General features: G+C 71.0%; 62 protein-coding genes and 1 tRNA gene (1 of these 63 running past the window's edge). 27 read left to right on the forward strand and 36 right to left on the reverse strand.

The features are described from left to right. Positions 1-298: the beginning of a nitrite reductase large subunit NirB gene (gene nirB / locus RWH44_RS02580; protein ID WP_316003364.1), read on the reverse strand. 2285 nt of this gene lie to the left of the window's left edge; only the first 298 of its 2583 coding nucleotides appear in the window; it begins with the start codon at positions 296-298; its stop codon lies beyond the left edge, outside the window. Positions 299-558: 260 nt separating this feature from the next. Between nirB and RWH44_RS02585 the strand changes: the two genes are divergently transcribed. Then, positions 559-1191 carry a LysE family translocator gene (locus tag RWH44_RS02585; RefSeq protein WP_316003365.1) on the forward strand — a complete coding sequence of 211 codons (633 nt, stop codon included), beginning with the start codon at positions 559-561 and terminating at the stop codon, positions 1189-1191. A gap of 191 nt (positions 1192-1382) precedes the next feature. Here the strand turns inward: RWH44_RS02585 and RWH44_RS02590 are convergent, their stop codons facing one another. Further along, positions 1383-1706: a hypothetical protein gene (locus RWH44_RS02590; protein ID WP_316003366.1), complete on the reverse strand. Its 324-nt coding sequence runs from the start codon at positions 1704-1706 to the stop codon at positions 1383-1385. A 5-nt stretch (positions 1707-1711) separates the two neighbouring features. Beyond that, complete coding sequence (locus RWH44_RS16105; protein ID WP_437127259.1) at positions 1712-2062, reverse strand: DUF7882 family protein; 351 nt, start codon at positions 2060-2062, stop codon at positions 1712-1714. Between the two features lie 201 nt (positions 2063-2263). Here RWH44_RS16105 and RWH44_RS02595 point away from each other — a divergent pair, with 201 nt between their 5' ends. Next, a complete protein-coding gene (locus RWH44_RS02595) occupies positions 2264-2902 on the forward strand; it encodes an ANTAR domain-containing protein (protein ID WP_316003367.1) in 639 nt (212 codons plus the stop codon). Positions 2903-2931: 29 nt separating this feature from the next. Next, complete coding sequence (locus RWH44_RS02600) at positions 2932-3684, forward strand: ANTAR domain-containing protein (protein WP_316003368.1); 753 nt, start codon at positions 2932-2934, stop codon at positions 3682-3684. A 385-nt stretch (positions 3685-4069) separates the two neighbouring features. Here the strand turns inward: RWH44_RS02600 and RWH44_RS02605 are convergent, their stop codons facing one another. Both RWH44_RS02605 and RWH44_RS02610 read right to left on the reverse strand, forming a co-directional pair. Continuing rightward, on the reverse strand, positions 4070-4381 hold the full coding sequence (locus tag RWH44_RS02605) for a hypothetical protein (protein ID WP_316003369.1): 312 nt from the start codon (positions 4379-4381) through the stop codon (positions 4070-4072). A gap of 547 nt (positions 4382-4928) precedes the next feature. Continuing rightward, positions 4929-6413 (reverse strand): FAD-dependent oxidoreductase, encoded by a 1485-nt coding sequence (locus tag RWH44_RS02610; protein ID WP_316003370.1) that lies wholly within the window; start codon positions 6411-6413, stop codon positions 4929-4931. A 116-nt stretch (positions 6414-6529) separates the two neighbouring features. Between RWH44_RS02610 and RWH44_RS02615 the strand changes: the two genes are divergently transcribed. Continuing rightward, positions 6530-6691: a hypothetical protein gene (locus RWH44_RS02615; RefSeq protein ID WP_316003371.1), complete on the forward strand. Its 162-nt coding sequence runs from the start codon at positions 6530-6532 to the stop codon at positions 6689-6691. Positions 6692-6700: 9 nt separating this feature from the next. Then, on the forward strand, positions 6701-7369 hold the full coding sequence (locus RWH44_RS02620) for a TetR/AcrR family transcriptional regulator (protein ID WP_298871472.1): 669 nt from the start codon (positions 6701-6703) through the stop codon (positions 7367-7369). A gap of 21 nt (positions 7370-7390) precedes the next feature. On the opposite strand, the gene RWH44_RS02625 is transcribed toward RWH44_RS02620, so the two are convergent. Continuing rightward, positions 7391-7933: a YbaK/EbsC family protein gene (locus RWH44_RS02625; protein ID WP_298871470.1), complete on the reverse strand. Its 543-nt coding sequence runs from the start codon at positions 7931-7933 to the stop codon at positions 7391-7393. Positions 7934-8066: 133 nt separating this feature from the next. On the opposite strand from RWH44_RS02625, the gene RWH44_RS02630 reads away from it, so the two are divergent. The 3 genes from RWH44_RS02630 to RWH44_RS02640 all read left to right on the forward strand — a co-directional run bounded on the left by RWH44_RS02630 (position 8067) and on the right by RWH44_RS02640 (position 11650). Further along, on the forward strand, positions 8067-9326 hold the full coding sequence (locus tag RWH44_RS02630) for an acyl-CoA dehydrogenase family protein (protein ID WP_316003372.1): 1260 nt from the start codon (positions 8067-8069) through the stop codon (positions 9324-9326). Between the two features lie 102 nt (positions 9327-9428). Further along, positions 9429-10601 carry an AI-2E family transporter gene (locus RWH44_RS02635; protein WP_316003373.1) on the forward strand — a complete coding sequence of 391 codons (1173 nt, stop codon included), beginning with the start codon at positions 9429-9431 and terminating at the stop codon, positions 10599-10601. A gap of 5 nt (positions 10602-10606) precedes the next feature. Further along, a complete protein-coding gene (locus RWH44_RS02640) occupies positions 10607-11650 on the forward strand; it encodes an ATP-dependent DNA ligase (RefSeq protein ID WP_316003374.1) in 1044 nt (347 codons plus the stop codon). A gap of 42 nt (positions 11651-11692) precedes the next feature. On the opposite strand, the gene ligD (RWH44_RS02645) is transcribed toward RWH44_RS02640, so the two are convergent. Then, on the reverse strand, positions 11693-12718 hold the full coding sequence (gene ligD / locus RWH44_RS02645) for a non-homologous end-joining DNA ligase (protein WP_316003375.1): 1026 nt from the start codon (positions 12716-12718) through the stop codon (positions 11693-11695). A 157-nt stretch (positions 12719-12875) separates the two neighbouring features. Between ligD (RWH44_RS02645) and RWH44_RS02650 the strand changes: the two genes are divergently transcribed. Beyond that, positions 12876-13502, forward strand: a complete 627-nt coding sequence (locus RWH44_RS02650) for a DUF1684 domain-containing protein (protein WP_316003376.1) — start codon at positions 12876-12878, stop codon at positions 13500-13502. Positions 13503-13580: 78 nt separating this feature from the next. On the opposite strand, the gene RWH44_RS02655 is transcribed toward RWH44_RS02650, so the two are convergent. The 3 genes from RWH44_RS02655 to RWH44_RS02665 all read right to left on the reverse strand — a co-directional run bounded on the left by RWH44_RS02655 (position 13581) and on the right by RWH44_RS02665 (position 17836). Further along, the gene (locus tag RWH44_RS02655) at positions 13581-14693 is read right to left on the reverse strand and encodes an SseB family protein (protein WP_316003377.1); all 1113 of its coding nucleotides are present in this window, start codon (positions 14691-14693) and stop codon (positions 13581-13583) included. Between the two features lie 184 nt (positions 14694-14877). Then, positions 14878-17310: an ATP-dependent helicase gene (locus tag RWH44_RS02660; protein WP_298871450.1), complete on the reverse strand. Its 2433-nt coding sequence runs from the start codon at positions 17308-17310 to the stop codon at positions 14878-14880. A gap of 49 nt (positions 17311-17359) precedes the next feature. Then, positions 17360-17836: a YflT domain-containing protein gene (locus RWH44_RS02665; RefSeq protein ID WP_298871447.1), complete on the reverse strand. Its 477-nt coding sequence runs from the start codon at positions 17834-17836 to the stop codon at positions 17360-17362. Between the two features lie 135 nt (positions 17837-17971). On the opposite strand from RWH44_RS02665, the gene RWH44_RS02670 reads away from it, so the two are divergent. After that, positions 17972-18379, forward strand: coding sequence for a YccF domain-containing protein (locus RWH44_RS02670; protein ID WP_316003378.1), 408 nt, complete (start codon positions 17972-17974; stop codon positions 18377-18379). Here the strand turns inward: RWH44_RS02670 and RWH44_RS02675 are convergent. Then, positions 18361-19347 (reverse strand): hypothetical protein, encoded by a 987-nt coding sequence (locus tag RWH44_RS02675; protein ID WP_316003379.1) that lies wholly within the window; start codon positions 19345-19347, stop codon positions 18361-18363. The genes RWH44_RS02670 and RWH44_RS02675 overlap by 19 nt on opposite strands. Before the next feature lie 102 nt (positions 19348-19449). Next, on the reverse strand, positions 19450-19818 hold the full coding sequence (locus RWH44_RS02680) for a VOC family protein (RefSeq protein WP_316003380.1): 369 nt from the start codon (positions 19816-19818) through the stop codon (positions 19450-19452). 57 nt (positions 19819-19875) lie between these two features. Here RWH44_RS02680 and RWH44_RS02685 point away from each other — a divergent pair, with 57 nt between their 5' ends. From RWH44_RS02685 to RWH44_RS02705, 5 genes are all read left to right on the forward strand, one after another. Continuing rightward, the gene (locus tag RWH44_RS02685) at positions 19876-20313 is read left to right on the forward strand and encodes a MarR family winged helix-turn-helix transcriptional regulator (RefSeq protein ID WP_316003381.1); all 438 of its coding nucleotides are present in this window, start codon (positions 19876-19878) and stop codon (positions 20311-20313) included. A gap of 30 nt (positions 20314-20343) precedes the next feature. Beyond that, complete coding sequence (locus RWH44_RS02690) at positions 20344-21249, forward strand: DMT family transporter (RefSeq protein WP_316003382.1); 906 nt, start codon at positions 20344-20346, stop codon at positions 21247-21249. Further along, the gene (locus tag RWH44_RS02695) at positions 21230-21880 is read left to right on the forward strand and encodes a GntR family transcriptional regulator (protein ID WP_316003383.1); all 651 of its coding nucleotides are present in this window, start codon (positions 21230-21232) and stop codon (positions 21878-21880) included. The genes RWH44_RS02690 and RWH44_RS02695 overlap by 20 nt, the downstream gene beginning before the upstream one ends. Before the next feature lie 81 nt (positions 21881-21961). Continuing rightward, positions 21962-22037: transfer RNA gene (locus RWH44_RS02700), tRNA-Met, on the forward strand. A 187-nt stretch (positions 22038-22224) separates the two neighbouring features. Beyond that, positions 22225-22449: an RNA-binding S4 domain-containing protein gene (locus RWH44_RS02705; protein ID WP_298871422.1), complete on the forward strand. Its 225-nt coding sequence runs from the start codon at positions 22225-22227 to the stop codon at positions 22447-22449. Between the two features lie 91 nt (positions 22450-22540). On the opposite strand, the gene RWH44_RS02710 is transcribed toward RWH44_RS02705, so the two are convergent. The 4 genes from RWH44_RS02710 to ykgO all read right to left on the reverse strand — a co-directional run bounded on the left by RWH44_RS02710 (position 22541) and on the right by ykgO (position 23561). Then, the gene (locus tag RWH44_RS02710; RefSeq protein WP_298871420.1) at positions 22541-22837 is read right to left on the reverse strand and encodes a hypothetical protein; all 297 of its coding nucleotides are present in this window, start codon (positions 22835-22837) and stop codon (positions 22541-22543) included. Next, positions 22834-23142 (reverse strand): ArsR/SmtB family transcription factor, encoded by a 309-nt coding sequence (locus RWH44_RS02715; protein WP_316003384.1) that lies wholly within the window; start codon positions 23140-23142, stop codon positions 22834-22836. Before RWH44_RS02715 ends, RWH44_RS02710 begins: the two co-directional genes overlap by 4 nt. Before the next feature lie 92 nt (positions 23143-23234). Continuing rightward, entirely contained in the window at positions 23235-23399 is a 165-nt protein-coding gene (locus tag RWH44_RS02720) for a hypothetical protein (RefSeq protein WP_316003385.1), read from the reverse strand. 39 nt (positions 23400-23438) lie between these two features. Then, positions 23439-23561 (reverse strand): type B 50S ribosomal protein L36, encoded by a 123-nt coding sequence (gene ykgO, locus RWH44_RS02725; protein WP_298871410.1) that lies wholly within the window; start codon positions 23559-23561, stop codon positions 23439-23441. A 48-nt stretch (positions 23562-23609) separates the two neighbouring features. Here ykgO and RWH44_RS02730 point away from each other — a divergent pair, with 48 nt between their 5' ends. Together RWH44_RS02730 and RWH44_RS02735 are read left to right on the forward strand one after the other, a co-directional pair. Further along, a complete protein-coding gene (locus tag RWH44_RS02730) occupies positions 23610-24635 on the forward strand; it encodes a GTP-binding protein (RefSeq protein ID WP_316003386.1) in 1026 nt (341 codons plus the stop codon). A 140-nt stretch (positions 24636-24775) separates the two neighbouring features. Then, positions 24776-24985, forward strand: coding sequence for a hypothetical protein (locus RWH44_RS02735; RefSeq protein ID WP_298871406.1), 210 nt, complete (start codon positions 24776-24778; stop codon positions 24983-24985). A gap of 96 nt (positions 24986-25081) precedes the next feature. On the opposite strand, the gene RWH44_RS02740 is transcribed toward RWH44_RS02735, so the two are convergent. Together RWH44_RS02740 and RWH44_RS02745 are read right to left on the reverse strand one after the other, a co-directional pair. Further along, positions 25082-26011, reverse strand: a complete 930-nt coding sequence (locus RWH44_RS02740) for an NAD(P)/FAD-dependent oxidoreductase (RefSeq protein ID WP_316003387.1) — start codon at positions 26009-26011, stop codon at positions 25082-25084. A 161-nt stretch (positions 26012-26172) separates the two neighbouring features. Next, entirely contained in the window at positions 26173-27165 is a 993-nt protein-coding gene (locus tag RWH44_RS02745) for a glycerophosphodiester phosphodiesterase family protein (protein WP_316003388.1), read from the reverse strand. 142 nt (positions 27166-27307) lie between these two features. Between RWH44_RS02745 and RWH44_RS02750 the strand changes: the two genes are divergently transcribed. Together RWH44_RS02750 and ligD (RWH44_RS02755) are read left to right on the forward strand one after the other, a co-directional pair. Continuing rightward, positions 27308-28180 (forward strand): Bax inhibitor-1/YccA family protein, encoded by an 873-nt coding sequence (locus tag RWH44_RS02750; RefSeq protein ID WP_316003389.1) that lies wholly within the window; start codon positions 27308-27310, stop codon positions 28178-28180. Between the two features lie 291 nt (positions 28181-28471). Next, positions 28472-29701 (forward strand): non-homologous end-joining DNA ligase, encoded by a 1230-nt coding sequence (gene ligD / locus RWH44_RS02755; RefSeq protein WP_316003390.1) that lies wholly within the window; start codon positions 28472-28474, stop codon positions 29699-29701. Here ligD (RWH44_RS02755) and RWH44_RS02760 read toward each other — a convergent pair. Continuing rightward, the gene (locus RWH44_RS02760; RefSeq protein WP_316003391.1) at positions 29668-30225 is read right to left on the reverse strand and encodes a TetR/AcrR family transcriptional regulator; all 558 of its coding nucleotides are present in this window, start codon (positions 30223-30225) and stop codon (positions 29668-29670) included. The genes ligD (RWH44_RS02755) and RWH44_RS02760 overlap by 34 nt on opposite strands. A gap of 70 nt (positions 30226-30295) precedes the next feature. Between RWH44_RS02760 and RWH44_RS02765 the strand changes: the two genes are divergently transcribed. After that, positions 30296-31009, forward strand: a complete 714-nt coding sequence (locus RWH44_RS02765; RefSeq protein WP_316003392.1) for an MBL fold metallo-hydrolase — start codon at positions 30296-30298, stop codon at positions 31007-31009. Positions 31010-31011: 2 nt separating this feature from the next. Here RWH44_RS02765 and RWH44_RS02770 read toward each other — a convergent pair whose 3' ends face one another. From RWH44_RS02770 to guaB, 7 genes are all read right to left on the reverse strand, one after another. After that, complete coding sequence (locus RWH44_RS02770; protein WP_316003393.1) at positions 31012-32379, reverse strand: glycosyltransferase; 1368 nt, start codon at positions 32377-32379, stop codon at positions 31012-31014. 336 nt (positions 32380-32715) lie between these two features. Next, positions 32716-34296, reverse strand: a complete 1581-nt coding sequence (guaA, locus tag RWH44_RS02775; protein ID WP_316003394.1) for a glutamine-hydrolyzing GMP synthase — start codon at positions 34294-34296, stop codon at positions 32716-32718. Beyond that, complete coding sequence (locus RWH44_RS02780; protein WP_316003395.1) at positions 34293-34814, reverse strand: DUF3817 domain-containing protein; 522 nt, start codon at positions 34812-34814, stop codon at positions 34293-34295. Before RWH44_RS02780 ends, guaA begins: the two co-directional genes overlap by 4 nt. 10 nt (positions 34815-34824) lie before the next feature. Next, entirely contained in the window at positions 34825-35709 is an 885-nt protein-coding gene (locus RWH44_RS02785) for an SURF1 family protein (protein ID WP_316003396.1), read from the reverse strand. Between the two features lie 13 nt (positions 35710-35722). Further along, positions 35723-36838: a GuaB3 family IMP dehydrogenase-related protein gene (locus RWH44_RS02790; RefSeq protein WP_136587223.1), complete on the reverse strand. Its 1116-nt coding sequence runs from the start codon at positions 36836-36838 to the stop codon at positions 35723-35725. Positions 36839-36853: 15 nt separating this feature from the next. Then, the gene (locus tag RWH44_RS02795) at positions 36854-37540 is read right to left on the reverse strand and encodes a TMEM175 family protein (protein ID WP_316003397.1); all 687 of its coding nucleotides are present in this window, start codon (positions 37538-37540) and stop codon (positions 36854-36856) included. A 77-nt stretch (positions 37541-37617) separates the two neighbouring features. Then, positions 37618-39120 carry an IMP dehydrogenase gene (gene guaB / locus RWH44_RS02800; protein WP_316003398.1) on the reverse strand — a complete coding sequence of 501 codons (1503 nt, stop codon included), beginning with the start codon at positions 39118-39120 and terminating at the stop codon, positions 37618-37620. Between the two features lie 310 nt (positions 39121-39430). Here guaB and RWH44_RS02805 point away from each other — a divergent pair, with 310 nt between their 5' ends. The 5 genes from RWH44_RS02805 (at position 39431) to RWH44_RS02825 (ending at position 44249) form a co-directional block, all read left to right on the forward strand. Next, entirely contained in the window at positions 39431-40723 is a 1293-nt protein-coding gene (locus tag RWH44_RS02805; protein ID WP_316003399.1) for a branched-chain amino acid ABC transporter permease, read from the forward strand. A gap of 11 nt (positions 40724-40734) precedes the next feature. Further along, on the forward strand, positions 40735-41715 hold the full coding sequence (locus RWH44_RS02810; protein ID WP_316003400.1) for a branched-chain amino acid ABC transporter permease: 981 nt from the start codon (positions 40735-40737) through the stop codon (positions 41713-41715). After that, complete coding sequence (locus tag RWH44_RS02815) at positions 41708-42640, forward strand: ABC transporter ATP-binding protein (RefSeq protein WP_316003401.1); 933 nt, start codon at positions 41708-41710, stop codon at positions 42638-42640. Before RWH44_RS02810 ends, RWH44_RS02815 begins: the two co-directional genes overlap by 8 nt. Next, the gene (locus RWH44_RS02820) at positions 42640-43419 is read left to right on the forward strand and encodes an ABC transporter ATP-binding protein (RefSeq protein ID WP_316003402.1); all 780 of its coding nucleotides are present in this window, start codon (positions 42640-42642) and stop codon (positions 43417-43419) included. The genes RWH44_RS02815 and RWH44_RS02820 overlap by 1 nt, the downstream gene beginning before the upstream one ends. A gap of 107 nt (positions 43420-43526) precedes the next feature. Beyond that, entirely contained in the window at positions 43527-44249 is a 723-nt protein-coding gene (locus RWH44_RS02825) for a hypothetical protein (protein ID WP_316003403.1), read from the forward strand. Positions 44250-44412: 163 nt separating this feature from the next. Here RWH44_RS02825 and RWH44_RS02830 read toward each other — a convergent pair whose 3' ends face one another. The 3 genes from RWH44_RS02830 to groES form a co-directional block, all read right to left on the reverse strand. Next, the gene (locus tag RWH44_RS02830) at positions 44413-45696 is read right to left on the reverse strand and encodes an ABC transporter substrate-binding protein (RefSeq protein ID WP_298871352.1); all 1284 of its coding nucleotides are present in this window, start codon (positions 45694-45696) and stop codon (positions 44413-44415) included. Between the two features lie 304 nt (positions 45697-46000). Then, entirely contained in the window at positions 46001-46942 is a 942-nt protein-coding gene (gene rarD, locus RWH44_RS02835) for an EamA family transporter RarD (protein ID WP_316003404.1), read from the reverse strand. Positions 46943-47123: 181 nt separating this feature from the next. Next, a complete protein-coding gene (gene groES, locus RWH44_RS02840) occupies positions 47124-47420 on the reverse strand; it encodes a co-chaperone GroES (RefSeq protein ID WP_013583903.1) in 297 nt (98 codons plus the stop codon). A 132-nt stretch (positions 47421-47552) separates the two neighbouring features. Here groES and RWH44_RS02845 point away from each other — a divergent pair, with 132 nt between their 5' ends. After that, positions 47553-48740 carry a THUMP-like domain-containing protein gene (locus RWH44_RS02845; RefSeq protein ID WP_316003405.1) on the forward strand — a complete coding sequence of 396 codons (1188 nt, stop codon included), beginning with the start codon at positions 47553-47555 and terminating at the stop codon, positions 48738-48740. A gap of 20 nt (positions 48741-48760) precedes the next feature. On the opposite strand, the gene RWH44_RS02850 is transcribed toward RWH44_RS02845, so the two are convergent. From RWH44_RS02850 to tsaB, 4 genes are read right to left on the reverse strand one after another with little or no spacing between them, the layout of a single operon-like run. Beyond that, positions 48761-49210 (reverse strand): hypothetical protein, encoded by a 450-nt coding sequence (locus RWH44_RS02850; protein ID WP_316003406.1) that lies wholly within the window; start codon positions 49208-49210, stop codon positions 48761-48763. Beyond that, positions 49207-50304: a tRNA (adenosine(37)-N6)-threonylcarbamoyltransferase complex transferase subunit TsaD gene (tsaD, locus tag RWH44_RS02855; RefSeq protein WP_316003407.1), complete on the reverse strand. Its 1098-nt coding sequence runs from the start codon at positions 50302-50304 to the stop codon at positions 49207-49209. The genes RWH44_RS02850 and tsaD overlap by 4 nt, the downstream gene beginning before the upstream one ends. Then, entirely contained in the window at positions 50304-50828 is a 525-nt protein-coding gene (rimI, locus tag RWH44_RS02860; protein WP_316003408.1) for a ribosomal protein S18-alanine N-acetyltransferase, read from the reverse strand. The genes tsaD and rimI overlap by 1 nt, the downstream gene beginning before the upstream one ends. Then, positions 50828-51460, reverse strand: coding sequence for a tRNA (adenosine(37)-N6)-threonylcarbamoyltransferase complex dimerization subunit type 1 TsaB (gene tsaB / locus RWH44_RS02865; RefSeq protein ID WP_298871338.1), 633 nt, complete (start codon positions 51458-51460; stop codon positions 50828-50830). Before tsaB ends, rimI begins: the two co-directional genes overlap by 1 nt. 75 nt (positions 51461-51535) lie before the next feature. Here tsaB and RWH44_RS02870 point away from each other — a divergent pair, with 75 nt between their 5' ends. Further along, the gene (locus RWH44_RS02870; RefSeq protein ID WP_298871336.1) at positions 51536-52492 is read left to right on the forward strand and encodes an alpha/beta fold hydrolase; all 957 of its coding nucleotides are present in this window, start codon (positions 51536-51538) and stop codon (positions 52490-52492) included. Between the two features lie 23 nt (positions 52493-52515). On the opposite strand, the gene tsaE is transcribed toward RWH44_RS02870, so the two are convergent. The 3 genes from tsaE to RWH44_RS02885 are packed head-to-tail and all read right to left on the reverse strand — an operon-like array spanning position 52516 to position 54580. Beyond that, complete coding sequence (gene tsaE / locus RWH44_RS02875) at positions 52516-53019, reverse strand: tRNA (adenosine(37)-N6)-threonylcarbamoyltransferase complex ATPase subunit type 1 TsaE (protein ID WP_298871333.1); 504 nt, start codon at positions 53017-53019, stop codon at positions 52516-52518. Continuing rightward, complete coding sequence (gene alr / locus RWH44_RS02880; RefSeq protein ID WP_316003409.1) at positions 53016-54137, reverse strand: alanine racemase; 1122 nt, start codon at positions 54135-54137, stop codon at positions 53016-53018. The genes tsaE and alr overlap by 4 nt, the downstream gene beginning before the upstream one ends. Then, positions 54134-54580, reverse strand: coding sequence for a holo-ACP synthase (locus tag RWH44_RS02885; protein ID WP_316003410.1), 447 nt, complete (start codon positions 54578-54580; stop codon positions 54134-54136). The genes alr and RWH44_RS02885 overlap by 4 nt, the downstream gene beginning before the upstream one ends. Positions 54581-54773 lie beyond the last annotated feature (193 nt).

Here is a 54773-nt window from a genome sequence, read left to right on the forward strand (position 1 = left end):
CGGCGGTGGCGACCTCGTTCTTCTCCCGGTCGATCCTCGTCACGCGCGCACCGGTACGCACGCCTACCCGCCCGTGCGCGAGGACCCGGGGGTCGAGGGCGAGGTCCTCGAAGGTCTTGCCGGCGAAGTACCCCGTGAGACCGACACGATCGTAAGGCCCGTGCTTCTCGTCGCCGAGCACGGTGATCGACCAGCGGTGGTCGGCGTCACGGGCGGTGACGCTCTCGACGAAGCGGTGCGCCACCATTCCCGCACCGACCACGACCAGGCGACCGGGCGACGAGTTCGAAGTGAGCATGCCTCGACGGTAGGCAGGCGAGGTTTCGCCGAAGTCGTCGCGCGCGTTACCTCCCGCGAACTTTTGTCTCACGATGAGGCCGTCGCCGTGTGAGCTTTCCCGTCGGAAGCCGCGGGGGCGCACCCCGAGCGATTCCGCTGCGGACGACAGCGGGTCGCCGAGCTCGTCCTCCACGAACGCCGAGGATCCGCCCGCAGCGACGGGCCGAATGACTGATGCCCGCGCCCGCGGCCCGACCCCAACGGCAGTATTCTTCCGCCATGCCTCCGCTCGCCACCCTGCCCGCGTTCGTCCTGGCATCGCTCGTGCTCATCGTCATCCCCGGTCCGGGCGTGCTGTTCGTGATCGGTCGGTCGATCGCGCTCGGGCGCCGCGCCGGGGTGCTCAGTGTCGTCGGCAACGCGATCGGCAACGTCCCGGCGATCCTCGCGACGGCGTTCGGGGTGGGCGCGATCGTGGCCTCGTCGATCGTGGCCTTCACCGTGCTGAAGATCGTCGGGGCGATCTACCTCGTGTGGCTCGGCATCCAGGCGATCCGTCACCGGCACGCGCATCTCGCAGCGACGCAGCCCGCCGCGCGATCGAAGTGGACGCTGCTGCGGCAGGGTTTCGTCGTAGGCGTCACCAATCCGAAGACCATCGCGTTCTTCGTGGCCGTGCTGCCGCAGTTCGTCGACCCGCACGCGGGCGCTGTGTGGTCGCAGCTGCTGGTGCTCGGCCTCATCTTCCAGGTGCTCGCGCTGCTCTGCGACAGCACGTGGGCCCTCGCCGCCGGCACCGCCCGTACGTGGTTCGCCCGCTCGCCGAAGCGCCTGTCCGCGCTGTCCGGCACGGGCGGCGTCATGATGATCGGCCTCGGCGGAGCGCTCGCGCTCACCGGCGCGAAGAGCTGACGGCGGGTCCGCACGACTCCTGCATCCGGCGATGAAACGATCCGGTTCCGCTTACCAACGGACGGAATGCAGGAGTTGTGCGCGCACCTCGCTGCGCTCGCGCATCTCGGCCGCCGACGGCCCGGCAGCGAGCACGAGGACCCTGCATCGTGCAGAGGAGCGGAGCACTCCCCTCGCGAGCGACGATGCCGTCACGGCAGGAGCACCGACTCCGCCGCGGTGAGCAGGGAGATCAGGAGAGCCCCAGCGAACACCGCGACGAGACGCCCGTGCCCGGTTGTGGGAGGTGACAGGCGCAGCCCTGCGGTGGACTGCACGATGCGTTCCATCGCGGCCAGGAGCGTGGAGTGATGGGCGATGGGAGTCGCGGCCGAATCGAAGGAGAGGAAGGTGCCATCGGGTGCCTCGATCACGTGCCCGATGACGGTTCCCTCGATCTCCAAGACGTAGTGTCCGGACTCCGGAACGCTCGCGAGCACAGCCGGGGCTGTCCGAGCGGCGTCGGGCACGTTCACCGGCCTCATGATCGCGACGCCGGCGACATCGACCAGGTCGCTGCGCGCTTCCCGGGTCGGGAGAGTCCGTCGAGGTCGATCCCCTGAGACGATGTCGCCGCAGCCCTCATCAGCCATTCCAGGACGGCGGAGTCCAAGACCACTCCGCCCGTCCTCTGCATGACGAACATCAGAGGGATGGACGGATGGAACCAGAGATACGACCGGTTTCCTGATTCCTCCGGGTGAGGCCGCCACGAGGCGAAGAATGTCTCGGACCGACGGAGCTTCGCGATCGCGACGGTTTGCAGATAGGCAAGCGAAAGGTCCGGGAGAGAAAGAGGTTCTCGGGCCGAACCGTAGAACAGGTGCCCCATTGTGTGCGCCCCAATCCACGCTGATGGATACGCGCCGGGGTCTGGGGCAGCTGAGCGCAACGGTACGAGGATCGACGCCCCGAATCAAGACCGTCATTTCGTCCGTCTGCATTTTCCACGCGGGTGAGCGGGGACGGCCTAGAGTGAGGTGAGGCGTTCCCTAGACCTAGGTCGCTGCCTTGTCCCTAGGTCTGGAGCATCATGTTGGAATTCCCGCTCTATACGTCGTTGTGCGAATGGTTCGTGTCGACCCTGCCGGTGGAGCACGCGGCGATCTCGACGCTCGGCGAGCCGTTCGAACTGGAGACGGTCTGCGCCAGCGATGCCGTTGCGGCCGAGCTGGAGCGGATACAACTCGACGGTGGCGCGGGCCCGTGTTGGCACGCGAAAGCCACGGGCACTCCGGCGCTGTTGCCCGACCTGCGGCACGGCGAGGACTTCTCGTGGCCGGCCTTCGTGGATGCAGCGGAGTCGTTTGCGGTGCGTTCGGCGTACGCGTTCCCCATGTCCGTGGGGGCCGTGGACGTCGGAGTCGTCGACCTGTATGCCACGCGCGCCCACGCCCTGGACTCGCGCGAGGTGGAGGCGGCGTGGGCCATGGCGGATATCGCGGCCGTACGCGTCGTCGACCATCTTCTGAGCAATCTCGGCGCCTCGTCTCCTCCCGCAGGATCTCCGAAGAGATCGATACATCAAGCGACGGGCATGGTGATGGCCCAGCTCGGCATCCCTTCGGATGACGCGTTCGTCGTCATCCGAGCCCACGCCTTCGCCACGGGCAGGACGGTGTCCGACATCGCGGAAGCGATCATCCGGCGCGAGATCGATTTCTCCGCGTGACCCGGTTCGAAGGAAAGTACATTGCCCCTATGACGAATGCATCGCGGGAGAAGGAACTCGTCGAGACGTTCGTCGAACTGGCGGACACCCTGGTCACCGGTTACGACGTCGTGGACCTTCTCCACCGGCTGGTGACGCGATGCGCCCGGACCTTGGACGTGGCGGGCGTCGGCATCCTCATTCCGGATGCCGACGGGACGCTGGAGGTCGTCGCCTCCACCAGTGAACGCAGTCAACTCATCAGCCTCCTCCAATTGAGCGAGGAGCAGGGGCCGTGCCTGGACGCGTATTTCTCCGGTCAGCAAGTGACCGTTCACGATATCGAGGGCATCCGAGAACGATGGCCGCGTTTCGCGACTGCGGCCGGTGAGCTGGGCTATCGCTGGATGCACGCCATCCCGCTTCGACTCCGTGACGACGTCATCGGTTCGCTGAACCTCTTCGGCGATCAGCCCGAGGCGCTGACGGCGGACGATGCGATGGCTGCTCGCGGGCTGGCCGACATCGCCACCATCGGGATCCTTCACGAACGGGCATTCCGCGAAGCCGACGTCGCACGGCGGCAGTTGCAGCACGCGCTGGACAGCCGAGTCGTCATCGAACAGGCGAAGGGGATCCTGGCGCACATTCACGCCATCGACATGGATGCCGCCTTCCACCAGCTTCGCGAGCGAGCGCGCAGCAACCACCAGAACCTGTCGGACACGGCGAGAGAAGTCATCGCCGCTGCGACTCGTCGACGGGTCAGGCCTGACGAGGCGAACGACGCCCCGACGATCTGATCGGGGTCGACCGGTGCGGGGCGTTCCGGGTCGGCGCGGGCCGTGCTCGAGAGGCGTCTATCGCCCACTCGACCCCCGGCGTAGAGTCCGATCATGGACGGGATCGATGCGGGCCACGACGACGAGATCGCCGCCGAACACTGGGACGATGACGGAGGGTCCCCGACGTCTCCCTCCCCTCAGAGGCACCACCATGCGGCGATCGAGATCGATACCGTGACGCACCCGCTCGGCGGGGCGCCGAGATCGTCTCGACCGAATCCCGCGGACCCCCGCTGAATCCAGGAACGACGAGCACGAACGGTCTCCCTCAACGCGGAGAAGAGTCGGACGGCTCGCGCAATCCGAAGCGGTGCACTGTTGCGTCTGGCCCGCTGGTGCGCGCTCAGACCACGAGCCGCATCCCGGTCGGAGGCTCGTGGTCGCCGGCGTGTCCGAGTCTCGATACGCAGCGGCAGGTCGGCGGAGCCTCGAAGTCGCATCGCAGCGCATCGAGATCCGCCTCCGCGCGTTCCCATCGGGCCCGCAGATCGGCGGCGCGAGCGGTGGCATTGCGCAGTCTCACTTCAGCCAGATCCTGTTCCGCCAGACGCGCTCGGTCTCGTGCGGCGACGTACGCGGCCAGAGCAGTCGCCGCCTGCTCGTATGCCGCTTCGAATTGCTCGGCGGTGACGGTGGGGTAAGGGGTGTCGTCCATCGATAAACCTCCTGTAGCGCGTACGGACGGTCCTCGGAGGTCGCAGTCGGCCGCGACGGACGGATCTGACGACCGTGACGGCAGCCCACTGACTCACCTTCGACGCTGCCAGCAAAGCGCGTTTACGCGTGTCGGGGAAGTGCAGTTGCGAAGTCTCCCGTGACCTCACACGCCTTCGCGCCCGGGTAGTGCGTCGCGTCGCGGGCTCGCCGAGCTCTCGCCGCCTCGCCCGAGGTGCGTGTCGGCTGATTCGTCCACGAGGTCCATCAGCCCCGTCGGACGACCTCATCGTCGTCCACGAGGGGTGCACGCACGGGCGCCGCCCGCCCTTCCGATCATCCGCGCTGATAACGATGCTCGACCTCGAGTCCGTGTTCCGAGTGTGGGAGAGAGAGGGCGGCACGGCCGACCGGGGCGATCGCGGATCGCAGCGCCCATGCGATGCACGACACGTCGACGACCTCCTGGAGCCAGGATCGGCCTCGGCGGAGCGCTCTTGCTCACCGGCGCGAAGAGCTGGCCCGCCCGGCCGGAGAACTCCGCTCCCTCAGCTCCGAGCGGACACGCCCAGATCGGCCGATGCCGAGCCCTCGAGCCGCGTGCCGTCGGCGTCGTAGCGCGAGCCGTCGACGGGGCTGTCCCACGACCGCTCCGCGTCGTTCCACGTCAGCGGCGCGGGCGCGGTGACGGCGCGCGTGCGTCCGTCGACCGTCGACACGGCGGCGGTGCGCAGGCCTTGGCGGGCCACCAGGCCTGCCCCCTCCGCCGGCCGCTTCACCGGCGCCGGAGCCGCGTTCGTCAGGGCCGAGGCGGCGATGCCGACGCGGCGGGTGGCCTCGCCGATCCCGCGGCCGAGGTCGGCGGGCACGGTCATGCGCGTGCCGATGGTGCGCATCCACTGCGGCCGGTCGCCCCGACTCACGCCCCGGATCTCGTCGGTCAGCCGCATCGCCGCCGCCGGGGCGTTCGTCAGACCCCAGCCCGCGTAGCCGGTGGCGAAGCGCAGACGACCGAGGCCCCGCGGCATCCCCCCGATGAAGGGCACGAGGTTGTGCGACTGATAGTCCTGACCCGACCAGCGGGCGATCTCCGCCCCGACCAGCAGCGTGCGGCGAGCCCACGCGGCAAGACCCTCGGCGAGTGCGACCTCCGACCTCGCCGACCCGACCGGATGCCGCGCCCCGGTCACCAGCAGCACCGACCGCCCGAGCGACGACGGCGCCGCCACGACGCTGCGTCCGTCGGCGCCGACCTCGCTCCACATGCCGCCGGGGGCTTCGGCATCCCCTTCGAGCTCGAAGGCGATCGCCCACGAGCGCAGCGCGCGGGTCTTCAGGTCGTACAGGCCGCGGCGGGCGATGGGCGTGCCGGTGGCGAGCACGACCGTGTCGCCCGAGAGGGCGCCGCGGTCGGTGTCGACACGACCGGAGGGCAGCGCGTGCACGTCGGTGACGCGCACGCCGGTGTGCAGCGCGGCTCCCGCGTCGACCGCGGCCCGGGCGAGCGAATCCGTCAGCAGCGAGGGGTCGAGGGCCAGCTGGTCGTCGAGGGCGAGGGCGCGCACGGGGGTGCGTCCGCCGAGGTCGTCGGGGGCGTCTTCGCGCACCGGGAGTCCCGCCTCCCGTGCGGCGTCGCGGACCGCGTCGAGCGCCGGGTCGGTGGCGAGACCCCGCCCGAAGGTGAACGCCGTACGGCGATCGGCGGCACCGCCGGCTCGCTCGGCGAGCCACTCCTGCCCGGCGCGGTTGGCATCCACGTACGCGCGCACGAGGCTCGCCGGGTGGTGCCGACGCAGGGTCGCGAGGGTCGTCCCCTGCAGCAGGGATGCCATGCCCACCGACGCCCCGGTCGCGCCGCGCCCCACGGGGCCGGCGTCGACGACGGCGACGTCGACGCCCGCCTCGGCGAGCATCACGGCGGTGGACAGGCCGGTGATCCCGGCACCCACGATCACGACGTCGTGGTGCGCTCCGGGCTCGAACGGCGTGCCCTCGACGGGCGGCTGGTCACGGAACCACAGCGGGGAGGTCATGCGCTCCATCCCACCGCGGGGGCCGGCATCCCGGCATCCACTTGCCCCCGACGGTGGTTTCGGTTAGCCGCACCGAGAGGGTGCACCCGGCGGCGCAGCTGTGGCAGCGTGGACCGATGGACCCGCTCACCTCGCTCGTCTTCCTCGTCGTCATCGCCGCCGTCTTCCTCTACGCGATCTACGGGGTCGTCCGTAAAGCGGTGCGCGACGAGCTCGACGCTCACGGCCGCGACTCACGATCCCCCCGCATCGGCGACTCCCCGGCCTCCGACGCCTAGGCTCATCACGTGAGCGACGCCCCTCCCCCTCCGAGCCGCACGGCCGTGGTCGCCGCCGCCATCGACCTCTTCGTCGAGCACGGGTACGACCAGACCTCCGTCGAGCAGATCGCGCAGGCCGCGGGGGTGTCGCGTTCGACCTTCTTCCGTCAGTTCGGCGGCAAGGAAGACGTGGTGTTCGCCGACCACGAGGTGCTCCTCGCCGAGACGCGGGCGTACCTCGCGCAGCATCACGACGACCCGTGGGCGGCCGTGTGCGAGGCGTCGGTGCGGGTGTTCCGGCACTTCGCCGCGGATCCCGAGCTGGCCCGCCGCCGATACGTCATCGTGCGTGAGATCCCGGGCCTTCGCGACCGCGAGATCGTCACCGTCTTCCGCTACGAGCGCCTCTTCGACGAGTACCTGCGCGGGGCGCTGCCCGGTCTCGACCCCCTGGATGCCGTCGGTTTCGCGGCCCTGGTGACGGCGGTGCACAACCACGTGCTGCGCCGTCTCATGCGCGGTGCCCGGGTGCCGGCATCCGTCCTGCGCCGCGCTCTCGACGACGTGCTGCGCCGCTACGGCGTGCACCCCGACGGCGACGACGCGGCCGGCGACGACCTCATCGTCGCGGCCTTCCCCCGGCGCATGCCCGCCGCCGAGGTGACGCGGCGCTTGCGCGCGTCGCTCGGCGACTGACCCGCGGAGCGGCGCCGCCGCTCACGCAACCGGTTTGGCAAGTCCGTCGACGACCTCTGCCGAGGGAAGGGATGCGAGTACCTCGCCCGGCAGGAACAGCTTTGCGCCACGGATCCCGGCGCCGACGATGGCCCGCGGTAGTGCGGCCACCCGGGCGTCCAGCAGAAGACGCCACTCGGACGGGATGCCGAGTGGCGTGATGCCCCCGTACTGCATCCCTGTCTCGACGACAGCGGCATCCATCGGGGCGAACGTCGCCTTCCGTGCGTCGAGGAGTTTGCGCACGACGCCGTTGACGTCGAGCCGCGTGGTGGCCACGGCGAGGCAGGCGGCGGTGCGGATGTCGGCGCCGCGACTGCCCTGCACCACGAGGCAATTGGCTGAGATGTCGAGGCTCTGGCCGTATGCCTCGCAGAACGCGACGGTGTCGGCGAGCGCGGCATCGACGGCGGCGACCTCGATGCGCGCCGCGACGTCGGCGGGCAGGCGGTCGATCGCAGCCGCGACCGGCGCCGCGAGCAGCTCGGGATGGTCGGCGGCGGGGAGGAAGACCAGCGAACTCACGCGACGACCATATCCGCTCGGCACCCCGCTGCCGCCTGGAGCATTGATGTCCCACCGATCTCGCATCAAGAAAAATCGACCGCACCACGACAGACGGTGACACCAAGTACCAACCTGCGTGATACTGGGAACCATGACCATCGATGCCGATGCCCGTACGCTGCCCGGCGAGCGCGTCGCCCACTACGACCTCCTCGACCGCCGCGACACCGACTACTACGCGGTGTTCGCCGACATCCCCGACGCCGACCGCGCGATCTGGGACACCGCCAAGGCGTTCGCCGACGAGGTCGGCACGCGCATGCAGGGCGAGTGGGATGCCGCGACCTACCCGATCGACCTCGTGAAGCGCATGGGCGAGCTCGAGCTGTTCACCGACGGCATCGAGCACCCCGAGCTTCCGCACACCTCTCCCCTGGCGGCCGGCCTGGTCAACATGGAGATCTCGCGCCACGACGGCTCCCTCGCCACCGCGCTGGCGGTGCAGGGCGGCCTGGCGCTGCGGACGCTGGCGTTCTACGGCTCGCCCGAGCAGCAGCAGCGGTGGCTGAAGCCCCTCGCCGACGGCACCGTGCTCGGCGCCTTCGCCCTCACCGAACCCGACCACGGCTCCGACTCCGTGTCGCTCGAGACCACGGCCACCTGGGTCCCTTCGACAGGCTCAGGGACCGGCGGATGGTCGCTCAGCGGAACGAAGAAGTGGATCGGCAACGGCGCCTCCGGCGGCATCACCTTCGTCTGGGCCCGCGTCGACGACGAGGGCGGCGACGACCACGGCAACGTGCGCTGCTTCCTCGTCGAGCAGGACACCCCGGGCTACACGGGCACCGTCATCACCGGGAAGGTGTCGCTGCGCGGCATCCACCAGGCGCACATCGCGATGGACGACGTGCGTCTTCCCGCGGATGCCGTGCTGCCCGGCACCCACACGTTCAAGGACGCCTCGGTGGTGCTCTTCGCCACGCGGTCGGGTGTCGCGTGGTCGGCGCTCGGTCACGCGACCGCCTGCTACGAGATCGCGCGGACGTATGCCACAGAGCGCATGCAGTTCGGCAAGCCCCTCGCGAAGTTCCAGATGGTGCAGGAGCGCCTCGCGCAGATGCTCGACGAACTCACCGCGATGCAGCTCTACTGCCGCCGCCTCGCCGACCTCGAGACCTCGGGCGGCCTGCGCCCCACCCAGGCGTCGCTCGCGAAGTACCACAACACCCGCGCGGCGCGCCGGGTGGCGGCGATCGCCCGCGACCTGCTCGGGGGCAACGGCATCCTGCTCGAGAACGGCGTCATGCAGCACATGGCCGACATCGAGGCGATCCACACCTACGAAGGCACCGAGAGCGTGCAGGCCCTCCTGCTCGGCCGCGACATCACCGGCATGAGCGCGTTCGTCTGATCCCGGATGCCGGGACCGGAGCCGCGGGCGGGGCCCTAACCGGCGGGCCGGACCCGCGCAAGCCGCGCCGGCGATGTCGGGCCCTCCCGCTAACGTCGTCGCATGGGCCTCTTCTCTCGTCACCCCGCTCCGCGTCGCGCGATCGAAGCCGTCGCCGAGACCGTGCAGACGCCCCCCAAGAGCCTGTGGGCCGATGGCTTCGGGCGTCTCGCCGTCCGCGCGGTGCAGATCATCATCGTCGTCGCGCTCATCGCGGGTGTCATCTGGGGCATCCAGCAGGTGACGCTGGTGATCATCCCCCTGATCCTCGCGCTCATCTTCGCCTCCGCCTTCGGCCCCGTCACCATGTGGATGCGCCGCAAGGGCGTGCCCGCCGTGATCGCCACGCTGCTCACCCTGCTCGCGGTGGTCGTCGTGCTCGCCGGCCTCGGATGGCTCGTCGTCAACGCCGTGATCAACCAGTGGGACACCCTCAGCACGCAGGCCGTCGAGGGCTTCCAGAAGGCCCAGGACTGGTACCACACGCTCCCGTTCGCGATCTCGCCCGAGCAGGTCGACCAGGCCGTGCAGGGCATCACCGACTTCGTCACGAGCGCCCAGTTCGGTACCGGCGCCCTCGCGGGCGTGAGCGCGGTCGCATCGTTCGTCACGGGCTTCGTGCTGATGGTCGTCATCCTCTTCTTCTTCCTCAAAGACGGCCCGCGCATGTGGGAGTTCGTGCTGCGCCCCTTCCACGGCAGCGACTACGACCGCGCACGCCGCATCGGCGACAAGACGGTCACGGTGCTCGGGTCGTACGTCCGAGGCACCGCGTCCGTCGCGGCCGTCGACGCGATCGGCATCGGCGTCGGCCTCGCGGTCCTGCAGGTTCCCCTCGCGCTGCCCCTCGCGGTCCTCGTCTTCCTGCTCGCCTTCATCCCGATCGTCGGCGCCGTGACCGCCGGCATCCTGGCGGCCCTCGTCGCTCTCGTGACCAACGGCTGGGTGATCGCTCTGGTGGTCGTGGGCATCGTGGTCGTGGTCAACCAGCTCGAGGGCAACTTCCTCCAGCCCGTCCTCATGGGCCGCTCGATGAAGCTGCACTCGTTCGTCGTGCTGGTCGTGCTCGCCGGCGGCACCGCGATCGGCGGCATCCTCGGCACCCTGCTCGCCGTCCCGCTGACCGCCGTCGTGTGGGGGATCATCACCGTGTGGAACGGCCCCGACAAGCCGGCCGAGTGGGCGCGTCGCAAGAAGCGCAAAGACCCCGTGCCGCTGGCGGGCGGAGAGAGCTGACGGCCGTGCCGTACGACATCCCCGCTCCGATGCTGGCGAAGTCCGTCCCCATGGTGCCCGAGCACGAGAAGGTCGCGGGTGGGTTCAGCTATGAGCCCAAGTGGGACGGCTTCCGCGCGTTGGTGTCGTGGGACGGCACCGACGTCGAGATCGGCAGCCGGGGCGCCAAGCCCCTCACCCGGTACTTCCCCGAGCTCGTCGAGGCGTTCGCGCGCGTTCTGCCCGAGCCGTGCCTCATCGACGGCGAGGTCGTCGTCGCGCGCGGCGAACCGGGCGCCCAGAGGCTGGACTGGGAGTCGCTGTCGCAGCGCATCCACCCGGCGGCGTCCCGAGTGAACATGCTCGCCGAACAGACCCCGGCGATGTTCATCGCCTTCGATCTCCTCGCTCGCGGCGACCGCGACCTGCAGGGCGAGCCGTTCTCGGAGCGCCGCGCGCAACTCGTCGACCTGTTGGGCGCCGTGCCCCACCCCGTGCACGTCACGCGCACCACCGACGACCCCGACCTCGCGCGCCGATGGCTCGCCGAGTTCGAGGGTGCCGGTCTCGACGGCGTGATCGCCAAGCCCCTCGCGCAGCCCTACGCGCCGAACAAGCGCACGATGTTCAAGATCAAGCACGCCCGCACCGCCGACGTGGTGCTGCTCGGGTACCGCATCCACAAGTCCGGCGAGGGAGTCGGGTCGCTGCTGCTCGGTCTGTACGACGATGACGGCCGACTGCACGGCGTCGGGGGCGCCTCGGCCTTCACCGACAAGCGTCGTCGTGAGCTGATCGACGAGCTCGAGCCGTACGTCGAGCGCGATGACGAGGGTGCCGCCGTCACGGGCGAGACCGACCGCTCGCGCTTCTCGGCATCGAAGGACGTGTCGTTCGTGCGCCTGCGCCCCGAGCGGGTGCTCGAGGTGCGCTACGACCAGCTCGAGGGCATGCGCTTCCGCCACACGGTGCAGTTCGAGCGCTGGCGTCCCGACCGCGAGGCTCGCTCGTGCACCTTCGCGCAGCTCGATGCGGTGAGTTCGTATGACCTCGGCGACGTGCTGGACTGACGCGGGCGCTCGGCCCTCGACCGCGCCGCCGAGGGCTGACGGCTACTCCGCCGGCGTCTTCGCCCGCGACGGCTGCACGCGCGGCGGCTCCCCCGGCATTTTCGGGAACTCGGGCGGGAACGGCAGCTCGCCGAGCCCGTTCTCGGCGTCGCGCTGCCACCACTCCAGCAGCGTGTCGATGCGTCCGGGCTGCGAGGCGAAGCCCTCCCACGAATCCCCGTCGGATGCCAACCGCTCCGGCACCGAACGCACGGTGAACGCGAGCGGGTCGAGGCCGTCGAGTTCGTCCCAGGTCACCGGGGTCGACACCGTCGCCGTGGGCAGCGCGCGCGGCGAGTAGGCGCCCGCCATCGTGCGGTCGCGGTTCGCCTGGTTGAAGTCGACGAAGATGCGCTGCCCGCGCTCCTCCTTCCACCAGCTGGTGGTCACGGCATCCGGCATCCGTCTCTCGAGCTCACGCGCCGCGGCGATGACGGCGTGCCGTACGTCGAGGAACTCGTGCGTCGGTTCGATCGGGCAGAACACGTGCAGGCCGCGGTTGCCGCTGGTCTTGATCCACGGTTCGAGACCCGCCTCGCGCAGCACGACCCGCAGTTCGTGCGCGGCCGTCACCGCCTCGGCGATGCCGGTGCCCGGCTGCGGGTCGAGGTCGATGCGCAGCTCGACGGGGTGGTCGGGGTCGGTGGCGAGCGAAGCCCACGGATGGAACACGATCGTGTTCATCTGCGCCGCCCACACGGCCGAGGCGATCTCGCCGAGGAACAGCTGCGGATGCCGCCGCCCGCTGTTGTACGTCACCGTCACCGCCTCGACGAAGGCCGGCGCGCCCTTCGGCGGGTTCTTCGAGAAGAACGCCTCGCCGCCCACGCCCTCGGGAAAGCGCTCGAGGGACACCGGCCGATGCCCGTTCGCCGCGATGAAGGGATCGCCGACCGCGATGAGGTATTCCGCGAGCTCGCGCTTGGTGATCCCGACGTCGGGCCACAGCACGCGATCGGGGTTCGAGATACCGACCTCGCGGTCGCCGTCGGGGCCCGGCACGGTCAGCGTGATGCGAGGGGATGCCATGTGCCGACGCTAACGCGCGTGCGGGCGTCGTGTCTGCCCCGTTGCGGTGTCGGGGCAGCGAGGGGATCCCTGTCTGCCCCGTAGCGGTGTCGGAGTAGCCGGGGGGATCCGTGTCCACCCCGAGCCGCGGCATCCCGTCCCCGCCTACGCTCGAGACATGACCACCGCCGCCGCCCGCACCGCCCTCGACATCGCCGACTGGCGCCGCCGCGTGTTCGCGCTCTACGACGCCGTGCGCGAGGCCGACGATCCCGAAGACGCCCACGAGCTCTGGCGCATCGAGCGCGACGCGCTGTTCGCCGACCACCCCGCGACACCGCTGCTCCCGGAGCAGCGCGAGGGGTTCGTCGGACTCCCCCTCGCCCCCTACGACGCGGCGTGGCGCTTCGAGGTCCCGCTGCTCGACGCCGAGGAGGCGTCGTTCGTCGCCACCACCGGAACGGACGGTGAGGTCGGCTTCGAACGCATCGGGCGGGTCGAGCTGCCCGACACCGGCTCGCTCGACGTGTGGCGGCTGACCTCCTACGGCGGCGGACTCTTCGTTCCGGTGCGCGACGCGGCCGCGGGACGTCCGGGCGGCACGTACGGCGGCGGACGCTACCTGCTCGACACCATCAAGGGCGCCGACCTCGGCCGAGGGTCCGCCCCCGACACGCTCGTCATCGACTTCAACTTCGCCTACAACCCGTCGTGCGCCTACGACCCGATGTGGGCGTGCCCGCTCGCCCCCGCCGGCAACGTGCTGCCGGTGGCGGTTCCGGTCGGCGAGCTGTACGGGGTCTGAGAGCCGAGCCGCACGGCATCCCTGAGAAACGAGAGCGGGCCGCTCCCCGGGTGGGGGCGGCCCGCTGTCGTCGGACGCTCAGGACTCCGCGGCAGCGGCATCCTTCTCGGCGAGGTCGATCACGGGGGCGAGTTCCGCGCGGGTGAGGCGGATCCACGGTCCGGCCGGATCGATCAGGATGCCGGTGAGCGCGGGGTCGCTCGCCAGCGCCTTCGACAGCTGCGCGCGCGAGATCGGGAGCGGCTGGTCGCCGCGGCCCAGGGCGAGGAGCTCGAGGGGGTGGGTGAACACTTCGAGGAAGCGCTCCCCCGCGGCCGAACGCGATTCGGCGACACCGATGGGGCCGCCCTCCTCGGTGCGGTTGACGGCGATCCACATCGGGGCTTCGGCGATGATCGCGTCCACGACCGTGGAGACCGTCTCGTCGGTGCGCGTCTCGCACAGGGCGGTCTTGATGCGCAGCTCGGGGTCGACCTCGGCGACCATACGCTCGAGGAGGGCCTTGGGCAGCACGGCGCGATTGTCTCCGGATGCCGGGTCGAGCACGATGCCGGCGTACGGGCCCGACAGGACGTGCCGCAGCAGCGCCATCACGGGCTGGCCCATCGCGGAGGTGTCGTGGTCGCCGTCGGCCTCGACGCTCGCGCGGAGCGCCAGGCCGCCGCTGTAGGCGAGCACGAGCTGCTCGTCGCCGCGGTTTGCGACGGCGAGCGGGAGGTCCTTGCCCTCGGCCAGCAGCGCGCGGGCATCGCCCTTGACGCGCAGGAACACGTGACCCTGCAGGAGCTGACGGGCGACGTTCAGCAACTGCGCCGGCTCGGGCTGCCCGGAGATCTCGGCGAGGGCGTTGCCCAGCAGCGCGTTGTCGCGCAGGCCCTGCACGGTCTCGGGGGCCTCGGGGGCCTTCATCGGACCGGGCTGGCGGGCGGAGGGACGCGCGGCCACCGGCGGCGCGTTCGTCAGCGACGGCGCGGGCTCGGGACCGGCGCCTACGCCGCGGAACGACGACATCGAGATGCCGACCGTCGGCGCCGCCTCGGCCGAGGCCTCGGGGGTCGTGTCGGCGGCGGGAGCGGCGTCGCTCGGGCCGGAGGGGTCGACGGGCTGTTCGCCCGGTTCGATCGTGGTGTCGGGCCGGTCGACCGATGCGTCGTCGTAGTCGGACTTCTTGCGGCGCGAGAAGAGAGCCATTCCGCCAGCCTATCCGGGCGGCTCGGGCGCCGGGGCCCGGCGGCGCGGCGGCGGGCGCGGGCATCCCCAGCGGTTCGGGGCGCGATTTTTCGTTCGGGGCGGGTATTTCCCGCCCCGAACCGAGAATCGCGCCCCAAACCGGATATTCAGCGCCCGGCGCGATGCGCGCGCTTCGTCGCGGCGGTTACAGCTTCGCGATCGGCGCGATCTTCACCAGCAGCTTCTTCGGGCCCACGGTGTCGAAGCGCACGTGCGCGACGCGCTTCGCGCCCTCGCCGGTCACGGCATCCACGCGGCCCTCGCCGAAGTCGTCGTGCCGGATGCGATCGCCCGCGGCCAGGACCATGTCGCCGTTGTCGCGCACCTTGGCCGGGATGCGGTTGGGGAACTTGCTGGGATCGGCCGGCGCGCGCTTGGGCAGAGGAACGAGGTCATCGCCGTAGCGGTTGCCGCCCCCGGGCTGGCCGGGCCGGCGTCCGCGCGCGTTGAGCGCGCGCGACTGGGATCCCCCACGCCCGTTGACGTCGCCCGGCGACTGTCGCCAGTCGATGAGGTCGGCGGGGATCTCCTGCAGGAATCGGCTCGGCATGGCGACGGTGACCTCGCCGAACTGGGCGCGGGTCATCGCGAGGGATACGTGCAGGCGCTTTCGCGCGCGCGTGATGCCGACGTAGAACAGGCGCCTCTCCTCCTGCGGCCCGCCCGGCTCGTTGGCCGAGATACGGTGCGGCAGCAGATCTTCTTCGACGCCGGTGAGGAACACCGCGTCGTACTCGAGACCCTTCGCGGTGTGCAGGGTCATGAGCGACACCGATCCCGACGCGTCGTCGAGGTCGTCGGCATCCGCCACCAGGGTCACCTCGGTGAGGAAGTCGATGATCGTGCCCTCGGGATTGTTGCGGGCGAACTCGCGCGTCACCGCGATGAGCTCGTCGAGGTTCTCGAGGCGCGCTTCGTCTTGCGGGTCTTTACTCGCGCGCAGGGCGTCGAAGTAGCCGCTCTTGTTGAGCAGCAGCGTGAGCCCCTCGGTGACCGAGGTGGAGGGGGCGAGCTCTCCGGATGCCGGGAGCATGACCGCCGTGGCCTCGGTGAGCACCGCGTCGAGCTGGTCGATGGCCTTCTGCAGCTTGGGGCCGACGCCGAGCTGGGCGGAGTTGGCGAGCGCGTCGCGGAAGGTGATGTCGTGCTCGGCGGCGTAGCGCGCGATGGCCGTCTCGGTGACGTCGCCGATGCCGCGACGCGGGCGGTTCAGGATGCGACGGAGGGCCATCGAGTCGGCGGGGTTGGCGACGGCGACGAGGTAGGCGAGGGCGTCTTTGATCTCGGCGCGCTCGTAGAACTTGGTGCCGCCCATGATCTTGTAGGGCACCGCGGAGCGGATGAAGATCTCTTCCAGCGCACGGGACTGCGAGTTGGTGCGGTAGAAGACCGCGACGCCCGAGTAGTCGACGCCCTTCTTGTGCAGCGCCTCGATCTCGTCGGCGACGAACTGCGCCTCGTCGTGCTGCGAGTAGCCGGTGAAGCCGATGATGGGATCGCCCGCACCGACGTCGGTCCATAGCTTCTTGTCTTTGCGGTCGAAGTTGTTCGCGATGACCGCGTTGGCCGCCGACAGGATGTTCTGCGTCGAGCGGTAGTTCTGCTCGAGCAGCACCACCTTGGCGCCCGGGTAATCGCGCTCGAACTCGCTGATGTTGCGGATGTCGGCGCCGCGGAACGCGTAGATCGACTGGTCGGAGTCACCGACGACGGTGAGCGACGCGGCGTCGTCGCCGGCGGGCTCGGCGTCGAAGATCATCATGCCGCCGGAGGAGAACGGCTCGGCATCGGATCCGGGCGCTCGCGTCAGCTCGTGGATGAGGGCGTACTGCGCGTGGTTGGTGTCTTGGTACTCGTCGACGAGGATGTGCCGGAACCGCTTGCGATAGCGGTCGGCGACCTGCGGAAACGCGCGGAAGAGGTAGACCGTCTGCGCGATCAGGTCGTCGAAGTCGAACGCGTTGGCCCGCTGCAGCTCGCGCTGGTACGAGCCGAAGATCTCGACGAACACCCGCTCGGCGGGGTCGCTCATGTTGGCGGAGCGGGCGTACGACTCGGCGTCCGCCAGTTCGTTCTTGAGCTTCGAGATGCGGCTCTGCGTGCCCGCGGGGGTGAGACCGAACGAGTCGCCCTCGTGCTCTTTCACGAGGCGCTTGATGAGCGCACGCGAGTCGCCGGAGTCGTAGATGGTGAACGACTTGGTGAAGCCGAACTGCTCGGCCTCACGACGGAGGATGCGCACGCACGCCGAGTGGAACGTCGAGATCCACATGCCGTCGGCCTTCTGCCCGATGAGCTGGTGGACGCGCTCGCGCATCTCGCCGGCGGCCTTGTTGGTGAAGGTGATCGCGAGGATCTGGCTCGGGTACGCCTCGCGCGTGCGCAGCAGAGAGGCGATGCGGCGGGTGAGCACGCTCGTCTTGCCCGATCCGGCGCCCGCGACGATGAGCAGCGCCTGCCCCCGGTAGGTGACGGCCTCCCGCTGCGGGCCGTTCAGCCCCTCGAGCAGGTCGGCGTCGGGTCGGGCGGCCGACGGTGCGGAACCGCCGACGATGAGGGGCGTGGAGGCGTCGGTCATGGCGCGTCCAAGTCTAGGCGGGGCCTCCGACATCGGCCCCGCGACGACGTTACGCGCGCGCCTCGCCGGCGGCTCCCGACGACAGCAGCGACTGCGCGCGCGAGAAGTGCTCGGCATCCACCGTCACGTCCCAGCGCTCGGCCTCGAAGCCCTGCACCGACGAGAAGTCACGGCGACCGCCCGTGAAAGCGTGCCCGGCGAAGCCGAAGACGGCGCCCCAGACGGCGCCGAGCACGAGGCCCAGCAGGACGAACCCGAGGAACCCGCCCACGCTCAGCAGACCGATCAGCACGCCGATCATCAGGCCGAACCACGCGCCCGATGCGGCGCCGAGCAGCGCTGCCCGGCCGCGGGTCATCCGACCCGTGACCTGCTCGACGATCCGCACGCCGTGCCCGACGATGGCGGTGTGCTCGACGGGGAACCCGGCGTCGGAGAGGCGATCGACGGCGGCCTGAGCCCCCGTGTAGTCGCTGAAGCTCGACAGGACGCGGCGTTCGGGGGTGGCACGGGTGACGTCGGACATGGTGGATTCCTTCCCTCGGGACCCTCACGCTAGCCCCGCCGGGTGACGACGCGAGGGCGGTTGCGCGGCGGCGGAGCCGGGGTTAGTCGCTGTCAAACCCCGCGCGCTCACACCCTCGATCGACACAATGGGGGCATGCGCCTGATCCTCAACGTCCTCTGGCTGGTGCTCTCGGGCTTCTGGCTCTTCCTCAGCTACCTCGCCGCGGGGATCGTGCTCTGCGTCCTGATCGTCACGATTCCGTGGGGCATCGCCGCTTTCCGCATCGGTCTCTACGCCCTCTGGCCCTTCGGTCGCGAGATCGTGGCGAAGCCGACGGCGGGCGTGGGGTCGTTCCTCGGCAACCTCGTATGGGTCGTGCTCGCGGGCTGGTGGCTCGCGCTCGAGCACATCGTGACGGGGCTCCTGCTGTGCGTGACGATCATCGGCATCCCGCTCGGCATCGCCAACTTCAAGCTCGTGCCGGTCTCGCTCTTCCCGCTCGGCAAAGAGGTGCGCGACATCCGCCGCGGCGGACCCTTCGATCAGACGCTGGGCCGCTGACCGCCCGGGCGCCCCTCGGCGGCTGAGTCTCGGCGCGCGCGGCGTTCGAAGACGCGACGCGGCAGAGCGAGCAGGATGCCGACGATCGTGGCGATCGCGCCGATAACGGCCGTGACGCTCACGAGTTCCACGGGGAAGGCGCCATCGCGCATGCCGGTGAGGCGGGCGAGATCCCAGGGCAGGATGCCGATCTGCTCGTTCCACGAACGGAGGGCGTCACCCGCGCCCGCGAAGGCGATGGTGGCCGCGGGCAGCGCGTAGCCGATCCCCATCCCGGCGAGCGTGATGCCCGCTGCGCGGGGGCGACCGAGCTGCGGAGCGAGCGACCAGCCCGCGGCGACGAAGACCCAGGCCACGAGGGCGAAGGCCACCATCAGGTAGAGGACGCGCACGGCCGGCACCGCCCAGAGCGACGGCCACACGCCGTCGGGACCCGACAGGGCCACCGCGAGGAGAGCGACGACGCAGCGCAACACCAGCGCTCCCCCGACCGCCGCGATGATCGGCCAGGGCGACCGGCGGCCGAGCAGCAGTCGCACAGCCGCGGCGAAGAGCAGCCACCCGAGGATCGCGATGGCGACGCCGAGCAGTCCGTCACGCGGGGTCTGCACGATGCGCGTGGTCACGAGCAGCCCACCGGGCACGAGGATCATGAGCCAGCGATCCAGCGGCAGCACGCCCAGGCTCGACTCGCGCGCGCGCCACGGGCGCGTCGAAGCGATCCACGTCGCGCGGGCGGCGGCGGCTCCGGGCCGTCGGACGAGGCTCGTGCGGGCCGCGAGCATGCCGATCACGAGCCACGCGACGCCGAGAGCGAGAAGCGCGCGCGCGAGCCACTCGGTCGTGGAGTCGACCATCATGGGCACGCGCGCGAAGGGATCCACCAGCACGGCGATCACGGCGCCGAAGGCGAGGAGGATGCCGGCGACGCCCAGGGCCAGGATGCCTCGCCCCGCCGTCGTCGCCATGCGCCAACGTTACCCGGCGCAGGCTGGACGTCCGCTCGGGGCGACCGGGGCTCGAGCGCCGTGCCGGGCGGGCCCCGCCCGGGGGACACCCCGGGATGCCGCTCAGCCGCGATCGTGGAGAGTGACGTGGTAGCCGTCGGGGTCGGCGAAGGTGAAGGTGCGACCGAAGGGGCCGTCGATCGGATCCATCACGATGCGGTGGCCGCCGGCGAGGAGCGCGTCGTGGATCGCCTGCACGTCGGTGGCGTGCAGCCACAGCGCGACGCCGACCCCGGGCTGCGAGACGCCGGTGAGGTCGATCCCCGGCGCCAGGTCGCGCAGCGCGAAGGCGATCGGCGCGGTTGTGAACACGACGGCGTGGGGCGGGCCCGCGGGCGAACGCTCGAGACCGAGGTAGCGCTCGTAGAAGGCGTGGGAGGCGGCGAGGTCGCGCACCTGCAGGGAAATGAAGTCGGGTCCGGTGACGGGCATGTAAGCTCCTTAGTCTATGTCAGTTATCTGACACTCACTGTATGTCAGAATACTGACATGGCGCAAGAGCGGATCCACCTCGACACCTCCCTCGGTTACCTGCTCAAAGAGGCGGCGAGCGCCCTGCGCGTAGCCATGGAAGACGTGCTGCGCCCCCTCGGGATGACGATCACGCACTACTCCTGCCTCGAACTGCTCGCGCAGCGACCCGGCCTGTCGAACTCCGACCTCGCGCGCGGGGCCTTCGTCACGCGCCAGTCGATGAACGTGCTCCTGCAGGCGCTCGAGAGCGAGGGGATCGTCGAACGAGCCGACACGCCGACCGTCGGGAAGGCCTTGCCGACACGCCTGACGGAGAAAGGCCATCGCGCGTTGGGCGCGGCGAGCGCGGCCGTCCGCGACGTCGAGCGCCGCATGCTGAGCGGGATGACGGATGCCGAGCAGGAAGCGGCCCTCCACGCTCTGCGCTCGATGGTGGCGGCCCTCCGGTCGTGATCGCGCGATGGATTGTGTAACAATCCATCCATGCTTCCCGCGTTCGCGATCCTCGCCGCCGCGCTGTGCTTCTCCACCACGGGCACCGCGCAGGCCCTCGCCGGTGTCGACGCCTCGCCCATCGCGGTCGGCGCGGCGCGCATCGTGCTCGGCGGCGGAATCCTGGGTCTCATCGCCCTCGCGCGCCGGTCCCCGCCCCGCCCCGCGACGGGGACGCGCGCATCGACCGCCGCGCTCATCACACTCGGCGCGATCGGTGTCCTGGCGTATCAGCCGCTGTTCTTCCTCGGCACGCGCGAGAACGGCGTCGCCATCGGCACGGTCGTCGCTCTCGGCTCGGCGCCCATCGCGACGGGGATCGTGGATGCCGTGCGCCTGCGCCGCGCCCCCTCCCCGCGCTGGATGCTCGCCACCGCCATCGCCCTCGCGGGGGTGGTGCTGGTGTCGGGGGTGACCGGCGGCGCCGTCGCCCTCGCCCCCGGCGGACTGCTCGGCTCGGTGGGCGCCGGAATGGCCTACGCCCTCTACACGGTGTGCGGCAAGGCGCTGATCGAGAGGGGGTGGGACTCCACGCGCGTGATGGGAACCGTGTTCGGCGTGGCGGCGGTCGCGAGCGTCCCGGTCCTGCTCTTCGCGGGCACGGGCTGGTTGCTCACCCCCGACGGCCTCGCGCTCGCGCTCTGGCTCGGCGTCGTCACCACCGCGATCGCCTACCTCCTCTTCGGGTGGGGGCTCGCGCGCCTTAGCGCAGTGACCGTGTCGACGCTCACCCTCGCCGAGCCGCTCGCGGCCACTCTCCTCGGCCTTCTCGTGCTGCACGAACAGCTGACACCGGTCAGCGCCCTCGGCCTGGCGCTCATCGCCGTGGGTCTCGCCGTGGTCTCCGCCCCCGCTCGCCGACGCCAGGAGGTCCCGGATGCCACGGCTCGCGCCTGACGCCCCCGCACCGGGCCCCCGCACGGCCGATGTCGTCGCCGACGCCGTGCGCACCGGCATCCTGTCGGGAGATCTCGCCCCCGGTACGCCCCTGCGCGAGGAGGAGCTCAGCGCCGTCTACGGCGTCTCGCGCCACACGGCGCGGACCGCGCTCGCGCGCCTCACCGCCGAGCGACTCGCCACCGCCGAGCCGTACCGCGGCGTGCGGGTGTCGTCGCTCGACGACGATGCGCTCGTCGCGCTGCAGCAGCTGCGGTGCGCGCTCGAGACCGAGGCTCTGCGGATCGTCCGCGACCGCGGCATCCATCCTCCCGGTGTCGACTCGGCACTCGACGCCTTGGAGACGGCCGAGGCGTCGGGCGACTGGACCGCGACGCTCGCCGCGCACGCGCGCGTGCACCTCGCTCTCGTCGAGGCCGCCGGCAGCCCGCGGATCGCCGAGGAGTACCGCCGCCTCGACTCCGAGATGCACCTGCTGCTGACGCACGTGCGCCCCGCGTACGCGCCCGGCGCCCTGGCCGAGGAGCATCGCGCCTACGTGACCGAGGCGCTGCGAGACCCCGAGCACGCCGTCCGCGCGCACCTCGAGCACTCGACGCGGGCGATCCTCGACGGTCGGCGCCGGGGCTGAGCGACACACGGCGAAACCTCTCGTCACGCTCCGCAACGACCCTTCGCCGTGCCGGCGGTGCGGGTTAGCGTGGGGGCACATCGCGGCGATCCGGGCGGTCCCGGGCCTCGGCTCATAACCGAAGGCGTGGCGGGTTCGACTCCCGCCGTCGCGTCCACGTCTCACGCCCCGCCCCTGCGGACCCGCCGGCCGGGGTCGACCCGGCCGCCTCGCACCGAGATCGAGCATGGGCTTCCTCGCCGGTCGCCCCGAAATGACCGCATCGTCGTCCCGAGTCAGAGCGGGGACGCTTCCTCCTCCCGGCCGAGCCGCCGCCGCGAATCTCCACCTGCCATGCTGGACACATGGCATCCCCCGCACCTCAGGACGTCTCCATCGGCAGCGAGATGATCCGTCTCGGCCCGTTCCTGAAGTTCGCGGGCGTCCTCGACTCCGGCGGAGACGTCAAAGAGGCGATCATCGACGGCTACGTGCAGGTCAACGGCGAGATCGAGCGCCGTCGCGGGCGTCAGCTGCAGGTCGGCGACGTGATCGCGTTCGAGGGTCGGGCTTTCCGCGTGCAGGCCTGACGCCGCGACACCGGAGGCCCGCCTCCCCTGACCGGGAAGACTGGCCCCTCATCGACGCCTCGCGCTCGTGACGCGCGGATGCCGACCGAGCTCAGTGCTCGTCGTAGTGGTCGCTGTGCAGCGCGTGACGGTGGCCGTCGTGCACGTAGTCGGCGTGGTCGTCGTGCTCGACCTTCTCGTGGCCGCAGTCGTCGCCGTGACGGTGCTCCTCGAGCGAGTGCTCCGCCTTCGACTCGTGCTCGTCGTAGTGATCGCCGTGCAGCGCGTGGTGGTGAGTGCCGTGCACGTAGTCGACGTGGTCGGCGTGCTCGATCTTCTGGTGGCCGCAGTCGTCGCCGTGCGCGTGCTCTTCGACGCTGTGTTCGGCGTGGGTGTCGGCAGTGCTCATTGTTCGTTCCCCTGGGTGGTCGGTTCGGTGACGTGGGCGATCGCATCGAGCACGACGTGAGCGACGTGCTGGTCGGCGAGGGCGTAACGGATCTCCTTGCCATCGCGCTCCGAGGTCACCAGGCCGGCCTGGCGCAGGGTGCGCAGATGCTGAGACACCAGCGGTTGCGAAAGACCGGCCTTCGCGGCCAGTGCGCCGACCGTGAGCTGCTCGGTGTTCAGCAACCAGACGAGCGCCAGGCGCGACTCGCTGCCGAGCACCTTGAACAGTTCAGCGGCCTCGTCGAGTCCCTCGATCGCGTCCACGTCTCCGACACAACCAGATACATAAACGCATTGCAATATGTTCACCCAAACGGGAACGGTTCTCGTTCGCGTTATCGCGCCGAGCGCCGCAGTCAGGCGTCGTCATGCGGACGCAGCGAACGCGTCCACCCGAGCGCGGCGGCATCCTCGATCTTCTTCGCCTCTCGCCGCCGCCACGCCGCGCGCCCGATCTCCGCGGCCTGCCAGGCGAGCGCCAGCCCGATCGCGATGCCGATGACCCACCCCGCCGCCTCCATGCGGCCGAGTCTACGAACGCGCGGCGGCGGGGCCCCGGATCACCCCTGTCGCCCCTTGAATCGCGGATTGAGCTTGTTGATCACGAACACGCGCCCCCGGCGGCGCACGACCTGCGCGCCGGGCTGCTTCTTCAGGGACTTCATCGATGCACGGACCTTCATGGCATCCTCCTTTTGATAACCGTTCTCAATAGCAGGCTAGAGTGTCCCGTGAGCCGAGACAACCGAGAGGTGGATGCCATGCCCCGCACGATCGCCATCATGGGCGTGTGCGCCCCGGAACGTCGCGCCTACGCCGAGCGCACCGCGGTCGCCCTGGAGCGTCCCCTCCACCTGCTGCGCTTCGCCGACCTGCGCTCCGCCCACGCCCTGCCGGCACCGCGGCCCCGCGCCTCGGACGAGCATCCGGTCGTCGATCTCGGCACCGACGTCGACCTGATCCACGCGATCGTCGCGCGCGGTGGCGCCGATGTCGAAGCGGTGTGCCTCGTCGACGCCCGCCACATGATCGGCGACCTCCTCGACGAAGCCGCGCTGGTGGCATCCGCGAAGCCCGGCGACACCCGCGGCGACGTGGGAGCGCGCGCCCGGCAGGCCGCGCTGGCCCTGGAGCTGGCGACGCGGATCGTCTGGATCAACTGGGAGCAGGTCCCCACGCCCGCCCTCGCGGTGCAGATGGCCCTGGCCTCGCACCTGAATCCGAGCGCCGTCGTGCGCTTGTCCCGCGATCCGCTGAGCGACCTCCGCTCGCCGGCCACCCACGAGGGCGAGCTGCTCGAGCGCGCCGGCTGGGTGCGCGCCCTCAACGGCGCGCACGACCCGTACATGCGCGACAACCGCGTCGCCACGCTCGCGTACGAGCAGGTGCGCCCCTTCCACCCGGAGCGGCTCTCGGCGGCGCTCGACCGGCTCGACGAGGGGGCCGCCGGTCGTCTCGTCCGCTCGGCGGGGTTCTGCCGCCTCGCGTCGCGTCCGGGCATCCTGGCGCGGTGGGAACACGTCGGCTCGGCCATGTGGATCGAACCGCTCGGCACCGACGACGGCCGCATGGGCCTCGGCCAGGAGATCGTCTTCACGGGCCTCGACATGTCGGCGCCGCGCCTGGCACACGTGCTCGATCAGGCCGCGCTCACCGACGACGAACTGGCTGCGGGCCCCTCGGCCTGGGCGACGTTCGACGACCCCCTCCCCGCCTGGCCGGCCGCGCAACCGTCGATCCCGGATGCCGGTGAGTAGAGCGACAGCCCCGCTCCCCCGGGGCGGCGCGCTCGGGCGCATCGGCTCCGGGGCCGATCGTCATCGTCACCCCACGTCGCCCGCAGAGCGTCGTGTCAAGCCGGTACGCCGTCGCGACGCCGAGGAGCACCGTGGAGCACATGAGCACTCCTGACATCCCCACCCGTCACTCCGACGACGCCCACGCCGACTCCGCGGCCCCCACGGATGCCGTCACCGACGAGGTCCGCGAAGACGCCGCCGAGGCCGAAGAGCACGTTCACCTCGACGACCGCACCGGTGACGCCGTCGAGGGCGACTCCGCCCCCGCCGACGACCCCGGCTTCCCCGCCGCCGAGGGCCACGCCTGACGCGTTCCCTCCGAAGACGACCTTCGAGGCGCGGTGACGACGTCGCCGCGCCTTGCGGCGTCCCCCATGCCGAGAAGACCGCGCCGGGCCGCGACCTCAGGATGCCGCGAGCGCCCGCCCGAGGGCATCGCCCGAGGTCCATGCGGTGCGCACCGCTGCGCTCTCGCCCCACGCGTCACCGCAGGCCGACAGCCCGGGCGAACGGAAGAACGGGCGCCCCGTCGCCTCGGCCGGGCGGGCGAAGGTCCACCGGTGGGCGCGCGTGGCGACGGGGTCGTCGTCGATCCGCAACAGGCGTTTGGTCGCGGCCACCACGGGAGCGATCGCCGCATCGGGGTCGTCGAGGTGCCGGCGCGCGCGAGCCGCCGTCGTGTGCACCACGAGCACGGGCGCACCGTCGCCGCGACGGTCGCCGTCGTCGGCGAGGAACGACACGTCGGCGTCGTCGGCGGCGAACGCGCCGTGCAGGTCGGCATCCCACCGCCGTTCGTCCCAGCGCAGCACCACGGCGATCACGGGCTCCCACTCCTGCTCCCCGCCGGGTGCCTCCCCGGTCAGGCGCGCGGCCTGCGGCGCGGGCATCGCCAGCACCACCTCGCCGGCCTCGTCCCCATCGACGCGGAAGGGTCCGACGCTCTCGACGACGCGTTCCGTCTCGACGTCGAGTCCCTCGGCGAGATCGAGCGCGAGCGAGCGCAGTCCGAGCGGAGCGGCCCACCGCATGGGCCCGGGCTTGGGGGTCTGCGAGCCGTCGGGCTGGATCACCTGGAACGTGTCGGTCCAGGGGCGCGCCAGCTCCCGCTCCTCCCAGTCGGCCACGACGTGGGCGAAGCCCTCCGCCTCGCCGACGACGAAGTACGAGGCACCGAGGTCGACCGCACGACCGTCGATCGTGCGGCTCGAGAGGCGCCCGCCCACGCGTCGACCGCGATCGAGCACGCGCACCGACCGCCCGGCATCCTGCACCGCCCGCGCGCACGCGAGCCCCGAGATGCCGCCGCCGACCACCGTCACGTCTACCGTCATGACGTCATCCTCGCGCGACGCAGCCGACCGGTCGGCGGGGTTGCGCGCCGCACGTCCCGGCCTTCGGGCGACGCCGGCGAGCAGAACTCCGGAGGAACGGAACCCGGCCGCGGTCCCACCCGCGTCACGACGTGGCGGCCTCGTCGGACCACGCCCGGAGATCAGGTGTTCTGCACGGTGCCGAAGAACTCCACGCCCAGGTCGGGATGGTCGACGAACACGCCATCGAGACCCGCGTCGCGCAGCACGGTCCACTCCCCGCGGTAGTCGCCGAAGGCGGCCTTCCCGCCCCCGCGGCGATACGCGGGGAGGAGGAACGCGTTCTCGGGGCGGCAGGTCCACGTGAATACCCTTAGCCCGCGCTCCTGCGCCTCGCCGACCAGACGGGCCGGACCCGTGGCCCTCCCCCACCGGTCGGGCGCGAGCACGAGCCTCTTGTCGGGGCTGATCCCCTCGACGGCCTCGGCGAGCGCGTCCAGCCCCGACCCCGTCAGCATCGAGGCGTAGGTCGCGGCGTCGGAACCGTCGCGTTCGCGCAGGTCCCACGGGGCCCCGTCCGACTCGATCAGCTGCACGAGCGGAACCCGGATGCCGCGCTCCCGCAGCCGCGCCAGCACGAGGGGCTCGAACGACTCGATGACCAGCGCGTCACCGGCATCCGCCCATCCACTCTCGCGCAGCTCGCTCGCGACGAGCTCGGCCATGTCGAACCCGAGGCGGGAGAAGGCCGCGGCGTGTTTGACCTCGAGGACGACCCCGACGCCACCCTCCCGCGCGAGGTCGAGGACCTCGCGCAGGCGCAGCACCGGATCACTGCCGTCGTGCGCGGCGCTCGTCGGTCGGATCGCGGGGATCCGTTCGCGGCAGCGCAGGGTCTGCAGCTCCGCCCACGTGAAGTCCTCGGTGAACCAGCCGGTCAGCCGCTCTCCGTCGACGACCTTCGACGTGCGGCGGACAGCGAATTCGCGGCGGGCCGCGACGTCGGTGGTCCCGGAGATCTCGTTCTCGTGCCGCACCACGAGCACGCCGTCCCTCGAGGGAACCACGTCGGGTTCGACGGCATCCACCCCCGCCGCGATCGCCCGCAGGTAGGAGGAGCGGGAATGCTCCGGGAGGTATCCGGGGGCACCGCGATGACCGATCACGACAGGCACCCCGTCACGGTAGCGAGGGCGGGTGAACAAGGGGTCCGCTCAAAGCAGAATCCCAGTCACCACAAGGATTCTCGCGGCCCCCTCGGCTAGTGTTGTCTGACAGCACGGTGCTGTGATCACCATCTTTGGAGTGTGAGTTCCCGTGGCCCTCAATAACCCGGCATTCAACAACCCGGCGTTCCAGGACCCTCGAGCCGGTGGCGCTCAGACGCGCTACAGCCCGCCCCCGGCCGTCGACCCCGCCGCCGCCGCCTCGATCGAAGGCGCCTACGCCGCTCCGTCGGCGAGCGCCGTCGACACCGGCCGCATGACGGTCGAAGACACCGTCATGAAGACCCTGGCGCTCTTCGGCATCCTCGTCGTGACCGCCGTCGTCGGCTGGATCTGGTCGATGGCCGGCGTCAGCGCCGCCAACCCGAACCCGAGCGCCGCTCCGATGATCGTCGGTGGCCTCGTCGGTTTCGTGCTGGCCATGGTCGCGACGTTCAAGAAGAAGCCCTCCGTCCCCGTCTTCGTCGCCTACGCGGCGTTCGAGGGCCTGTTCGTCGGCGGAATCTCGGCGTTCTTCGAGTTCATCTTCCCGGGCATCGTCCTGCAGGCGACGCTCGGCACCCTCTCGGTCGTCGGTGTGACCCTCGCCCTCTTCGCGAGCGGCAAGATCCGCGCGTCGGCCCGTGCCACCAAGATCTTCATGATCGCGATGGTCGGCTACCTCGTGTTCAGCCTGGTCAACCTCGGCCTCATGCTGTTCAACGTCCCGATCGCCGGCGGTGCGTTCGGCCTTCGCAGCAGCATCGAGATCTTCGGCATCCCGCTCGGCGTCATCATCGGCGTGTTCGTGGTGATCATGGCCGCGTACTCGCTGGTGCTCGACTTCGACCAGATCCAGCGCGGCGTCCGCAACGGCGCCGCCCGGGTCTACGGCTGGGTCGGCGCCTTCGGCATCATGGTCACCGTCGTGTGGCTCTACGTCGAGATCCTGCGCCTCATCGCGATCGTGCGCGGCAACAACTGACGCACTGATTGCTCCGGAGGGCCGTCCCGTTTCGGGGCGGCCCTTCGTCGTTCCCGGCTCGGCATCCACGGTTCCGCCGGCTCCGGCCTCCCGGCCTCCCGAACGAGTGTCCACAACACCCGGACGTTGCGCGAACTCATCCGGGTGTCGTGGACACTCGCGTCGCGACCCCGCGGCATCCGGTCGCCCCTCCCCCGGCGAGTGTTCACCGCCACCGCACCGCCCGTGCTCACGCGGGACACCCGTCGCAAGGGGTCTGGCTCCCGGATGCCGCGGGGCTAGCCTCGCGGCATGAGCCCCGCCAAGACCCCGGCCGAGATCCTCGACGTCGACGGACACGAGGTGCGCGTCACCAGCCCGGACCGCGTCGTGTTTCCCGAGCCCGGTCTGACGAAACTCGACCTCGTGCGGTACTACCTCTCTGTCGCCGAGGGGGCGCTGCGGGGAGCGGGCGGACGACCCATGGTTCTGAAGCGCTTCTCGAAGGGCCTCGATCAGGAGCCGTTCTTCCAGAAGCGCGTCCCGGAGAAGCATCCCGCGTTCATCGACACCGCGACGCTCCGCTACGCCTCCGGCACCTCGGCGGAGGAGACCGTCATCCGGGATGCCGCGGGCCTGGCGTGGGTCGTCAACCTCGGCTGTCTCGACCTCAATCCGCACCCGATCCGCGCGGAGGACCTCGACCACCCCGACGAGCTCCGCGTCGACCTCGACCCCATGCCGGGAGTCGACTGGACGCAGATCGTCGACGTCGCGTTCATCGCGCGCGAGGTGCTGCACGATCACGGTCTCGTGGGCTGGCCGAAGACCTCGGGCTCGCGCGGACTGCACATCCTCGTGCGCATCCGCCCCGAGTGGGAGTACGCCGACGTCCGCCTGGCGGCCGAGACCCTCGCGCGCGAGGTCGAGAACCGCGCACCGGGGCTGGCGACCGCCCGCTGGTGGAAGGAGGAGCGCGGCGAGAGCGTCTTCGTCGACTTCAACCAGAACGCCAAGGACCGCACCGTCGCCTCGGCGTACTCGATCCGTCCCCTGCCCGACGCCCGGGTCTCCGCGCCCCTCACGTGGGACGAGGTCCGGAGCCGACGCCCCGAGGAGTTCACCGTCCTGACCGTGCCCGAACGCTTCGCCGCCATCAGCGACCCGCACGCCGGAATCGACGACGCGGCCGGCTCCCTCGACGCCCTCCTGGCTCTGGCGAAGGCGCTCGGACCCGCCGAGAAGCCTCCCCGCGGCTCCGACGGCTCGGGCCGCCGGGCATCGACGATGCCGCTCATCGAGGTCGCGCGCACCAAGACCAAGCCCGAGGCGCTCGACGCCCTCGAGACCTGGAAGGCACGGCATCCCGAGGCCGGCGCCGCTCTGCACCCGGCGGACGTGCTGGTCGACGGGATGCGCGGCTCGAGTTCGCTCTGGTACCGCGTGCGCGTGAACCTGCAGCACGTCCCGGATGCCGAGCGCCCGGCGCAGGAGCAGCTGATCGCCGACTACGACCCCTGGGCCGGCCGCTCGGGCTCCTGAGCCCTCTCCAGGGAACCCACCAGGTGGGCCATGCCGTAGCGGTAGGCCTCGTCGAGATCGCCGCCGAGGCGGAAGGCTCCGGCGAGCTCCATCGTGACGAACCCCGTCGCCCAGGCCGTCAGCAGCCGAGCGGCGTCGAGTGCGTGCTCCGGGCCCACCGCGGCCTCGGTGGCGCGCAGCACCGGCGCGCTGGTCGCGGCGAGCCGATCGGCATCCACGATGCTCGCGAACAGCAGCCGGAACGCCTCGGGCCGCTCGCGTCCGAAGCGACGGAAGGCGAGGAGCGCCTCGTCGAGCCGACCGGATGCCGCCTCCAGGCGGTCCGTGAGATCGATGGCGGCGGCCTCCCCGACGAGCCCCAGCAGGGCCTCGCGATCGCGCAGGCGCTTGTACAGCGATGGGGCGCGCACGCCGACCGCGGTCGCGACGGCCTGCATCGTGACCGCCGCGGGACCCCCCTGTTCGAGCAGACGGGTCGCCGCGTCGACGATCTGCTCGATCGACGTTCTCTCCGGTGTCGGCACGACCCCTCCTCATGGCTACGCAAATAAGCTATCATGGCTAACACTCGTAGCCATCGTCAGGAGAAGGCCCATGGAACTCAGCCCCGCACTGCACCGCATCGGCAACGACATCGTCGCCGCGTACCTCATCGTCGCGCCCGAGGGCCTCACGCTCATCGACGCCGGCCTCCCCGGCATGTACGCCGACCTCGAGCGCGAACTGGATGCCATCGGCCGCCCGATCCACGACATCAAAGGCGTCGTGCTCACCCACGGCGACAGCGACCACGTCGGCTTCGCGGAGCGCCTGCGCCGAGACCACGGCATCCCCGTCTTCGTCCACGCGGCCGACGCCGACCGCGCACAGGGCGGAGACAAGCCGAAGACCGCGGTGGGGCCGATGCGACTCGGACCACTGCTGCGCTTCGCCGCGTTCGGCATCCGCAAGGGAATGCGGCCGCAGTGGCTGACCGAGGTGGTCCGCCTTAACGAGGACACGACGCTCGACCTGCCCGGAGCGCCGCGCGTCGTGGCGATGCCGGGGCACTCGCCGGGGAGCATCGCGCTCTTCTCCCCCGCGGTCCGCGCCGTGTTCGTCGGCGATGCCCTGACGACCCGACACGTGCTCACCGGCCGCACCGGACCCGGCCCCGCCCCCTTCACGGACGACCCCGCCGAGGCACTCGCCTCGCTCGCGCGCATCGCCGACTTGGATGCCGACTGGGTCCTCCCCGGCCATGGACCGGCGTTCCGCGGCTCCCCCGCAGCCGCCGTGAGCGCCGTCCGCGGAGCCGCGCGCGCCTGACCTCAGCGGCGGCGCGGGCGCGAGAGCACCTCGCCGCACGCGGCGGCCAGCGTCTGCATCGCCCGCGCGGGACTGAGGGTCGCCGCCGCGCTCACCGCTTCCGTCGACAGTCGCTCGCGCGTCTCGGCATCCGTCAGCACCCGGACGAGGGCGGTGACGAGAGCGTCCTCATCGTCGTCGGGAACCAGGATGCCGCCACCCGCGGCCAGCATGTCGCGCGGACCGTACCGGATGTCGTAGGCCACCACGGGGGTCCCGTGCGCGAGCGCTTCGGCGAGGGCGAGGCCCTGCCCCTCGAACGCCGAGGTCGTGAGGTAGACCGCCGCGTGGTCGAGCACGGCCCCGGGATCGTTCGTGAGGCCCGGGAGCGAGACGGCGTGCGTCAGCTCCCGCTCGGCGATGAGGGCCTCGAGTTCGCTCCGTTGCGCCCCGGCCCCCCAGAGCTCGAGGCGCGCCGTCGGCACCTGCGAAACCACGCGCGCGAACGCGCGGACGGCCGCGGGAAGACGTTTGCCCGGAGCCAGCCGCCCCAGCACCACGACCAGGTCCGGGTCGCGCTGCGTCACGGGCACGGCCGCCGCCGGGGCGCGGACGGCGTGCGGGGCGACGAGGTCGTGCGCTGCGGTGCCGAAGCGTTCGCGCACGTCGTCGCGCTGCTGCGCGGTCGGCCACAGCACTGCGTCGAAGCGCGGGGCGATCTCGAACCAGCGCGTCCAGAGCGCGTTCAGGGCGGAGTCGGGGCGGTAGGGGGCCTCGAGATGGATCGTGTGAACCGTGTGCACGATCCGCACGTCGTCGTCGCCCCACCCGACGACGAGTTCCCCGAGCTGACGCGACTCGCAGATGATCACGACGGGACGCGGAGTCTTTGCGCGCAGCTGCGCCGCGAGGTGCGTGAGCCACGCACGGTAGAGGGCTCCGAACCCGTCGATCACCCCGACGGGATCGCCCGCGGCATCCCGGATCACGATCGGCGCCGTGCTCAGGTGCCAGTCGGGGTCGATCACGTTCGGCAGCGAAACCGCGCCGCCGGCGACGTCGCGGTACTCGAGCGCCGGGTCGGCCTCCCCCTCGTGCGCCGCCTCGCGCAGCCACCCCGCCGCTCCCCCGTCGGGCGCGCCGGCCTCGTCGAAGAGGTTGCGGAAGATCCCGGATGCCGACGCGGCGCCCCGCTCGACGAACGTCCGGCGGTGCGCGGCGTGGGCGTCGGCGGTTCCGGGGTCGACGGTCAGCAGCAGCGGTGGCGCTCCGGCATCCGCCATCTGACGCGCGCGGGCGAGGGTGGAGATCGTGTACCCCCCGTCGAGGTCGGGGATGAGCCTGCTCGACAGGATGAGGTACCAGGCGTCGGGGAACTCGGCGTCACTCACGCCCCCATCCTCCCCCACCAGCGACGGCACTCCCGCTGCGCGCACTGCTTGCGCGCGCACGTCCCGGGTTTGGGGCGCGATCCGTCGTTCTGGGCGCGAAGATGACGCCCCAGGGCGAGAACGACGCCCCAATCCACGTCAGCCGAGTCGATCGGGGTAGGGGCCCGCGCCCGTACCTCCCGGCCCGACCGGCGGAGCGTGCACGCCGCAGCGAACGAGAGGCGAAGTGACACGCCCTCCTGAGTCGATCGGGGTGGGGGCCCCGCTCTCGACTCAGGAGGGCGTGTCACGTAGCCGGGAGTCAGCAGCGACGTTCGTCGCGACCGACAGCCCGGCTCACTCCCATTCGATCGTCCCCGGCGGCTTCGACGTCACGTCGAGCACGACGCGGTTCACGTCGCGCACCTCGTTGGTGATGCGGTTGGAGATCTTCGACAGCACGTCGTAGGGCAGGCGCGTCCAGTCCGCGGTCATGGCGTCCTCCGACGACACCGGCCGCAGCACGATGGGGTGGCCGTAGGTGCGGCCGTCGCCCTGCACGCCCACCGAGCGCACGTCGGCGAGCAGCACGACGGGGCACTGCCAGATCTCGTCGTCGAGACCGGCCTTGGTCAGCTCGGCGCGCGCGATGGCGTCGGCCTCACGCAGGATCTCGAGACGGTCAGCGGTGACCTCGCCCACGATGCGGATGCCAAGACCGGGCCCCGGAAAGGGCTGACGGCCGACGATCGCTTCGGGCAGGCCGAGCTCGCGGCCGATCGCGCGCACCTCGTCTTTGAAGAGGGTGCGCAGCGGCTCGACGAGCTCGAACTGCAGGTCTTCGGGGAGGCCGCCGACGTTGTGGTGGCTCTTGATGTTCGCCGTGCCGGCGCCCCCACCCGATTCGACGACGTCGGGGTAGAGCGTGCCCTGCACGAGGAACCGCACCTGCTCGCCCTCGGCCTTGGCCTCGGCGACGAGGTCGGACTGCACCTTCTCGAACGCGCGGATAAATTCGCGGCCGATGATCTTGCGCTTCTGCTCGGGGTCGCTGACACCGGCGAGGGCGTTCAGGAACGTCTCGCGCGCGTCGACGGTGATGAGCTTCACGCCGGTGGAGGCGACGTAGTCGTTCTCGACCTGCTCGCGCTCGCCCTTGCGGAGCAGTCCGTGGTCGACGAACACGGCGATGAGCTGGTCGCCGACGGCTTCGTGCACGAGCGCGGTCGACACGGCGGAGTCGACGCCGCCCGAGAGGGCCGAGATCACGCGGCCGGTGCCGACCTGCTCGCGGATGCGCGCGACCTGCTCGGCGATGACGTTGCCGCTGTTCCAGTCGGCGGGTAGGCCAGCGGCCTTGTGCAGGAAGTTCTCGAGCACGTTCTGGCCGTGGTCGGAGTGCTTGACCTCGGGATGCCACTGCACGCCGTACATGCGGCGGGTGTCGTTCGCGAAGGCGGCGACGGGCGTGTGAGCGGTGCGCGCGAGCACCTCGAAGCCCTCGGGAGCGCGCGAGACCTGGTCGCCGTGGCTCATCCAGACGTTCTGCTCGGCGGGCTGGCCCTGCAGCAGCATCCCTTCGGTGACCACGGTGGCGTCGGTCGCGCCGTACTCGCGCAGACCCGTGTTCGCCACCTCACCGCCGAGCGCCTTCGCCATGACCTGGAAGCCGTAGCAGATGCCGAGCGTGGGCACGTCGAGGTCGAACACGTCGAGGTCGAGGCTCGGAGCCCCGTCTTCGTACACCGACGACGGACCGCCCGACAGGATGATGCCGACGGGGTTCTTGGCCGCGATCTCCTGCGCCGAGGCGGTGTGCGGCACGATCTCGCTGTAGACGCCGGCCTCGCGGACGCGGCGGGCGATCAGCTGCGCGTACTGGGCGCCGAAGTCGACGACGAGGACGGGACGCTGGGACGTTTCGGTCTGTTCGGTCACCGGGTGCCCTCCGGGGCGGAGACGGGAGCGGAGGCCGGGTCGGCCTCGCGCTCGGCGAGGTAGGCGCGCACGCCGCGGGCGGTGCGCACCTCGAGGATGAAGGAGAGGAACGGCACCACGCCACCGAGGGCGAGGAAGACGAACCGACGGAACGGCCACCGCATCAGGCTCCACACGCGGAAGCACGAGAAGAGGTAGACGACGTAGAACCAGCCGTGCGCGACGAGGATCGCGAGCGACACGTTCACGCCGTCGCCCGTGGAGAGGATCTCGCAGCCGCTGCCGCCGGGCACGAACAGCGAGAACCACTGGCAGTCGGGGCCGGGGACGGCATCCGCGAACCACAGGAAGCCACCGGATCCGCCGAGGAACAGCTCCACGTGAATGGGCGTGTACTTCAGGATCATCTCGGCGACCAGCAGCAGCAGGCCGACACCGGTGATGATCGAGCAGATCTGGTAGAACTTCAGGGCTCCGCGGATCGCCGGGAACGAGGCGAGCTTCGGGGCGCGGGGCATGGATGCCAGTCTAGTCGCGGGATTCCGCGGGTTCTGCCGCGAGCGGCCGGGGCTGTTCGCCCTCGAACTGTTCGTCCTCAAGATCTTCCACTTCCTTCTCCCACGCGTCACGCGCGAGGCGGTACCAGAGGTACAGCGCGAAGCCGGCGAAGACCGCCCACTCGGCGGCGTAGAAGATGTTCAGCCAGTTGACGCGGGAGCGCTCGTCGGGTGCCGGCGACGAGATGGCGTCGAGCGGGCCGATCGCCGTCTGCGACGCGATGTACTGCCGGTAGACGTCCAGCCCGGTCGTGTCGTGCCAGCGCCCGAGCAGCATGGCCGGTGACATCTTCACCAGCGTCTGCGGGTCGGCACCGGCGGGCGGGACCGACGGACCCTCGTCGGAGATCAGGCGTCCGGTCACCTCGACCACCGCGCTCGGGTCGGCCTCGACCTCGGCCTGCAGCTGCGCGGCGGCGGCATCCGCCTGGGCGGGATCGCTCGTCCACCCGGTCGCCACGGCGATCGAGGTCGGCTCGGCCGCACCGGCGACCCGCAGCTGGCCCGTCACCCAATAGCCTTCGACGTCGTCGTTGAAGCGCGACGACACGACGATGAAGTCGGATGCCACCCACGTGCCGCTCACCTCGACCCGCTGTCCCACGAGCGGCTCGGGCAGGTAGTCGCCCGGCTGCACGACGTCGTCGAGCGGACGCACCACCTCGGTCTGCCCCGGCTCGGGCGGAGACGTGTCGACGGCGCGACCGAGCTGCCACTGCCCGAGCCACGCGAGGGCTCCGGCGACCACGAGGGAGAACGCCAGCAGCGCGATCCACCGCGGCCGCAGCATGACCTCCCGCAGCGTGGGCGGGAAGACCTGGGGCGGCGCGGGGGCGGTCGCGGGGGTGGACGTCATGCGTGCTCCGGCGTCAGTGGCCGTAGGGGGCGACGACGACCTCGACGCGCTGGAACTCCTTGAGGTCGGAGTACCCGGTGGTGGCCATCGACTTCTTCAGCGCGCCGATGAGGTTCGCGGTGCCGTCGGCGACGGGCGCGGGGCCGTACAGGATCTGCTCGAGCGGGCCGACGCGATCCACCGCGACCCGGCGACCGCGCGGCAGCTTGGCGTGGTGCGCCTCGGGGCCCCAGTGGAACCCGCGGCCGGGAGCGTCGGTCGCTCGCGCGAGCGCGACACCGAGCATGACGGCATCCGCACCCATGGCGAGGGCCTTCACGATGTCGCCCGAGGTACCCACGCCGCCGTCGGCGATCACGTGGACGTAGCGTCCGCCCGACTCGTCGAGGTAGTCGCGACGAGCGCCGGCGACGTCGGCGACGGCGGTGGCCATCGGCGCGTGCAGGCCGAGCGTCGCACGCGTGGTGGACGCCGCTCCCCCGCCGAATCCGACGAGCACGCCGGCGGCTCCCGTGCGCATGAGGTGGAGGGCTGCGGTGTAGGTGGCAGCGCCGCCGACGATCACGGGCACGTCGAGGTCGTAGATGAACTTCTTGAGGTTGAGCGGCTCGGCGACGCTCGAGACGTGCTCCGCCGACACGGTCGTACCGCGGATCACGAAGAGATCGACACCCGCGGCGACGACGGTCTCGTAGAGGTCGTGCGTGCGCTGCGGGGTGAGCGCACCGGCGACGGTGACGCCCGCGGCGCGCACCTCGGCGAGACGATCGCGCACGAGCTCGGGCTTGATCGGCTCGGAGTAGAGCTCCTGCATGCGGCGGGTCGCATCGGCCTCGGGGAGGGTCGCGATCTCGGCGAGCAGCGGCTCGGGGTCGTCGTATCGCGTCCACAGACCCTCGAGGTCGAGCACGCCGAGACCGCCGAGACGGCCCAGCTCGATCGCCGTACGCGGGCTGACCACGGAGTCCATGGGCGCGCCCAGCACCGGGATCTCGAACGGGAACGCGTCGATGGTCCACGCGGTCGAGACGTCTTCGGGGTTGCGCGTGCGCCGCGACGGCACGACGGCAATGTCGTCGAAGGTGTAGGCGCGGCGGGCGCGCTTGGCGCGGCCGAGGTCGATCTCCATGGTCACCCGACCAGCCTACCCGCGCCCTCCGACATCCCCGCCGGATCCTCCACCGTCGCGAGAAGCGACCGACGGCGGCGACGACGGCGAATCGGCACCGCGGAGCAGCCGCGTGAGCGGCCCGTCGAGGGCGAAGAGCAGGAAGCCGATGGAGCCGAGCCACGGACTGAGGAGCATCGCCGTCCCGCTGATCACGACCGCGCTGACACTCGCCCGCCCCAACCGACGGGCGTCGGCGGGCGACATGTCCACGATGGCGCCGGAGCGCACCGCCCAGACCCACTGCAGCCAGCCGAGCACGATGGCGAGGAAGAAGTTGACCGGGAGCAGCACCCTGCCGAGCAGGAAGTCGCTGTACGTAGTGTCGAGAGACGAGGTGAACGGCACCAGCACGATCAACAGCAGCCGGACGTTGTTGATCCACATGCCCGCATCGTCGATGCGCACGATCCATTCGAACTGGCGCACGTGCGTCATCCACATCACGCACAGGATGAGGAAGCTGATGACGAACGAGAAGAGGGGGTGCGTCAGCCCCAGGAGCCCCGCGACCAGATCGTCATCGGTGCGAACGGTGCCCAGCGACTGATCCGTCAGCCCCAGCACCAAGAGAGTCGCCGCGATGGCGAACACCCCGTCGGTGAACGCCTCGGCGCGCCGCGTCGACACGGATGCCTCGGGGTGACTCCTCCGCCTGATCATGCGCACAGCGTATCCGCGTGCTCGAGGACGACGAAGGGCCGGGCAGTCGCCTGCCCGGCCCTTCTCACATCGCTGCGTTACTTCTTGTAGTTCGGCGCCTCGACGACGATCTGCACGTCGTGGGGGTGCGATTCCTTCAGGCCCGCCGAGGTGATGCGCACGAACTTGCCCTTGGCCTTGAGCTCCTCGACGGTGCGCGCACCGACGTAGAACATGGACTGCCGCAGGCCGCCGATGAGCTGGTACGCCACCGCGGAGACCGGGCCGCGGTAGGGCACCTGACCCTCGATCCCCTCGGGGATGAGCTTGTCGTCGCTGGGGACGTCGGCCTGGAAGTAGCGGTCCTTCGAGTACGACGTCTTCTTGCCGCGGGTCTGCAGGGCACCGAGCGAGCCCATGCCGCGGTACTGCTTGAACTGCTTGCCGCCCTGGAAGACGATCTCGCCGGGCGACTCGTCGGTCCCGGCCAGGAGCGAGCCGAGCATGACGGTGTCGGCACCGGCGACGAGCGCCTTGGCGATGTCGCCCGAGTACTGCAGACCGCCGTCGGCGATCACGGGAACGCCCGCGGGGATCGCGGCCTTGGCGGCCTCGTAGATCGCCGTGACCTGGGGCACGCCGACACCGGCGACCACGCGGGTCGTGCAGATCGAGCCCGGTCCGACGCCCACCTTCACGGCATCCACTCCGGCGTCGATGAGGGCCTGAGCGCCCTCGCGGGTCGCGACGTTGCCGCCGATGACGTCGATGTGGTCGAACGAGGCGTCGGCCTTGAGACGCGAGACGATGTCGATGACGCCGGCGGACTGGCCGTTGGCCGTGTCGACGACGAGCACGTCGACGCCCGCGTCGCGCAGAGCCTCGGCGCGCTGCCACGCGTCACCGAAGAAGCCGATCGCCGCGCCGACGCGGAGGCGCCCGTGGTCGTCCTTGGTGGCGAGGGGGTACTTCTCGCTCTTGTCGAAGTCCTTGATGGTGATGAGGCCGGCGAGCTTGCCGTCCTCGTCGACGAGCGGCAGCTTCTCGACGCGGTGCTTCGCGAACGTCGCGATCACGTCGTTGGCGTGGATGCCGACGTGCCCGGTGATCAGACCCTCTTTGGTCATCACGTCTTTGACCTTGGTCGTCTGACGTTCGAAGCCTGAGACGAAGCGCATGTCGCGGTTGGTGATGATGCCGACGAGCACGCCGTCGGGGTCGACCACGGGAAGGCCCGAGATGCGGTACTGCGCGCACATCGCGTCGACCTCGGCCACCGTGGCATCCGGGTTGGTGGTGATGGGGTTGGAGACCATGCCCGACTCGCTGCGCTTGACCTGGTCGACGATGCCGGCCTGGTCCTCGATCGAGAGGTTGCGGTGCACGATGCCGATACCGCCCTGACGCGCGATCGCGATCGCCATGCGCGCCTCGGTCACGGTGTCCATCGCGCTCGAGAGCAGAGGAGTGGCCACCGTGATGCGGCGCGTGAGCCGCGACGACGTGTCGGCCTCGCTCGGGATGACGTCGGTGTGCCCCGGCAGGAGCAGGACATCGTCGTAGGTCAGTCCGATGAAACCGAAGGGGTCGTGCTGCTCCATGGATCCTCCTGCGCGCGCGGCGCCTGCTCGAAAAAAGGACGACGTCGGCCGGGGCGCCCGGGAAGCGCTCCGCCTGGAATTCTAAAGCGTCGAAGCGGCCCGAAATGTTCCCGGAGGGCTGGCCGCTGCGCGCAGGGCCCATGACACGGTTCGCTAACGACCCGCTCCGCGAAACACCGTCGACACATTACGCTCGTAGCGTCGACCGTCGAAGCTGACGGGACGACTTCGTCAGCGCTGCCGAACTGGAGACTCCGTGGGTCATTCCTCCCCCACCGCGATACGATCGCGCACCATATCCCGACTGGCCGTGATCGTCGCGCTCTTCGCGAGCACGATCGCCGTCCTGAGCCTTTTCCTCGCGTCACCCGCCCACGCCCAGACGACGACCGCCCCCACTCCCGCCGCCTCGGCGGGGACGGGCGACGTCTCGACCCAGTACACGATCGGCGGCATCATCCGCGCCGGCGACGAGCCGGTCGAGGGAGTCGAGATCAGTGTCGAGGGCTCCGGCTTCTCGGAGATCGGCACCACGGGCACCGACGGTCGCTGGGCGGTCGCGGTCCCCGGGCCGGGCGCCTACACGGCGACCCTGCAGGTCGACACCCTCCCCGACGGCGTCGCCCCGCGCGATCCCGACAACGTCACGCGCGACGTGACGATCGGCACGACCAACACGGTCAACGTGCTCTTCCCCACCGGTGAGGGCACGGCCGCCGCGGGCTCCATCTGGGACACGCTCTTCTCGCGCTTCTTCTACGGCCTCAACTTCGGCCTGCTCCTGGCGCTCGCCGCGATCGGCATCTCGCTCATCTTCGGCACGACGGGCGTGAACAACTTCGCCCACGGCGAGATGCTCACCTTCGGCGCGATCATCTTCTACGTCTTCACGGCGATGGGGTGGAACATCCTCCTCGCGATCCTCCTGACGGTCGCCCTCTCGGCGGCGCTGGGATGGACGCAGGATGCCGTGCTGTTCAAACCTCTGCGCAAACGCGGGGTCGGTCTCGTCCAGGTGCTCATCGTGACGATCGGCCTCTCGATCGTCCTGCGTTACCTGTACCTGTACTTCTTCGACGGCGGCACGCGCAACATCGACACCGGCATCACCGACAACGTCACGATCGGCCCGGTGACGGTCACCCTCACCTCGATCATCAGCATGGGCATCAGCGTCGTGATGCTCGCTCTCGTGGCGTACTTCCTGACCCGCACCCGTATCGGCAAGGCCACCCGCGCCGTCAGCGACAACGCCTCGCTCGCCGCGGCGTCGGGAATCAACGTCGACCGCGTGATCCGGATCGTCTGGGTGCTCGCGGGCGCCCTCACGGGTCTGTCCGGCGTGCTGTACGGCCTCTACCGCGGCGTCACGTGGGACATGGGCTTCGCCATCCTGCTGCTGCTGTTCGCGGCGGTCACCCTCGGCGGTCTCGGCAGCGCGTTCGGCGCCCTCGTCGGATCGCTCATCATCGGCATCATCACGGAGTTGTCGACCATCGTCATCCCACCCGACCTGCGGTACGCGGTGGCCCTGATCGTGCTCATCGGCGTGCTGCTCTTCCGGCCGCAGGGTGTGCTCGGTCGTAAAGAGCGGATCGGTTGAGGTAGAACGACATGGACTGGCTTTCGATCTTCAACAACGCCGCGGGCGAGCTCATCAGCCCGACCACCGCGGCCTACGCCCTCGCCGCCATCGGCCTGAGCGTGCACTTCGGCTACGCGGGGCTGCTCAACTTCGGTCAGGCGGGCTTCATGGCCGTCGGCGCCTACGCCTTCGCCATCGCGACCCTGTCGTTCGCGGCCCCCGTGTGGCTCGCGATCCTCGTCGCGATCGTCGCGTCGGTGCTCTTCGCCTTCCTCCTCGGCATCCCGACTCTGCGCCTGCGCGCGGACTACCTGGCGATCGTGACCATCGCGGCCGCCGAGATCGTCCGGTACGTGGTCTCCACCGTGGGGCTCACGAGCGTCACCGGCGGCTCGCAGGGTCTGAACGGCTACAACCGTGAGTTCCAGGCGATCAACCCGCTGCCGGCGGGCACGTACGGCATCGGGCCGTGGACGTACTCCGCGAACGACTGGTGGGTGCGCCTGTTCGGCTGGGGCCTCGTCATCATCGCGACGATCCTCGTCTTCATGCTCATGCGCAGCCCCTGGGGCCGTGTCGTGAAGGGCATCCGCGAAGACGAGGACGCCGTGCGCAGCCTCGGCAAGAACGTGTACTCCTACAAGATGCAGGCGCTGGTCCTCGGCGGCGTCATGGGCGGACTCGCGGGCGTGGTGTTCATCCTCCCCCGCGCCGTGCAGCCCGGGAACTACGGCACGGCCCTGACGTTCTTCATCTGGACCGCGCTCCTGCTCGGCGGAGCGGCCACGCTCCTCGGCCCGATCGTGGGCGCGATGCTCTTCTGGGTGCTGCTCTCGCTGTCGAACGGCATCATCGTGGGACTGCGCGACGTCGGCATCCTGGGCTTCATGTCCAGCACGCAGACGGGCCAGGTGCGCTTCATCCTCGTCGGCATCGGACTGATGCTCCTGGTGATCTTCCGACCGCAGGGCATCTTCGGCAACAAGAAGGAGCTGTCGTTCAATGTCTGACACGACCGTCACCCATCCTCTCGTCAAGGGAGAGGTCCGGCCCGGCTGCGAGAAGGTCGACCCGATCGTCGTCGCCGACAGCGTCACCCGCCAGTTCGGCGGTCTGAAGGCGGTCGACGTCGAGCACCTCGAGATCCCCCGCGGGCAGATCACGGCCCTCATCGGCCCGAACGGTGCCGGAAAGACGACGCTGTTCAACCTGCTCACCGGGTTCGACAAGCCCAACACCGGCCGCTGGAGCTTCGAGGGCTCGAACCTCGCGAGCGTCCCCGCGTTCAAGGTGTCGCGCCGCGGAATGGTGCGCACCTTCCAGCTGACGAAGTCGCTCGGCCGTCTCACGGTGCTGCAGAACATGCTGCTCGGCGCCCGCGGGCAGAAGGGCGAGAACCTGTTCCGCGCCCTCATCCCGGGCATCTGGCGCTCCCAGGAGGCCGCCAACACCGAGCGGGCCGACGACCTGCTGCGCCGGTTCAAGCTGGATGCCAAGCGCGAGGACTTCGCCGCGTCGCTGTCGGGCGGCCAGCGCAAGCTGCTCGAGATGGCGCGTGCGCTCATGAGCGACCCGAAGCTCGTCATGCTCGACGAGCCGATGGCCGGTGTGAACCCGGCCCTCACGCAGAGCCTGCTCGGCCACATCCTCGACCTGAAGAAGGAGGGGATGAGCGTGCTCTTCGTCGAGCACGACATGCACATGGTGCGTCACATCTCCGACTGGGTCGTCGTCATGGCCGAGGGCCGAGTGGTGGCCGAGGGCCCGCCCGAGACGGTCATGAGCGATCAGGCCGTCATCGACGCCTACCTCGGCGCGCACCACGACACCGACCTGGGCGACATGACCACGTCGCAGCTCGAGACCATCCAGGCCGAGGCCGCCGCGGAAGCGGAAGCGGAGCTCATCGCCGACGAGAAAGACGGAAAGCTCTGATGACCGACACCACCGCCACGCGCACCGCGGTCCTGCGGACCGACGACCTCGTCGCCGGCTACCTCCCGGGCGTGAACATCCTCAACGGGTGCACGGTCGACGCCTACCAGGGCGACCTGATCGGCATCATCGGTCCGAACGGCGCCGGCAAGTCCACGCTGCTGAAGGCCATCTTCGGTCAGGTCAAGATCCGCGGCGGTGCCGTGCTGCTGAACGGCGAGGACATCACCGCGCTCAAGGCCGACAAACTCGTCGGCAAGGGCGTGGGGATGGTCCCGCAGAACAACAACGTGTTCCCGAGCCTGTCGATCGAGGAGAACCTGCAGATGGGGCTCTTCCAGCGCCCCAAGGTCTTCGCCGAGCGCTTCGAGTTCGTCACGGGCCTGTTCCCCGAGCTCGGCAAACGGCGTCGTCAGCGCGCGGGTTCGCTCTCGGGCGGCGAGCGCCAGATGGTGGCCATGGGCCGCGCCCTCATGATGGACCCCTCGGTGCTGCTGCTCGACGAGCCGTCGGCCGGCCTCTCGCCCGTGCGACAGGACGAGACGTTCCTGCGCGTGGCCGAGATCAACCGCGCCGGCGTGACGATCATCATGGTCGAGCAGAACGCCCGCCGCTGCCTGCAGATCTGCCACCGGGCCTACGTGCTCGACCAGGGCAAGGACGCGTACACGGGCACAGGTCGCGAGCTGCTCACCGACCCCCGCGTCATCGAGCTGTACCTGGGCACCCTCGCCGCCGACGAGGACGCCAAGCGCGACGGCAAGGGGTCCGAGGCCTGATCCGGCGCCGATACATCGCGAGTGCGGCGCTCACCCTGGTGGGCGCCGCACTCGCGGCATGTTCGGCCTCCTCCTCGCCTCCCGCGTCGTCGCTCGAGGTCGCCCTGGTGCAACAGCGCGGAGACATCGCCGTCGGTCGCGTACAGCTGCGCGTGACGAACACCTCGGACACCGCCACCACCCTCACCGCGGCCTCTTTCACCTCCCCCGTCCTCGCCGGTTCGGCGGAGTGGAATGCCGTGAGGCCGACGACCCTCGCCCCGGGCCGCACCGTCGACCTCCCGGTCCTCCTGCCCGCCATCCGCTGCACCGATGACGCTCAGGCTCCCGAGGCGACCTTCACCGCGGGCGGAGTGACCGCGACCGCGCCCCTGGCCGACGAGCTCGACGTTCTGCGGCGCGCGAGCGCCACGGCGTGCGACCGCGACGACCTGGCATCCGTCGTGCAGGTCCGGGCCACGAGTGCCGCAGCCGGACCCGGCGGCTCGATCCTGATGCGCGTGGCCGTCGAGCCCGTGCCGGAGGGCCAGGGCACGGCCGACCTCGTCGCGCTGCGCGGCACGGTGCTCCTGCGCTTCGCCGCCGGGGCGGAGGCTCCCGTGGGGCTGAGCGTGGCCGCGGGCGATGCGCCGTCGGTCGTCGAGATCGCCGTGGTGCCGCAGCGGTGCGACGCGCACGCCATCGCCGAAGACAAGGTGGGGACGCTCTTCGACCTCGTCGCCCGGGTCGACGGGCGCGAGGTCGTGGTGCCCCTCGAGCGGTCGAAGGACGTCGCCGACGCGCTGCTCGCTCTCACCGCCGAGGTCTGCGGCCTCACTCCCACCCGCTGACGGCCCGCAGCGACGCGCGGCCTCGCCTCCGCGGGCTGCGTATCCGCGCCGGTGCGCCCGCGCGGCCTCTGCCGACGTCACGACGAGGCGCCCGGACCCCCGGGCCTCGGACACGCGAAAGGGCCCGGATCCTCGCGGATCCGGGCCCTCGCGTGGGGTCGGGTCACTCGTTGAGCGAACCGAACTCCGTGTTCAGCAGGGTGTACTTGTTGTCGGCACCGTACTGGTAGATGCCGATGTACGCCTCGGTCGGGTCACCGTTCTCGTCGAAGGTGATCGGGCCGGAGACACCGTCGTAGTCGATGTCGGTACCGGCGTTGATCAGCTTCAGGCAGTCGGCGAACGTGGTGCACTTCTCGCCGCCCTCGGAGACCGACTGCAGGTTGTCGCGGATCGCGGTGCCCGAGTCGTCCTTCGCCTGCGCCGCAGCGAGGGCCGCGACGATGACCGCGTCGTAGGACTCCGGAGCGTAGCTGTAGTCGGTCAACGCGGGGTCGACCTCCTTCAGACGCGACTGGAAGTCGGTGTCGGCGGGGTTGCCGGGCAGCGTGCCCTTGGCGCCCTGGAGGGTGCCGGCCGGGAACTCGTACGAGTTCGACAGGTTGCCGTCGACGAAGTAGACCTTCGACGCCGCGTAGCCCTGCGTGCTGACCAGCTGCGGGATGATCGAGGAGGTCTCCTCGAAAGCGATGACCGCGATCGCGTCGGGCTGGGCGGCGAGCAGCTCGTCGACCTGCGACGTGAAGACCGTGTCACCCGGGTTGTAGGGGACCGCGACCGAGACCTCGCCACCGGCGGCCTCGATGGCCGTCGTCGCGTTGTCCTTCAGGCCGATGCCGTACGGGTCGTTGATGTAGATGATGCCCACGTTGGCCGCACCGTCTCCGACCATCAGGTTGCCGAGCACGCGGCCCTGCAGCACGTCGGAGGGCGCCGTACGCCAGTAGTACCCGTCGTCGGCGTAGGTGGTGAAGTCGGGCGAGGTGTTGGCGGGCGAGATCTGCACGACGCCCGCGTTGACCAGCTGGTCGACGAAGGTGAACGAGACACCCGACGAAGCCGCACCGATGACGACGTCGGCGCCGGCGTCGACGAGTTCCGTCGCCGACTGGGTCGCGATGTCGGTCGTGGTGTCGCCCGAGTCGCGCTCGGTCAGCTCGGTCGTGAAGGGGAAGTCGCTGCCCGTGGCCTCGATGTCCTTTATCGCCAGCTTGACACCCGCGACCTCGGGCGGGCCGAGGAAGGCGAGGTTACCCGTGGCCGGGAGGATCGTGCCGACGTGGAACGTGCCGTCGGCCTCGGACACGGCGCCGCCGCCCGACGATGCACTCGGTGCGGCGGCGTCGCTGCCGCCGCCGGAGCATCCGGCGAGGACGAGCGCGCTGGCGCCGACCAGGGCGATGCCGCCGAGGATTTTGGCGCTGCGCGTGCGCGGAAAGACGTTCATAGTGCTCCTTGCTGTGAATGAACGTTGGGCGACCCAATGGGCCACCTGGTGACCTAAACCTAATCGTCGGCGCATTTTCCGCGTGTTGCCGTTCGTTAACGATGTGCGTCGAAGCGATCACGGCCGCATAACGGTTGGGCTCGCGTCTTGACGGCATCCCGAAGAGTGCACGGATCGTCGGACCGGGAACGAAAGAGCGGCCGGTTCCGGCAGCGTCACGGGAATGCGAGAGGGAATTCCGGCGCGACGCTCTCGAGGCACCCGACGACGTCCGTCGAGCGGACGGGTAGTGCGTCGTTCCCCGTCAGACCGGCTCGACCACGTCGTCGAGCACGCGCCGCTGTCGCCGGGCGGCCATCACGGAGTCGACGCTCAGCATCACCAGCGCTACCCAGACGAGGGCGAACCCCACCCACCGCTCGGTCGTCATGGGCTCGTGCAGCACCCACACGCCGATGGCGAACTGGATGATCGGCGCGACGAACTGCAGCAGACCGATCACCGTCAACGGCACCCGTCGGGCGCCCGAGGCGAACAACAGCAGGGGGACGGCGGTGATCGCCCCCGCCAGCAGCAGCAGCACCGTGTGCAACGTCCCCGCCGTCCCGAGCGTGATCCCCGTGAGGTTCGCGACGAAGATCAACTGGATGACGGCGACCGGCAGCAGCCACATCGACTCGAGGGTCAGCCCGCTCACGGCATCCACCGCGGGACCGATCTGCTTCTTGACCAGGCCGTAGAAGCCGAACGAGAACGCCAGCGTCAGCGCGATCCACGGGAAGGCGCCGTACCCCACGACGATCACGACGACCGCCGCGACGGCGACGCCCACCGCGATCCACGGCAGCACCCGCAGCCGCTCGCGCAGCACGACGACGCCGAGCAGCACCGTGACGATCGGATTGATGAAGTACCCGAGGCTGGTCTCGATGACGTGTCCGGTGAGGGCGCCGAAGAGGTAGGTCTGCCAGTTGACGTAGATCAGCACACCGGCCACCGCGGTGAGCACCATCAGCCGCGGCTGCCGCACGATCGCGAGGAACGGCCGCCACGCGCGCAGCACGGTGAGCAGCAGCAGGCAGAACACGAAGGCGAGGACGATGCGCCAGGCGACCACCTCGAAGGGGCCGGTCGGTTTCAGCTGCAGGAAGTAGATGGGCAGCACGCCCCACAGCAGGTAGGCACCCAACGCGTACAGGGCGCCGCGGGTGCTCCCACCGGTCGGAGCGGAGGGAGCGGGGGTCACCGACACAGCCTACGCGCGCCCTCGACGCCGCGACGGTCGCGCACCCGCGCATTCCTGCCATCGCAAGGCGACGTCGACGCCCCCGCCCCCGCCGGAACGAGTCCGGGCCCGACCGCCGACACGCGGGAACGACGAAGGCCCCGGATGCCGAGCACCCGGGGCCTTCGATCCAGTCACGCGATCAGCGGACGACGACCGCCAGGACGTCGCGAGCCGAGAGCACGAGGTACTCCTCGGCGCCGAACTTGACCTCGGTGCCGCCGTACTTGCTGTAGAGCACGCGGTCGCCGACGGCGACGTCGAGGGGGACACGGTTGCCGTTGTCGTCGATGCGGCCGGGGCCGACGGCGACGACTTCGCCCTCCTGCGGCTTCTCCTTGGCGGTGTCGGGGATGACGAGACCACTCGCGGTGGTCTGCTCAGCCTCGACCTGCTTGATGACGATACGGTCCTCGAGCGGCTTGATGGAAACCGACACGGTCTACCTCTTCTTTCTCGTTACAGAAGACTTGTCAGCACTCACGCGGGGAGAGTGCTAATCCGAGTGTAGAGAAGCGCTGGCACTCATGCAACGCGAGTGCCAGCACACTCACCCGCCTAGGCTGAATCGGTGGATACCAGCGAGCTGACCGCCCTGCTCACGCCCGACGGCCTGCGCCTGCTCGACGAGCTCGGCCCGGTCGCATCCACCGACGACGCCGCCCGTGCGGTGTCGCGGCTGCGGGCGGCCGGTCACTCCCCCGACCTCGTTTCGGCGGTCGTCGGTCAGTCGCGGCTCCGCGTCCGCGCGGCCGCGAAGTTCGGCGCGTTCGCCGACCGCATGCTCTTCACCCGCGCCGGCCTCGAGCAGGCCACGCGCCTGTCGATCGCGGCGCGGCACGCGGGGCGGTTCCGTGCCGCGGGCGTGGAGAGCGTGGCCGACCTCGGCTGCGGCATCGGCGGCGACGCGCTCGGGCTGGCGGGGCTCGGCATCCGGGTGCACGCGGTCGACGCCGACGAGGTGACCGCCGCGATCGCGGCCTACAACCTCGCCCCCTTCGGCGAGGCCGCGACGGTGGCGCACGCGCGCGCCGAAGACGCCGACCTGACCGGGATGGATGCCGTGTGGCTCGACCCCGCGCGCCGCACCGCGGGTCACTCCGAGACGCGGCAGGTCGCCTCCGGCGAGTGGTCGCCGTCGCTCGAGTGGGTGTTCGAGCTGCTGCGCCGCACCCCGGGCGGAGTCAAACTCGGGCCCGGCTTCGACCGCTCGCAGATCCCCGACGACGTCGAGGCGCAGTGGATCAGCGCCGACGGCTCGACCATCGAGCTGGTGCTGTGGGCGGGCGCGCTCGCCCGCGACCACGTGAGGCGTGCGGCTCTCGTGGTGCGCGGCGGCGACGCGTGGGAGCTCACCGCGCCGGCGGACAGCCCCGACGCCGAGCAGCGGGAGCTGGGCGCCTTCGTGCACGAGCCCGACGGCGCGGTCATCCGCGCCCGGCTCATCGGCGAGGTGGCGCGCGCGCTCGAGGCGGGGATGCTCTCGCCGCAGATCGCCTACCTCACCTCCGACACTCCCCTCACGAGTCCCTTCGTGCAGTCGTTCCGCGTGCGGGAACAGCTGCCCGCCGACCCCAAGAAGCTCGCGCAGGCCCTGCGGGCGCGCGGGATCGGCACGCTCGAGATCAAGAAGCGCGGCGTGGACGTCGACCCGGCCGTGCTGCGCAAGAAGCTCTCGCTCCGCGGCGACGAGGCCGCGACGCTGCTCCTCACCCGCGTGGGGTCCACGCGCCTGGCTCTGCTGGCCGACCGCGTCTGACCCCGGCGGCAAACGGCACCTCAGCGCACGGCGAGCTGCGAGAAACCCCAGATCAGCCACCCGGCGCTGAACACGACGGCCAACAGCGACAGACACAGCGCCCAGACGGCCACGCGCCGACCGTCGTGCGGGCGTCGCAGCGAGATCGCGGCGAGGATCGTCCCGATCACGCCCAGGGGAAGCAGCCACCCCGTGATGAGCGCCGCGGCGAGCGCGAGGATCGCCACCGCGAGCGCCCACGGCGCCAGCGACCGCGGGGGTGCGGGCGCGGGCGGGACGTACGGGATCAGGTGGTCGCCGAACGCCGCCATCTCGAGCTGCGCGGTCGGAAGGCGTTCCGGGTCGTCATCCGCGATCTCCGGGCGCTCACCCGCAGGCACCATCCACGGACGGCGCGGGTCGATCGGAGCAGCCGCGGGCTCGGGCGTCTCTTTGCGCGCCCGGCGTGTGGGCGGCGTCTGATCGGTCATGGCGCCGGGGTCTCGGCATCCGGGGCCGGGGCGTCGGGGTCTTCGGCGACCTGGATCTCGGTCACGGGCAGGGTCGAGTCGGCGCCGAAGGCGAGGGTCGAGGGGCGCCGGCCCGACGCGATGAGCTCGGCCGCGAGAGCGGCGATCATGGCGCCGTTGTCGGTGCACAGCCGCAGCGGCGGGATGCGCACGGCGACCCCCGCCGCAGCCGCGCGCTCGAGCGCGACGTCGCGCAGGCGCTTGTTCGCGATCACGCCCCCGCCCAGCAGCAGCCGGGGCACGCCGTAGCGCACGCACGCGTCGAGGGCCTTGGTCACGAGCACGTCGACCACGGCTTCGCGGAACGACGCCGCGACATCGGCCACGGGCACCGGCTCACCGGTGGCCTCGTGCTGCTCGACCCAGCGGGCGACGGCGGTCTTGAGCCCCGAGAACGAGAAGTCGTAACGGTGGGATGCCATGTCGGACGCGCGAGAGAGTCCGCGCGGGAAACGGATCGCGGCGGGGTCGCCGGTCGCCGCCGCGCGGTCGATCTCGGGACCTCCGGGGTACGGCAGCCCCAGCAGACGCGCGACCTTGTCGAACGCCTCGCCCGCGGCATCGTCCATCGTCTCGCCCAGCAGCTCGACGTCGCTCGTGAGGTCGCGGACGAGCAGGAGCGAGGTGTGGCCCCCGCTCACCAGCAGGGCGACGGTGGGGTATTCGAGCTCACCCGCCTCGGCATCCAGGATGTCGGCGGCGATGTGGCCCACGAGGTGGTTGACGGCGTAGAGCGGCTTGTCGAGCGCGACGGCCAGGCCCTTGGCCGCGCCCACGCCGACCATGAGCGCTCCGGCGAGTCCCGGACCGCTGGTCACGGCGACGGCGTCGAGGTCGGCGAGGGTCACGCCCGCCTCGGCGAGAGCGGCGTCGATCGAGGGCTGCAGGGCTTCGAGGTGAGCGCGAGCCGCGACTTCGGGGACCACTCCGCCGTAGCGGGCGTGCTCGTCCATGCTCGAGGCGATGGTGTTGCTCAGCAGGGTCCGGCCCCGCACGATGCCGATCCCGGTCTCGTCGCAGCTGGTCTCGATTCCGAGCACGAGGGGCGCGTCCATCAGCACCATCCCTTTCCGGTGGAGGTCGCGGGGTCGGATGCCGCGACGCCCATGGTCTCGGCCCGCCGTGCCGCCCACCCCCGCAGGTCGAGCTGCATCACGATCGCGTCCACGTCGTCGGGCTGGTAGTACCGGGGGCGGCGGCCGACCTCGGCGAAGCCCTCCGACGCGTAGAGCGCCTGCGCCACGGGATTGTCGGCGCGCACCTCGAGGAAGACGTCGTGCACGCCGCGGCGCGCGGCCTCGTCGAGCAGCGTGTTCAGCAGGGCCCGACCGCGCCCGCGTCCGCGGGCCGCCGCCGAGATCGCGATGGTCTGGATGTCGGCATCCCGAGCCCCGCGCACCGCACGGAGACCCGCATAGCCGACCAGGCGCCCGGCCTCCTCGACGACGACGTAGAAGCCGTGCGGTGAGGCGAGCTCCTCGCGCATCATCGCCGCGCTCCAGGCGTCGGTGGGGAACGACGTGCGCTCCAGGTCCATGATCGCGTCGAGGTCGGCGACCGCGGCCGCCCGCGTCGACATCAGCTGACCCTCTTCGGGGCGTGCGCGGCGACCACGTCGGGGCTGCGCAGGTAGAGCGGCTCCGTCCCGGCGAGCGTGCGGTCGGCGTCGAGAGCGCGCGCGGCGACGAGCGCGATCATCGCGGCGGACACGCTCGTGGCGTCGTAGCGCCGCGCGCCGGCCTCGTCGAGCCGCGCATCGAGCTCGTCCCGCGGGCTGAGGGCGGCGTCGGAGAGGCGCACGGGGAGTCCGTCGTCGTCGAGGCCGTCGTACACGCTGAAGGCGAACTCGCGTCGCCGCGCGTCGGTCACCACCGCGAATCGCCCGGTGTCGGTGCCGGTGAGGGCGTCCGCGAGCAGGACGCCCAGCGCGACGCCGTCGTGGCTGGGCACCGGCACGACCGGAACGCCGAGGCCCAGCGCGTAGACGCGCGCCGTGGCGATGCCCACCCGCAGTCCGGTGAACGGGCCCGGGCCCATGCCCACCGCGACATGGGTGGGAGCTGCGGCGACGGACGAGGCGCGGCGCAACAGGTCGCCGATGACCTCGGCGTGCCCGAGGGGGTTGGCGCTCTGTTCGTCGGCGAGCACCTCCCCGTCGCGCGTGATCGCCGCGACAGCGGTGCCGAGCGAGGTGTCGATGCCCATGATCACCGTTCCAGGGTATCCGGCGCCTTCCTCCCCCGAGCGTCGCGGCATCCACCGCTCCCTCCGCTCCGAACAAGGGACATGGATGCCATGGCCCTCGGGCTGCGCCGGATGGTCGTCCCCACGGGGGTCGGCCCCATCGTCGTGCGCGCCGGCAGGGCATCGGGCAGCCCCGTCGCGACCGTGATGCTGCACGGCGCGGCGGGGTCGTGGGCCACCTGGGCACCGATGATCGCCGCGTCCGACGACCTCGGCCTGCCCCTCTCCGACATCGTCGCCATCGATCTACCCGGGTGGGGCGAGTCGCCGGGTCCTGTGCCCGCGCCCGCCGACCTGGCCGTCGCCGTCGCGGCGGTCGCGCGTGCGCTGGGCTACCCCCGCTGGCGCATCGTGGGCCACTCGCTGGGCGGCGTGATCGCGCTCGACGTCGCCGCGCGCTTCCCCGCCGAGACGGTCGCCGTGGGCGTCGTCTCCCCGAGCGGCGCGGGTGCCCGTGCGGTGACGCGTCGTCCGCTGGCCGGCGGAGTCCGGCTGCCCTGGCTCGCGGGCATGGTCCTGGCCATGCGCATCCTGCGAGCGCTCGGCCCCCTCGCCCGCCCGCTGCTGCAGCTCCTGCGCCGCACGGGGTCGCTGCGGACACTCGCCCGGCCGTTGTTCCGGCATCCGGAGCGCGTCGATCCCGCCGTGACCGCGGCCCTCGCCGATGAGATCCGCCCCTCGGCCTTCCTCGCCGCCGCGCGCATGTCGCGTACCCACGACGACGGCGTCTGGCGCCGCATCGTCTGCCCGGTCCGCTCGGTCCACGGCGCGCACGACGTCTTCGTCGCCGCCGCCGACTCGCGGGCCTGGGCGCGCCTCATGCGCGACTACGACGACCGCGTCCTGGGCGACAGCGGGCACTTCGCCCACGTCGAGCAGCCCGTCGAGACGCTGCGCGCACTGCGCGAGGTCTGGGCGGCCGCGCGGACCCCGCAGCTGCCGCGATCACGCCGCCGCACCACCGAATCCCGGCGCGGACGGGCGACCCCGAAGGTCTGACCCGAGGCGCCGAGGGAGACCCGTCAGGGACGGCGGGAGATCGTCACGGTGCGCGGAGCATCGGCGTCCAGTTCGACCGTGTGCACGGCGATCTCGCCGCACGCATTGTCGACGCCGCGTCCCCCGGTCTGCCGCGAGATCTCGATCTCCCACCACGTGTCGGCGAGGTACTCGGCGACTCCGCGCCCCCACTCCACGATCACGGCGCTGTGGGCGACGTCGATGTCGAGGTCGTCGAGCTCCACCGCGGCGCCCAGACGGTAGGCGTCCACGTGCACCAACGGTGTCCCCCCGACCAACGAGGGATGCGTGCGCGCGATCACGAAAGTGGGGCTCTGCACCGGCCCGCGGATGCCGAGCCCTTCGCCGATGCCACGGGTCAACGTCGTCTTGCCGGCGCCGAGCGGGCCCGTGAGCACCACGACGTCGCCCGGCTCGAGCGCCCGCCCGATCTGCCGGCCCAGCTCCTCCATGTCGGCGGGGGCTTCGACGACCCGTTCGCCGAGCACCTCTTCCGGAACGCTCACGCGTGCACCTCCCGTCGGGGAACGCGCGGCCCCACGCGCGTGACGATCTCGTAGTCGATCGTGTCGGCGGCATCCGCCCAGTCACGAGCCGAGGGCGCACCCAGCGTCGGGTCGCCGAACAGCACGACCTCGTCGCCCACGGCCACGGGGTGATCGCCGACGTCGACGACGAACTGGTCCATCGCGATGCGTCCCGCGACGGTGAAGCGCCGGCCGTTGATCGACACCGGGCCCCGGCCCGAGGCCTGCCGCGGGACGCCGTCGGCGTAGCCGAGGGGCACCAGTGCCAGCGTCGTGTCGGCGGGCGTGCGGTAGTCGTAGCCGTACGACACCCCGGTGCCCGCCGGAACCCGCCGCACGGCCGCCACCGCGCCTCGCAGCGTCATCGCGGGGCGCAGCCCGAGGTCGGCCGGGGTGCGGTCGGCGAGAGGCGAGACGCCGTAGAGCCCGATGCCGATGCGCACGCAGCCCAGGCGCGCCTCCGGAAGCGCGATCGCGGCGTTGGTCGCGGCGATGTGCCGCAGCGGCGGCTGCAGCCCCATCGACGCCGCCAGCACCACGCCCTCCTCGAACCGGGCCAGCGCCGCGCGGTCGTCGTCCAGGCTCGTGTTCGACAAGTGCGAGAACAGCCCGACCACGCGCAGACGGCCGATGCGCTCGAGGCGGGCCGCCTCCGAGAACACCGTGCGCCAATCGGCCGGGGCGACCCCGTTGCGCGAGAGCCCCGTCTCGATCTTCAGGTGCACGGCCGCGGGGCGGTCCTCCGTCGCCGCCTGACCCGCGCGCAGCAGCTGGTCGAGGTCGGAGATCCCCAGCTCGATCCCTTCGCGCACCGCCTCGTCGAACGACGCCCCCGGGGCGTGCAGCCACGCGAAGATCGGAGCGCGGATGCCCGCCCGCCGCAATGCGAGCGCCTCGGCGATGTCGGACACGCCGATGCGCGTGGCCCCGCCGCGCAGCGCGGCGACCGCCGCCCGATGGGACCCGTGTCCGTAGCCCTCGGCCTTGACCACGGCGATGACCTCGGCGCCCGTGAGCGCGCGCAGGTGCCGGACGTTCTCGGTGATCGCGTCGACGTCGATGAGCGCTTCGCGCAGCACGCCCGGTGCCATCTTCATGCGGTGTCCTCTCGGGCCGGAACGGGAACGGATGCCGCGGCGGTGCCCTCCGCGGCGACGGCGGGCGCCGCGTGCGCCGGTGTCGGCGGTGCGACCGCCTCGGCGATCACGTAGGCCGTCGCGAGCCCCGCGTCGTGCGACATCGACAGGTGCAGCGCGGTGATCCCTCGAGCGGCGACGGTCGCCCCGGTCTCGCCCCGCACGACGAAGACGGGGCGGCCCGAAGGCTCCGAGGCGATCTCGATGTCGGTCCAGTGAACGCCGTCCGACCCGCCGAGCGCCTTGATGAGCGCCTCCTTCGCGGCGTACCGCGCAGCGAGCGACCGGGGCTTGAGGATCCGTTCGGACGGCGCGAACAGGCGCGTGAGAAGCCGAGGTGTCCGCGCGAGGTGCTCCTCGAACCGCGGCACGTCGACGAGGTCGACCCCGATTCCGACGATCATGCGGCCTCCTCCCGGCATCGGTGTCCATTCTGCCGGTGTCCGCCGACATCGAGCGCCGCACGGGGTCGCGCCTGGCTGCGGGCGCGTGCCGGGGACGACCTCCCGCGGGTATTCCGCGCGGACGACCTCCGGCACCGAGTCCGCGCGGCGCCGGCGTCCCGCGCCGCGACCGCGGACCGCCCGCCGCTCCGCC

Source organism: Microbacterium phycohabitans, from assembly GCF_032464935.1.
GTDB classification, from domain to species: domain Bacteria; phylum Actinomycetota; class Actinomycetes; order Actinomycetales; family Microbacteriaceae; genus Microbacterium; species Microbacterium phycohabitans.

Coding starts and splice junctions, on each gene's coding strand:
- RWH44_RS02585 (WP_316003365.1), top strand. CDS start 559: ATGCCTCCGCTCGCCACCCTGCCCGCGTTCGTCCTGGCATCGCTCGTG.
- RWH44_RS16105 (WP_437127259.1), bottom strand. CDS start 2,062: ATGGGGCACCTGTTCTACGGTTCGGCCCGAGAACCTCTTTCTCTCCCG.
- RWH44_RS02595 (WP_316003367.1), top strand. CDS start 2,264: ATGTTGGAATTCCCGCTCTATACGTCGTTGTGCGAATGGTTCGTGTCG.
- RWH44_RS02600 (WP_316003368.1), top strand. CDS start 2,932: ATGACGAATGCATCGCGGGAGAAGGAACTCGTCGAGACGTTCGTCGAA.
- RWH44_RS02605 (WP_316003369.1), bottom strand. CDS start 4,381: ATGGACGACACCCCTTACCCCACCGTCACCGCCGAGCAATTCGAAGCG.
- RWH44_RS02610 (WP_316003370.1), bottom strand. CDS start 6,413: ATGACCTCCCCGCTGTGGTTCCGTGACCAGCCGCCCGTCGAGGGCACG.
- RWH44_RS02615 (WP_316003371.1), top strand. CDS start 6,530: ATGGACCCGCTCACCTCGCTCGTCTTCCTCGTCGTCATCGCCGCCGTC.
- RWH44_RS02630 (WP_316003372.1), top strand. CDS start 8,067: ATGACCATCGATGCCGATGCCCGTACGCTGCCCGGCGAGCGCGTCGCC.
- RWH44_RS02635 (WP_316003373.1), top strand. CDS start 9,429: ATGGGCCTCTTCTCTCGTCACCCCGCTCCGCGTCGCGCGATCGAAGCC.
- ligD (WP_316003375.1), bottom strand. CDS start 12,718: ATGGCATCCCCTCGCATCACGCTGACCGTGCCGGGCCCCGACGGCGAC.
- RWH44_RS02650 (WP_316003376.1), top strand. CDS start 12,876: ATGACCACCGCCGCCGCCCGCACCGCCCTCGACATCGCCGACTGGCGC.
- RWH44_RS02655 (WP_316003377.1), bottom strand. CDS start 14,693: ATGGCTCTCTTCTCGCGCCGCAAGAAGTCCGACTACGACGACGCATCG.
- RWH44_RS02660 (WP_298871450.1), bottom strand. CDS start 17,310: ATGACCGACGCCTCCACGCCCCTCATCGTCGGCGGTTCCGCACCGTCG.
- RWH44_RS02665 (WP_298871447.1), bottom strand. CDS start 17,836: ATGTCCGACGTCACCCGTGCCACCCCCGAACGCCGCGTCCTGTCGAGC.
- RWH44_RS02670 (WP_316003378.1), top strand. CDS start 17,972: ATGCGCCTGATCCTCAACGTCCTCTGGCTGGTGCTCTCGGGCTTCTGG.
- RWH44_RS02675 (WP_316003379.1), bottom strand. CDS start 19,347: ATGGCGACGACGGCGGGGCGAGGCATCCTGGCCCTGGGCGTCGCCGGC.
- RWH44_RS02680 (WP_316003380.1), bottom strand. CDS start 19,818: ATGCCCGTCACCGGACCCGACTTCATTTCCCTGCAGGTGCGCGACCTC.
- RWH44_RS02685 (WP_316003381.1), top strand. CDS start 19,876: ATGGCGCAAGAGCGGATCCACCTCGACACCTCCCTCGGTTACCTGCTC.
- RWH44_RS02690 (WP_316003382.1), top strand. CDS start 20,344: ATGCTTCCCGCGTTCGCGATCCTCGCCGCCGCGCTGTGCTTCTCCACC.
- RWH44_RS02695 (WP_316003383.1), top strand. CDS start 21,230: ATGCCACGGCTCGCGCCTGACGCCCCCGCACCGGGCCCCCGCACGGCC.
- RWH44_RS02705 (WP_298871422.1), top strand. CDS start 22,225: ATGGCATCCCCCGCACCTCAGGACGTCTCCATCGGCAGCGAGATGATC.
- RWH44_RS02710 (WP_298871420.1), bottom strand. CDS start 22,837: ATGAGCACTGCCGACACCCACGCCGAACACAGCGTCGAAGAGCACGCG.
- RWH44_RS02720 (WP_316003385.1), bottom strand. CDS start 23,399: ATGGAGGCGGCGGGGTGGGTCATCGGCATCGCGATCGGGCTGGCGCTC.
- ykgO (WP_298871410.1), bottom strand. CDS start 23,561: ATGAAGGTCCGTGCATCGATGAAGTCCCTGAAGAAGCAGCCCGGCGCG.
- RWH44_RS02735 (WP_298871406.1), top strand. CDS start 24,776: ATGAGCACTCCTGACATCCCCACCCGTCACTCCGACGACGCCCACGCC.
- RWH44_RS02740 (WP_316003387.1), bottom strand. CDS start 26,011: ATGACGGTAGACGTGACGGTGGTCGGCGGCGGCATCTCGGGGCTCGCG.
- ligD (WP_316003390.1), top strand. CDS start 28,472: ATGAGCCCCGCCAAGACCCCGGCCGAGATCCTCGACGTCGACGGACAC.
- RWH44_RS02765 (WP_316003392.1), top strand. CDS start 30,296: ATGGAACTCAGCCCCGCACTGCACCGCATCGGCAACGACATCGTCGCC.
- RWH44_RS02780 (WP_316003395.1), bottom strand. CDS start 34,814: ATGCCCCGCGCCCCGAAGCTCGCCTCGTTCCCGGCGATCCGCGGAGCC.
- RWH44_RS02785 (WP_316003396.1), bottom strand. CDS start 35,709: ATGACGTCCACCCCCGCGACCGCCCCCGCGCCGCCCCAGGTCTTCCCG.
- RWH44_RS02790 (WP_136587223.1), bottom strand. CDS start 36,838: ATGGAGATCGACCTCGGCCGCGCCAAGCGCGCCCGCCGCGCCTACACC.
- RWH44_RS02795 (WP_316003397.1), bottom strand. CDS start 37,540: ATGATCAGGCGGAGGAGTCACCCCGAGGCATCCGTGTCGACGCGGCGC.
- guaB (WP_316003398.1), bottom strand. CDS start 39,120: ATGGAGCAGCACGACCCCTTCGGTTTCATCGGACTGACCTACGACGAT.
- RWH44_RS02810 (WP_316003400.1), top strand. CDS start 40,735: ATGGACTGGCTTTCGATCTTCAACAACGCCGCGGGCGAGCTCATCAGC.
- RWH44_RS02815 (WP_316003401.1), top strand. CDS start 41,708: ATGTCTGACACGACCGTCACCCATCCTCTCGTCAAGGGAGAGGTCCGG.
- RWH44_RS02820 (WP_316003402.1), top strand. CDS start 42,640: ATGACCGACACCACCGCCACGCGCACCGCGGTCCTGCGGACCGACGAC.
- RWH44_RS02830 (WP_298871352.1), bottom strand. CDS start 45,696: ATGAACGTCTTTCCGCGCACGCGCAGCGCCAAAATCCTCGGCGGCATC.
- RWH44_RS02850 (WP_316003406.1), bottom strand. CDS start 49,210: ATGACCGATCAGACGCCGCCCACACGCCGGGCGCGCAAAGAGACGCCC.
- tsaD (WP_316003407.1), bottom strand. CDS start 50,304: ATGGACGCGCCCCTCGTGCTCGGAATCGAGACCAGCTGCGACGAGACC.
- rimI (WP_316003408.1), bottom strand. CDS start 50,828: ATGTCGACGCGGGCGGCCGCGGTCGCCGACCTCGACGCGATCATGGAC.
- RWH44_RS02870 (WP_298871336.1), top strand. CDS start 51,536: ATGGATGCCATGGCCCTCGGGCTGCGCCGGATGGTCGTCCCCACGGGG.
- alr (WP_316003409.1), bottom strand. CDS start 54,137: ATGAAGATGGCACCGGGCGTGCTGCGCGAAGCGCTCATCGACGTCGAC.
- RWH44_RS02885 (WP_316003410.1), bottom strand. CDS start 54,580: ATGATCGTCGGAATCGGGGTCGACCTCGTCGACGTGCCGCGGTTCGAG.